The 55,830-nt window shown below is 72.7% G+C and carries 50 protein-coding genes and 4 tRNA genes (2 of these 54 only partly in view); 24 read left to right on the forward strand and 30 right to left on the reverse strand.

Annotation, left to right across the window (positions count from 1 at the left end):
- The 5 genes from IE217_RS35250 to IE217_RS15015 form a co-directional block, all read left to right on the forward strand.
- Nucleotides 1-199 carry the final stretch of a hypothetical protein gene (locus IE217_RS35250; protein ID WP_190178346.1) on the forward strand. Its footprint begins 353 nt before the window's first position, so 199 of the gene's 552 nt are visible here — the last part of the coding sequence; the start codon falls outside the window, past its left edge; the stop codon is at nt 197-199.
- 112 nt (nt 200-311) lie between these two features.
- Nucleotides 312-1,091, forward strand: coding sequence for an HAD-IIA family hydrolase (locus tag IE217_RS15000; protein ID WP_190178347.1), 780 nt, complete (start codon nt 312-314; stop codon nt 1,089-1,091).
- A gap of 186 nt (nt 1,092-1,277) precedes the next feature.
- Entirely contained in the window at nt 1,278-1,664 is a 387-nt protein-coding gene (locus IE217_RS15005) for a hypothetical protein (RefSeq protein WP_190178348.1), read from the forward strand.
- On the forward strand, nt 1,651-2,307 hold the full coding sequence (locus IE217_RS15010; protein WP_190178349.1) for a sortase domain-containing protein: 657 nt from the start codon (nt 1,651-1,653) through the stop codon (nt 2,305-2,307). The genes IE217_RS15005 and IE217_RS15010 overlap by 14 nt, the downstream gene beginning before the upstream one ends.
- Before the next feature lie 275 nt (nt 2,308-2,582).
- On the forward strand, nt 2,583-3,635 hold the full coding sequence (locus IE217_RS15015) for a glycoside hydrolase family 6 protein (RefSeq protein WP_190178350.1): 1,053 nt from the start codon (nt 2,583-2,585) through the stop codon (nt 3,633-3,635).
- Nucleotide 3,636: 1 nt separating this feature from the next.
- Here the strand turns inward: IE217_RS15015 and glxA are convergent, their stop codons facing one another.
- Nucleotides 3,637-5,574: a radical copper oxidase GlxA gene (gene glxA, locus IE217_RS15020; RefSeq protein WP_190178351.1), complete on the reverse strand. Its 1,938-nt coding sequence runs from the start codon at nt 5,572-5,574 to the stop codon at nt 3,637-3,639.
- Nucleotides 5,571-7,523 carry a glycosyltransferase family 2 protein gene (locus IE217_RS15025; RefSeq protein ID WP_229865307.1) on the reverse strand — a complete coding sequence of 651 codons (1,953 nt, stop codon included), beginning with the start codon at nt 7,521-7,523 and terminating at the stop codon, nt 5,571-5,573. The genes glxA and IE217_RS15025 overlap by 4 nt, the downstream gene beginning before the upstream one ends.
- A 328-nt stretch (nt 7,524-7,851) precedes the next feature.
- Here IE217_RS15025 and IE217_RS15030 point away from each other — a divergent pair.
- From IE217_RS15030 to IE217_RS15040, 3 genes are all read left to right on the forward strand, one after another.
- Nucleotides 7,852-7,925 (forward strand) — tRNA-Lys (locus tag IE217_RS15030).
- 197 nt (nt 7,926-8,122) lie between these two features.
- Nucleotides 8,123-8,980: a hypothetical protein gene (locus tag IE217_RS15035; RefSeq protein WP_190178352.1), complete on the forward strand. Its 858-nt coding sequence runs from the start codon at nt 8,123-8,125 to the stop codon at nt 8,978-8,980.
- A gap of 126 nt (nt 8,981-9,106) precedes the next feature.
- On the forward strand, nt 9,107-10,171 hold the full coding sequence (locus IE217_RS15040) for an SPFH domain-containing protein (protein ID WP_190178353.1): 1,065 nt from the start codon (nt 9,107-9,109) through the stop codon (nt 10,169-10,171).
- An 83-nt stretch (nt 10,172-10,254) separates the two neighbouring features.
- Here IE217_RS15040 and IE217_RS15045 read toward each other — a convergent pair.
- The 6 genes from IE217_RS15045 to ehuB all read right to left on the reverse strand — a co-directional run bounded on the left by IE217_RS15045 (nt 10,255) and on the right by ehuB (nt 14,412).
- Nucleotides 10,255-10,328, reverse strand: a tRNA-Lys gene (locus tag IE217_RS15045).
- Between the two features lie 89 nt (nt 10,329-10,417).
- Nucleotides 10,418-11,176 (reverse strand): IclR family transcriptional regulator domain-containing protein, encoded by a 759-nt coding sequence (locus IE217_RS15050; RefSeq protein ID WP_190178354.1) that lies wholly within the window; start codon nt 11,174-11,176, stop codon nt 10,418-10,420.
- Nucleotides 11,177-11,320: 144 nt separating this feature from the next.
- The gene (gene ehuA, locus IE217_RS15055) at nt 11,321-12,130 is read right to left on the reverse strand and encodes an ectoine/hydroxyectoine ABC transporter ATP-binding protein EhuA (RefSeq protein ID WP_190178355.1); all 810 of its coding nucleotides are present in this window, start codon (nt 12,128-12,130) and stop codon (nt 11,321-11,323) included.
- A complete protein-coding gene (gene ehuD, locus IE217_RS15060) occupies nt 12,120-12,770 on the reverse strand; it encodes an ectoine/hydroxyectoine ABC transporter permease subunit EhuD (protein WP_190178356.1) in 651 nt (216 codons plus the stop codon). Before ehuD ends, ehuA begins: the two co-directional genes overlap by 11 nt.
- Nucleotides 12,767-13,495 (reverse strand): ectoine/hydroxyectoine ABC transporter permease subunit EhuC, encoded by a 729-nt coding sequence (ehuC, locus tag IE217_RS15065; protein WP_190178357.1) that lies wholly within the window; start codon nt 13,493-13,495, stop codon nt 12,767-12,769. Before ehuC ends, ehuD begins: the two co-directional genes overlap by 4 nt.
- On the reverse strand, nt 13,492-14,412 hold the full coding sequence (ehuB, locus tag IE217_RS15070) for an ectoine/hydroxyectoine ABC transporter substrate-binding protein EhuB (protein WP_190178358.1): 921 nt from the start codon (nt 14,410-14,412) through the stop codon (nt 13,492-13,494). Before ehuB ends, ehuC begins: the two co-directional genes overlap by 4 nt.
- Nucleotides 14,413-14,565: 153 nt before the next feature.
- On the opposite strand from ehuB, the gene IE217_RS15075 reads away from it, so the two are divergent.
- From IE217_RS15075 to IE217_RS15085, 3 genes are all read left to right on the forward strand, one after another.
- A complete protein-coding gene (locus tag IE217_RS15075) occupies nt 14,566-15,297 on the forward strand; it encodes a maleate cis-trans isomerase family protein (RefSeq protein WP_190178359.1) in 732 nt (243 codons plus the stop codon).
- Between the two features lie 129 nt (nt 15,298-15,426).
- Nucleotides 15,427-16,581, forward strand: a complete 1,155-nt coding sequence (locus IE217_RS15080) for a glutathione-independent formaldehyde dehydrogenase (RefSeq protein WP_190178360.1) — start codon at nt 15,427-15,429, stop codon at nt 16,579-16,581.
- A gap of 122 nt (nt 16,582-16,703) precedes the next feature.
- The gene (locus IE217_RS15085) at nt 16,704-17,789 is read left to right on the forward strand and encodes an LLM class flavin-dependent oxidoreductase (RefSeq protein WP_190178361.1); all 1,086 of its coding nucleotides are present in this window, start codon (nt 16,704-16,706) and stop codon (nt 17,787-17,789) included.
- Nucleotides 17,790-17,806: 17 nt separating this feature from the next.
- On the opposite strand, the gene IE217_RS15090 is transcribed toward IE217_RS15085, so the two are convergent.
- Nucleotides 17,807-19,933, reverse strand: coding sequence for a putative bifunctional diguanylate cyclase/phosphodiesterase (locus IE217_RS15090; RefSeq protein ID WP_229865308.1), 2,127 nt, complete (start codon nt 19,931-19,933; stop codon nt 17,807-17,809).
- A 412-nt stretch (nt 19,934-20,345) separates the two neighbouring features.
- Here IE217_RS15090 and IE217_RS15095 point away from each other — a divergent pair, with 412 nt between their 5' ends.
- A complete protein-coding gene (locus tag IE217_RS15095) occupies nt 20,346-21,854 on the forward strand; it encodes a M6 family metalloprotease domain-containing protein (RefSeq protein WP_190178362.1) in 1,509 nt (502 codons plus the stop codon).
- A gap of 63 nt (nt 21,855-21,917) precedes the next feature.
- Here the strand turns inward: IE217_RS15095 and IE217_RS15100 are convergent.
- The 7 genes from IE217_RS15100 to IE217_RS15130 form a co-directional block, all read right to left on the reverse strand.
- Nucleotides 21,918-21,991: transfer RNA gene (locus tag IE217_RS15100), tRNA-Lys, on the reverse strand.
- Nucleotides 21,982-22,584 carry a bifunctional DNA primase/polymerase gene (locus IE217_RS15105; RefSeq protein WP_190178363.1) on the reverse strand — a complete coding sequence of 201 codons (603 nt, stop codon included), beginning with the start codon at nt 22,582-22,584 and terminating at the stop codon, nt 21,982-21,984. Before IE217_RS15105 ends, IE217_RS15100 begins: the two co-directional genes overlap by 10 nt.
- A 139-nt stretch (nt 22,585-22,723) precedes the next feature.
- Entirely contained in the window at nt 22,724-23,098 is a 375-nt protein-coding gene (locus IE217_RS15110; RefSeq protein WP_190178364.1) for a DUF8844 domain-containing protein, read from the reverse strand.
- A 142-nt stretch (nt 23,099-23,240) separates the two neighbouring features.
- Nucleotides 23,241-24,620 (reverse strand): AAA domain-containing protein, encoded by a 1,380-nt coding sequence (locus tag IE217_RS15115; RefSeq protein WP_190178365.1) that lies wholly within the window; start codon nt 24,618-24,620, stop codon nt 23,241-23,243.
- Nucleotides 24,617-26,212 carry an amino acid adenylation domain-containing protein gene (locus IE217_RS15120; protein ID WP_190178366.1) on the reverse strand — a complete coding sequence of 532 codons (1,596 nt, stop codon included), beginning with the start codon at nt 26,210-26,212 and terminating at the stop codon, nt 24,617-24,619. The genes IE217_RS15115 and IE217_RS15120 overlap by 4 nt, the downstream gene beginning before the upstream one ends.
- Entirely contained in the window at nt 26,203-27,408 is a 1,206-nt protein-coding gene (locus tag IE217_RS15125) for a hypothetical protein (protein ID WP_373298030.1), read from the reverse strand. Before IE217_RS15125 ends, IE217_RS15120 begins: the two co-directional genes overlap by 10 nt.
- Complete coding sequence (locus tag IE217_RS15130; RefSeq protein WP_190178367.1) at nt 27,305-28,264, reverse strand: phosphatase PAP2 family protein; 960 nt, start codon at nt 28,262-28,264, stop codon at nt 27,305-27,307. Before IE217_RS15130 ends, IE217_RS15125 begins: the two co-directional genes overlap by 104 nt.
- A 216-nt stretch (nt 28,265-28,480) precedes the next feature.
- Between IE217_RS15130 and IE217_RS15135 the strand changes: the two genes are divergently transcribed.
- Nucleotides 28,481-29,077, forward strand: coding sequence for a histidine phosphatase family protein (locus tag IE217_RS15135; RefSeq protein ID WP_190178368.1), 597 nt, complete (start codon nt 28,481-28,483; stop codon nt 29,075-29,077).
- A gap of 15 nt (nt 29,078-29,092) precedes the next feature.
- Here the strand turns inward: IE217_RS15135 and IE217_RS15140 are convergent, their stop codons facing one another.
- Nucleotides 29,093-30,580 carry an NsdA family TPR-like regulatory protein gene (locus IE217_RS15140; RefSeq protein WP_190178369.1) on the reverse strand — a complete coding sequence of 496 codons (1,488 nt, stop codon included), beginning with the start codon at nt 30,578-30,580 and terminating at the stop codon, nt 29,093-29,095.
- Between the two features lie 299 nt (nt 30,581-30,879).
- On the opposite strand from IE217_RS15140, the gene IE217_RS15145 reads away from it, so the two are divergent.
- The gene (locus tag IE217_RS15145; protein ID WP_190178370.1) at nt 30,880-31,260 is read left to right on the forward strand and encodes a hypothetical protein; all 381 of its coding nucleotides are present in this window, start codon (nt 30,880-30,882) and stop codon (nt 31,258-31,260) included.
- 126 nt (nt 31,261-31,386) lie between these two features.
- Nucleotides 31,387-32,256, forward strand: a complete 870-nt coding sequence (locus tag IE217_RS15150; RefSeq protein WP_190178371.1) for a spermidine synthase — start codon at nt 31,387-31,389, stop codon at nt 32,254-32,256.
- Nucleotides 32,257-32,442: 186 nt separating this feature from the next.
- Here IE217_RS15150 and IE217_RS15155 read toward each other — a convergent pair whose 3' ends face one another.
- Nucleotides 32,443-32,970 carry a hypothetical protein gene (locus tag IE217_RS15155; protein WP_190178372.1) on the reverse strand — a complete coding sequence of 176 codons (528 nt, stop codon included), beginning with the start codon at nt 32,968-32,970 and terminating at the stop codon, nt 32,443-32,445.
- Between the two features lie 139 nt (nt 32,971-33,109).
- Here IE217_RS15155 and IE217_RS15160 point away from each other — a divergent pair, with 139 nt between their 5' ends.
- From IE217_RS15160 to IE217_RS15170, 3 genes are all read left to right on the forward strand, one after another.
- Complete coding sequence (locus IE217_RS15160) at nt 33,110-33,814, forward strand: response regulator transcription factor (RefSeq protein WP_189705642.1); 705 nt, start codon at nt 33,110-33,112, stop codon at nt 33,812-33,814.
- The gene (locus tag IE217_RS15165) at nt 33,811-35,184 is read left to right on the forward strand and encodes a sensor histidine kinase (protein WP_190178373.1); all 1,374 of its coding nucleotides are present in this window, start codon (nt 33,811-33,813) and stop codon (nt 35,182-35,184) included. The genes IE217_RS15160 and IE217_RS15165 overlap by 4 nt, the downstream gene beginning before the upstream one ends.
- Nucleotides 35,185-35,408: 224 nt before the next feature.
- Nucleotides 35,409-36,869: a glycoside hydrolase family 18 protein gene (locus IE217_RS15170; protein WP_190178374.1), complete on the forward strand. Its 1,461-nt coding sequence runs from the start codon at nt 35,409-35,411 to the stop codon at nt 36,867-36,869.
- A gap of 116 nt (nt 36,870-36,985) precedes the next feature.
- On the opposite strand, the gene IE217_RS15175 is transcribed toward IE217_RS15170, so the two are convergent.
- The 4 genes from IE217_RS15175 to IE217_RS15190 form a co-directional block, all read right to left on the reverse strand.
- The gene (locus IE217_RS15175) at nt 36,986-38,422 is read right to left on the reverse strand and encodes a GH1 family beta-glucosidase (RefSeq protein ID WP_190178375.1); all 1,437 of its coding nucleotides are present in this window, start codon (nt 38,420-38,422) and stop codon (nt 36,986-36,988) included.
- A 149-nt stretch (nt 38,423-38,571) separates the two neighbouring features.
- Complete coding sequence (locus IE217_RS15180) at nt 38,572-39,498, reverse strand: carbohydrate ABC transporter permease (protein WP_190178376.1); 927 nt, start codon at nt 39,496-39,498, stop codon at nt 38,572-38,574.
- Between the two features lie 11 nt (nt 39,499-39,509).
- A complete protein-coding gene (locus IE217_RS15185; RefSeq protein WP_190178572.1) occupies nt 39,510-40,523 on the reverse strand; it encodes a carbohydrate ABC transporter permease in 1,014 nt (337 codons plus the stop codon).
- A 5-nt stretch (nt 40,524-40,528) separates the two neighbouring features.
- Nucleotides 40,529-41,857 carry an ABC transporter substrate-binding protein gene (locus IE217_RS15190; protein ID WP_190178377.1) on the reverse strand — a complete coding sequence of 443 codons (1,329 nt, stop codon included), beginning with the start codon at nt 41,855-41,857 and terminating at the stop codon, nt 40,529-40,531.
- Nucleotides 41,858-42,246: 389 nt separating this feature from the next.
- Between IE217_RS15190 and IE217_RS15195 the strand changes: the two genes are divergently transcribed.
- On the forward strand, nt 42,247-43,302 hold the full coding sequence (locus IE217_RS15195) for a LacI family DNA-binding transcriptional regulator (protein ID WP_190178378.1): 1,056 nt from the start codon (nt 42,247-42,249) through the stop codon (nt 43,300-43,302).
- 158 nt (nt 43,303-43,460) lie between these two features.
- Here the strand turns inward: IE217_RS15195 and IE217_RS15200 are convergent.
- The 3 genes from IE217_RS15200 to IE217_RS15210 form a co-directional block, all read right to left on the reverse strand.
- Nucleotides 43,461-43,533: transfer RNA gene (locus IE217_RS15200), tRNA-His, on the reverse strand.
- A 112-nt stretch (nt 43,534-43,645) separates the two neighbouring features.
- Nucleotides 43,646-44,254, reverse strand: a complete 609-nt coding sequence (gene orn, locus IE217_RS15205; protein ID WP_190178379.1) for an oligoribonuclease — start codon at nt 44,252-44,254, stop codon at nt 43,646-43,648.
- A 140-nt stretch (nt 44,255-44,394) separates the two neighbouring features.
- The gene (locus tag IE217_RS15210; RefSeq protein WP_190178380.1) at nt 44,395-44,967 is read right to left on the reverse strand and encodes a TetR/AcrR family transcriptional regulator; all 573 of its coding nucleotides are present in this window, start codon (nt 44,965-44,967) and stop codon (nt 44,395-44,397) included.
- Nucleotides 44,968-45,033: 66 nt separating this feature from the next.
- Between IE217_RS15210 and IE217_RS15215 the strand changes: the two genes are divergently transcribed.
- Nucleotides 45,034-46,005: an SDR family NAD(P)-dependent oxidoreductase gene (locus IE217_RS15215; RefSeq protein WP_190178381.1), complete on the forward strand. Its 972-nt coding sequence runs from the start codon at nt 45,034-45,036 to the stop codon at nt 46,003-46,005.
- A gap of 66 nt (nt 46,006-46,071) precedes the next feature.
- Here the strand turns inward: IE217_RS15215 and IE217_RS15220 are convergent, their stop codons facing one another.
- Nucleotides 46,072-47,325: a helix-turn-helix domain-containing protein gene (locus IE217_RS15220; protein ID WP_190178382.1), complete on the reverse strand. Its 1,254-nt coding sequence runs from the start codon at nt 47,323-47,325 to the stop codon at nt 46,072-46,074.
- 379 nt (nt 47,326-47,704) lie between these two features.
- Nucleotides 47,705-48,052 (reverse strand): hypothetical protein, encoded by a 348-nt coding sequence (locus IE217_RS15225; protein ID WP_373298031.1) that lies wholly within the window; start codon nt 48,050-48,052, stop codon nt 47,705-47,707.
- 339 nt (nt 48,053-48,391) lie between these two features.
- Here IE217_RS15225 and IE217_RS15230 point away from each other — a divergent pair, with 339 nt between their 5' ends.
- Entirely contained in the window at nt 48,392-48,919 is a 528-nt protein-coding gene (locus IE217_RS15230; RefSeq protein WP_190178383.1) for a universal stress protein, read from the forward strand.
- Between the two features lie 151 nt (nt 48,920-49,070).
- Complete coding sequence (locus IE217_RS15235; protein ID WP_190178384.1) at nt 49,071-49,634, forward strand: GPR1/FUN34/YaaH family transporter; 564 nt, start codon at nt 49,071-49,073, stop codon at nt 49,632-49,634.
- Between the two features lie 115 nt (nt 49,635-49,749).
- On the opposite strand, the gene glmS is transcribed toward IE217_RS15235, so the two are convergent.
- Both glmS and IE217_RS15245 read right to left on the reverse strand, forming a co-directional pair.
- Complete coding sequence (gene glmS, locus IE217_RS15240; protein ID WP_190178385.1) at nt 49,750-51,567, reverse strand: glutamine--fructose-6-phosphate transaminase (isomerizing); 1,818 nt, start codon at nt 51,565-51,567, stop codon at nt 49,750-49,752.
- A gap of 33 nt (nt 51,568-51,600) precedes the next feature.
- On the reverse strand, nt 51,601-51,858 hold the full coding sequence (locus tag IE217_RS15245) for a hypothetical protein (RefSeq protein ID WP_190178386.1): 258 nt from the start codon (nt 51,856-51,858) through the stop codon (nt 51,601-51,603).
- Nucleotides 51,859-52,024: 166 nt separating this feature from the next.
- Between IE217_RS15245 and IE217_RS15250 the strand changes: the two genes are divergently transcribed.
- A complete protein-coding gene (locus tag IE217_RS15250; RefSeq protein ID WP_190178387.1) occupies nt 52,025-53,611 on the forward strand; it encodes a purple acid phosphatase family protein in 1,587 nt (528 codons plus the stop codon).
- Nucleotides 53,612-53,669: 58 nt separating this feature from the next.
- Here IE217_RS15250 and IE217_RS15255 read toward each other — a convergent pair whose 3' ends face one another.
- Nucleotides 53,670-54,575 (reverse strand): DUF4429 domain-containing protein, encoded by a 906-nt coding sequence (locus IE217_RS15255; RefSeq protein ID WP_190178388.1) that lies wholly within the window; start codon nt 54,573-54,575, stop codon nt 53,670-53,672.
- An 87-nt stretch (nt 54,576-54,662) separates the two neighbouring features.
- Here IE217_RS15255 and IE217_RS15260 point away from each other — a divergent pair, with 87 nt between their 5' ends.
- Nucleotides 54,663-55,830: the 5' portion of a beta-N-acetylhexosaminidase gene (locus IE217_RS15260; RefSeq protein ID WP_190178389.1), read on the forward strand. 500 nt of this gene lie beyond the right edge of the window; only the first 1,168 of its 1,668 coding nucleotides appear in the window; its start codon is at nt 54,663-54,665; the stop codon falls past the right edge of the window.

A 55,830-nucleotide genomic window follows, 5' to 3' on the forward strand; every position in this document is an offset into this window, starting at 1 on the left:
GGTCACGCCGGAAACCGGCGCCCCGGCCACCGGCATCCCCGCCACCGGCTCGCCCACCCCCACCGGCACCCCCGACAGTCCGACCCTCGCCGACGAACTCGCCCGCACCGGCCTCACCACTCTCCTCGGCGTGATCACCGCCACCGCGCTGCTGCTGGCCGCCGGCGGAACGCTCGTACTGACCTGGAGGCGCCGCTGAGTCAGGGCACGCCGTACCGGCCGGAGGCCGGACCGCCGGACCGTTTCGGCAAGATCGGGCCACTGGCTAGGCTGGAGCCACGCAGGCCCGCGTACGGCAGGAGACCCCGCACATGGCAGACCGCAAGCCCATCGAGTCGTGGCTCACCGACATGGACGGTGTCCTGATCCACGAGGGCGTCCCGATCCCCGGCGCCGACGCCTTCCTGAAGAAGCTGCGGGAGTCCGGACGCCCGTTCCTGGTGCTGACCAACAACTCCATCTACACCCCGCGCGACCTGCACGCCCGGCTGCGGCGCATGGGCCTGGACGTGCCGGAGGAGAACATCTGGACCTCCGCCCTGGCCACCGCCCAGTTCCTCGACGACCAGCGGCCCGGCGGCAGCGCGTACGTCATCGGCGAGGCGGGCCTGACCACCGCGCTGCACGACATCGGGTACATCCTGACCGACCACGAGCCCGACTTCGTGATCCTCGGCGAGACCCGCACGTACTCCTTCGAGGCCCTGACCAAGGCCGTGCGGTTGATCAACAACGGCGCCCGGTTCATCGCCACCAACCCCGACAACGTGGGCCCGTCCGTCGAGGGCGACCTGCCCGCCACCGGCTCGGTGGCCGCGCTCATCACGGCCGCGACCGGCAGGAAGCCGTACTTCGTCGGCAAGCCCAACCCGCTGATGATGCGCGCCGGGCTGAACGCGATCGGGGCCCACTCCGAGACGTCCGCCATGATCGGTGACCGCATGGACACCGACGTGCTCGCCGGCCTCGAGGCGGGGATGCGCACGTTCCTGGTGCTGAGCGGCGTCACCCAGCCCCAGGACGTCGACCGCTACCCGTTCCGCCCGTCCGAGGCCGTCGACTCGATCGCCGACCTGGTCGAACGCATCTAGCCCGCTCACCGCGCTCACCGCCCCCACCGCGCTCACCGCCCCCACCGCGCTCACCGCCCCCACCGCACCCGCCGTTCTGACGGCACTCGCCGCTCGCGCCGATCTCACCCGAACGGAGCACGGCGCGTCCCGCGCGGATGCGGGGTGGACCCATCGGCAGTCTCCTGGTAACGGAGGTTGTTCACGATGGGTCCACTACGCCTCACCGTCTGTGCGGGACTGCTGGCCGCCGCGGCCCTGGTCCCCGCGGCGCACGCGGCGGACCACGCGGCCGACCGTGCGGCGGCCCCGCGGGACCGCGCCGTGCGCGCCCCCGCCACACCGGTGCTGTCCGTGCCGGCGGCGCCCGCGCGCCCCCCGGCCCCGCGACCGAGCACACCACGGACCACACCACCGAGCGCGCGTACGTCGGCCCGGCGCGCCGTCGCGGCCGCTCCCGGCACGCTGCACGCGGTGACCGGACTGCTGCTCGCGGGGGCCGCCGCGGCCTCCCTCCTGCTGCCCAAACTCCTCGGCAAGGGCCGCCGCGGCCGGGGCGCCGACCGGGGGAGCGATCACGATGTCCGGCGGTGAACGGTCCCGCGCCACCGCCCGCCTGCTGACCGGACTGGCCTGGACGGTGCTGCTGCTCGGCCTGTGGCTGTGGGGCCGCGACCTGACCGACGTACGGCAGGCGCTGTCCAGCCCGGCCACGGGCGACATCGCCGCGGTCGGCCGCCCGGCCGGGGACCGGCTCCCGCCCGCCGCCCATCCGTTGAAGGACGCTCTGCCCCGGCTGGTCGAGGTCCCGGCCCTCGGGGTGCGCGCCCCGGTCGTGGCCCGCGCCGCCGACGCGGAAGGCAGACTGGCCCCGCCCGCCGAACCGGCGGGCGCGGTGGGCTGGTACGGCGCCGGCGTGAAACCCGGCGCGCCCGGCACCGCGCTGCTGATCGGGCAGGCCCGCACGGGGGCCAGGGGCGCGGTGTTCCGAGAGCTCGGCACGCTGGGCACCGGCGCCACGGTCCGTGTCGCCCGCGGCGACGGCACCGCCGCCGACTTCACCGTGGACCGTGTGGACCGCGCCGGGCACACCGGGCCCTCGGGGCCCGCCGAGTCGGCCCGCGCGCGGCTCGCCCCGTCCGAACGGCACCCGGACCGCGCCGAGTTGCTGCTGGTGACGTACGGCGGCGCCACGGACGTAGTGGTGCACGCGTACCTGACGGGCACCGGATCCTGAGCCGTGGCACAGGACGGCCGGCGCACCTGCCCGGTCGGCGGCCCGCTCCCCCCGAAGCCGCCGACCGGGCGGGCCCTCGACCGCGCGCGCCCGGGCTGCGGGAGTAACCCGGCGTCCGGCGCGGGAGGTTCGGAGGTCTGGTGGTCTCAGGGGATGAGCCATGTGGGGGGTAAAGCACTCTAGACCGAGTCGGCCGCCCCGGCCCAGACCCGTGACACCCGCTCGCTGTGCCAGCATGGGAGACGGCCTGGCCGAGTGCACCGAGGGGGAGTCGCATGTACGGCGTGAGGGGGCTCGTTCCGCGTGCCCGCCGCAGGCGGGCACGGGCGTCTGCGGCCGTGCTGGGGCTGGTGCTGGGGGCCGTGCCGCTGGCCGCGGGCTGCTCCTCCGCGGGCGGCGGGGACGACGGCGACGGCGGCAAGGCCGCCGCGATCACCCAGCGGCCCAAGGAGGCCGACCCCTTCTGGGTGAATCCGGACAGCAGGGCGGCCCGTCAGGTCGCCGCCTACGCCAAGGAGGGCCGCGGGGCCGAGGCCGCGCAGATCCGCAAGATCGCCGAACAGCCGACCGGCGAGTGGATCGGCCCGGAGAACCCCGAGCGGGAGGCGCGCGGCTTCACCGAGGCCGCACAGCGCGCCGGCCGCACCGCGCTGCTCGTCCTCTACAACATCCCGCACCGCGACTGCGGCCAGTACTCGCGGGGCGGCGCCGCCGACGGGAACGCCTACCGGGCCTGGATCGACGGCGTGGCCCGGGGCATCGGCGACCGGTCCGCCACCGTCGTCCTGGAACCGGACGCCGTGCTGCACCTGGTGGACGGCTGCACCGAGGGCGCCTTCGAGGAGGAGCGCTACGACCTCCTCAGCGGCGCGGTCGACCGGCTCAAGTCCCTGAAGAACACCAGGGTCTACCTCGACGCGGGCAACGCCGGCTGGGGCCGTCCCGACGAGATCCGCGAGCCGCTGGAGCGGGCCGGGGTCGGCCGCGCGGACGGCTTCGCCGTCAACGTCTCCAACTTCTACTCCACCCGGCAATCCCTGGAGTACGGAAGGCAGTTGTCGGCGAAGGTCGGCGGCAAGCACTTCGTCGTCGACACCAGCCGCAACGGCAACGGCCCCTACACCGCGGGCCGTCCGGACGAGCGCTGGTGCAACCCGCCCGGACGCGCGCTCGGCGAGCCCCCCACGACGAGGACCGCCGACCCGCTCGCCGACGCCTATCTGTGGGTCAAGCGGCCCGGCGAGTCCGACGGCACGTGCAAGGGCGGCCCCAAGGCGGGCGACTGGTGGGCCGACTACGCGCTGAAGCTGGCCCGCGCGAGCCGCTGACCTACGGGACCTTCACCCACTTCGCCTTGCTCGGCGTGCCCTGGTCGTCGTCCACGAAGAGCATGTACCAGCCCGGCGGCACCAGGTTCCGGTTCTTCGGCACCGTCACCGTGACGCGGTCGCCGGACGCCTTGAAGTCCAGGGCGATCGAGCGCTGGTCGACGTCGGTGACGTGGGTGGCGGCGCTCGGCCGGATCAGCCGCGCCTTCCGGATCGCCGGGGCCTGCTGCGAGACGAAGGTGCCCGAGCCGCCGCGCGCGATCGTGCCGGGGCCGCCCGACAGCGAGGGCCGCGCGTCCCGGTACAGGTAGGGCGGGGTGTAGATCTCGATGCGCTGCTCGAACCTGCCTGGCCTGGTGCCGGCCTTGTCCCCGTAGAGCGGGTCGGAGCCGAAGAACATCACCCGGCCGTCGGGCAGCAGGATGGAGCCCGCGTGGTAGTCGCGGCCCACGAGCGGGTCGGCGACCCGCCTGAAGGTGTTGGCCACCGGGTCGTAGAGGCGGGCCTGGAGGATGTCGGAGTCGCCGCGGCCCCGGTAGTCCTCGGAGCCGCCGGAGACCAGCACGGAGTCGTCCGGGAGGATCGAGGACTGCGGGTAGCGGGTGCCCTTCTCCAGCGAAGGCCCGTTCGTGAAGCGCGGGTCGGCGGACTTGAGGTCGATGAGCCGGGTGCGCCTGCTGGACAGCGCGGACTCGCCGACCCCGCCGCCGCCGATCACCAGGAACCGCTCGTTCTGCGCGGGCGGCAGCATGACCGTGCCGGAGGTCTCCATCCGGTCCGGGTCGCTGAGCCCGGGCAGCCTGGTGAACCGGTTGCTGTCGACGTCCCACAGGCCCGGGTCGCGGCCCACGTCGTCCGGGCCGTAGCCCGCGTTGGAGCCCGAGTAGAACAGCCTGCCGCTCGGCAGCAGGAACAGCGCGGGATAGGTGGGGAACTGACGGATTTTCGGGGTGTACGTCCACTTCCTCGTCGCCGGGTCGAAGACCTCGTTCTTGCCCGGGACCAGCTGGCCGATGTCGTCCAGTCCGGAGACGCTGAGGACCTTCCCGTCGCTCAGGGTGGTGAGCGTCGGGTACCAGCGGGCCTCGTTCATCGGGTCGACCTTGATGTACTTCTCGGCGACCGGGTCGAACTCGTAGGCGTCCCTGATCCCCTGGAAGTCCTTCTTGTCCAGGGCGAGTTTCTGCGCGATCCCGTAGGTGTTGCGGGCGTCGGCGCCGGTCAGTCCCCGGATCCGGTAGTTGTCCTGGGTTCCGGTCTCGTACTTCGCGCCGCTCCTTTGCGCCTCGACGTAGATGCGGCCGAGGCCCGGGGTGTTGCCGAGGAACCGGCCGGTCCCGCTGTCGAAGTTCTTCTTCGCGCGCGGGACCAGCACCGGGTCCTTGGAGACGAACGTCTTGCCGCCCGCCCTGCCGGTGAAGCTCGTGCCCGCGGGGAGGGTGACCGGCTTGTCCGGGTTCTCGTTGTGGACGATCATCAGGCCGCCGGCCTTGGTGACGTCGCCCTTGAGCTTCTCGTACCGCTTGGTGCCGCCCGCGATGAGGATCCTGCCGTCGGCGAGCTGGGTGTGGCCCGTGCAGAACAGGTCGTTGGGCGTGGGCACCTTCCTGATCGTGCCCTTGACCGGGTCCCAGACGCGGGTGTCGAACCGCTTGGCGTCGAAGTTGGCCTGGTTGTTGCCCGACCCGGCGACCAGCAGCACCTTGCCCGTGTGCAGGAGCACCGCGTGGATGGTGTCCTGGCGGTACTCCTTGGGGAACTCGACGATCTGCCAGTGGCCGTTGGCCGCCTTGTACTCAGGCCTGTTGATCTTGTACTCGTGGTAGCGCTCCGAGCCGAAGCGGTAGAGCCAGGGCCCGTTCATCCCCGCCAGGGCGGCCACCACCACCGCGCCGATCCCCAGCCTGCGGGCGCGGCGGAAACGACTGCGGTCCCTCATTCCTCACGTCCTCCCGCTCCCCGCAGACCGCCCAGGGCGATGCGCATGGTGTGCTCACCCGTCCCCTCGGCGGTGGCCCGCCCGGCCCCGGCCCAGCTGGGCAGCCGTTGCGGGACGCGCGCCGCGTGGCCCGCGGGCACGGAGTCCTGCGGCGCCGGCAGGGCGGCCGGCGCCGGCAGGACCGCCCGTACCGGGACTGCCGGGACGGGCGGCGGCACGGCGGCCTCGGGCGGCACGCCCCGCCGCTCCAGCCGTAGCGCCCAGCACCAGGCCAGGATCGGCGCGGCCGTGATCAGCAGGGCGAGGGAGGCCCAGACCAGCATCGCGGGGTGGGCGTGGCCGAGGACGAGGCCGGCGGTGATCGAGCCGCCGAAGACCACGACGAAGAACCAGTGCACGCGGAACGTGCCGAACAGCGTGTCCGGGCTCGCCGACTCCCCCTTGGGGGTCACCACGAACCTGCTCTTGCGCCGCAGCACGGCGTCGACGAGCGAGCGCGCGTAGATGGGGGCCGAGAGCGCCGACATCACCATGCCGGCCACCCCGCCGGAGCCCTCCGGCTCGTGCGGGGAGACGTTGTGCCGGCGGTTCCAGAGGTACAGGCCGATCTGGAGCGCGGAGGCGTTGCCGTACAGCATCAGCCAGACGGTGGGGTCGATGTTCACGCCCGAGGCGCCGAGGCCGAGGAAGAGCGCGCAGCTCAGCGCGGCGAGGATCCAGTTGAGGGCCGACATCGGATAGAAGATGATCATCATGGTGTAGTTGAAGAGGCGGCCCGGGGGCAGCGAGCCGAAGCCCTTCCAGTACTGCTTGAGGATCGTCTCGTACGTCCCGCGCGACCAGCGCAGCTGCTGGGTGAAGAAGTCCGTCCAGGCGGCCGGTCCCTCGCCGACGGCGAGCACGTCGGGGGTGTAGACCGACTTCCATCTGCGGCCGGTGGCCGGGTTCTTCGCGCGGTGCATCTCGAAACCGGTGGCCATGTCCTCGGTGATCGAGTCGTACAGCCCGCCGATCTGTTTGATCGCGCGGATGCGCACCGCGTTGGAGGTGCCGACGAACATCGGGGCGCCGTAGCGGTTGCCGGCGCGCTGGATCAGGGCGTGGAAGAGGAACTGCTGCGACTCGGCGGCCTTGGTGACGAAGGTGTCGTAGTTGCCGTAGACCTGCGGGCCGATGACGAAGCCGACGTCCGGGTCGCGGAAGTAACCGAGCATCCGCTCCAGGTAGTTGGGCAGCGGCACGTGGTCGGTGTCGACGGAGGCGAAGAAGTCGTAGGCGTCGCCGTGCGCCTGGAGCCAGGCGTTGTAGTTGCCGTGCTTGGTCCTCGCCCGGTGCGGGCCCTTGGGCCGGTTCCAGCGCTCGACGCCCTTGCGGGTGAAGTGGTGCACGCCCAGGCGCGCGCAGACCGCCTTCACCTCCTCGTCGTCGCCCTCGTCGAGCAGCCAGACGTGCAGCAGGCCCCGGTGGCGCAGCCGGACGGCCGCCTCCAGGGTCCTGGTCACCATCTCCAGCGGCTCCTTGCCGGGCACGTAGCTGGTGAGGAAGGCCACCTTGGTGCCGGTCTCGGGCACGACGGGCACCGGGTCGCGGGCGACCAGGGTGGCGTGCGCGTTGGACAGCACGTTCAGGCAGCGGAAGAGCTCGATCAGGCCGATCGAGACGAGCATCACGGTGTCCAGCGCGGGCAGGAAGCCGTAGGCCGGGTAGTCGCGCTCGGTCCAGTGCTCCGGGCGCATCAGCCAGCCCAGCAGGACCAGCGAGAGCAGCGGCGCGGCGGCCAGCATCAGCGCCACGCGGACGCGGTGCGGCTCCTGCGAGATCAGCGAGCGGTAGCGCACCCGGTACGGCCGGTCCGGATCGGGCCGGGTGAGCGGTCCGGCCAGGCGGCTGTAGTGCTCGTAGTCGTATCCGGTGCCGGCTCGGCGCGCGCCGGCAGGCGTCGACGTCATGAGTCATCCCCCCACACGCGCGGGTCGGCGCGTGTTGATCGGTTCACTGCCGTTGCATGGCTGCCCCCCTCGGCAGCCGCCGACGCGCGAAGGCCCCTTCTCCCCGCACACCGGGCAACCGGCTCAAACTGTCTTTCGAAAACCCCCCAATGCCCCCAACTGCCACCCAAAGGCGGCATCGTGGCATCAAGGGTTCTACAGCGTTCGCCATGATCACAAGATGCGAAAAAAGGAGTTCGGGTGCGAAAACGTACAGAGGTGCGACCATGGGGGCGCCTGGTGGTCGGGAGCACGGTTCCGTGTCCTGTAGAGTTGTCGACGTCAGCAGGCGCCGCTAGCTCAGTTGGTTAGAGCAGCTGACTCTTAATCAGCGGGTCCGGGGTTCGAGTCCCTGGCGGCGCACAGACGGAGAAGGCCCCTCGCAAAAGCGGGGGGTCTTTTTGCAGTACGTCGTTCAGTACGTCGTTCAATGCGTCGAGTACGTCATTCGGACCGTCAACATGCGCGTGCTGGCGACCGTTGTGAAACTGATCAACGTGCGCAGATCCATGAGTGTCCGTACGAAATGTGATGCGTATCGCACGCTCCTCGTGGCGGCCGTGACCGCCGCCGCCCTCGGCGCGGGCCACGCGCCCCCGGCGGGCGCCGCCGGGCACGTCCCCGCCCGGCCCGGCGCCGTCGCGGGCGACGACGTGGAGACCCCGCAGGGGGAGCCGGCCCCGCTGCACGGACCGGTGGGGGAGCCGGTCAAGACGGGCACCCCTGCCGTGGTCCACGCCACCACCCGCACGGCCATCCTCGCCAGGGCCAAGAAGTGGATCAGCGCCAAGGTGCCGTACAGCATGTACGCGTTCTGGCCGGACGGATACCGCCAGGACTGCTCGGGCTTCGTCTCGATGGCCTGGAACCTGCCGCGCAACGAGTGGACGGGCAGCCTCGCCCGGTACGCGGTCAGGACCACCAAGGACCGGCTCCAGCCGGGCGACATCCTCCTCTACCACAATCCCGCCAACCCCCTGAATGGCTCGCACGTGGTGCTGTTCGGCGGCTGGAGCGACCACACGCACACCCGTTACCTCGCCTACGAGCAGGCGCCGCCGCGCACCCGCCGCAAGGTCACCCCGTACGCCTACTGGAGCCACTCCTCGCGGTACGTCCCCTACCGCTACAAGGGCGTCACCCGTGCGCTGGCCCGCGCGAACGGGTCCCCGTCGGCCGCGCCGCCTCCCCGGCCCGCGCCGGCACCCGCCCCGCTGCCCGTGCCCGGCTGTCCGGGGAGCGGGGTGTTCGGGCCCGGCGCGGAGAACGAGTACCTCACCCGACTGCGGGAGCGGCTGGTGGCCAAGGGGTACGGCCACCTCTGCCCGGCCGGGCCAGGGCCGCGCCGGTCCACGGCGGACCGGGGCGCGGCGGACGGCCACCCGGGCCCGGAGACCTGGCGGCGGCCGTTGGCCTGAGGCGGGGCGCGTCCGGGGCGGCGTGAGGAATGAACTGCAGAAGTGAACCCGCGAAGCGAACCCGGGACGCGGCCCGAGAAGTGACCCACTGTCCTGAACCGTCTGGCGCGGAGGCTGGAGGCAGGTATGGCAGGCACGAGCACGACGGCTTCCGCCGTGCCCGATCCCGAGGGGTGCGAGCGCACCTCGCCCCCGGGCGGCCGGGGCGGCCCCTTCGGGGCGCGGCTCATCCAGAACGAGGCGACCACCGAGATCCCCGTCCACCTGCTGTTCCGCGACGACCCCTGCCCGGACGTGCCGCCCGTGGCGTCCACGGTCGTCGGCGGCCGGCGCGGCACCGGAGAGCAGCCGCGCTTCCGGCGCCGCCGGGTGCCCGCGCCCGCGCGCCCGGCGGCGGGCCCCGACCCCGGACCGGTGGAGCGGCCGGCCCGGGTGCTGCCGGGGGCGGTGGGGCTGCTGGCCGGGGCCTGCGGGGCGGCGGGCTGTGTGCTCACCTCCTGGTGGGCGGGAGTGCTGCCGCCGCTCGCGGAACAGGTGCTGCGGCTGCCGGCCGGCGTGGGCGCCGGGCTCGGGCTGCCGCAGTGGGCCGCGTACGCCGGGGCCGGGGCCCTCGGGGCGTCGGGGTTCGGCGGGCTGCTCAGGGGGCGGACCGGGCGGGCGTGGGTGCTCGGTCTCTTCGGCGGCTACCGGGGGACCGTCCGGCGCACCGGGCTGATGTGGGTCAGCCCGCTGGTGCGCAGACGCCGGGTCGACGTACGGCTGCGGCACTGGCGCGGCGGGCCGATGCCGGCCGCCGACGGGGACGGGATCGCGCTGCGGGTCTCGGTGCTCGTGGTGTGGCGGGTGCGGGACACCGCGCGGGCCGTGCTCGGCGTCGACGACCACGAGGGGTTCCTGCACGCGTGCGTGGAGGCCGCCCTCGCCCGGGTCGCGATGGCGGCGCCGGGCGGCACGCACGGGACGGAGACGGCCGGGGAGGCGCTGACCCGGCTGGTGGCGCGGGAGACGGCGTCGGCCGGCCTTGAGGTGCTGGCGGTCCGGCCGGCCCGGGTGGAGTACGCCCCCGAGGTGGCCGAGGCCATGCACCGGCGCAGCGTGGCCGCGCTGGACGCGCGCCGGGACCTGACGGTGGGCCTGTGCGCACGGTGCCGGCAAGCCGACTCCGAGGTGGGTGTGAACATGCTCAACTAACCGGCCTGGGCGTGCGGGCTGACGGCCGGGGCCCGCTGCCCGCACGTCGAAGGGCCCCCGCTTTCGCGAGGGCCCTTCATCTGTGCGCCGCCAGGGACTCGAACCCCGGACCCGCTGATTAAGAGTCAGCTGCTCTAACCAACTGAGCTAGCGGCGCATGACTCCCGCCGTCCGCTCTTCGCGGCCGGCGACGAAGAAAATACTACCTGGTCCACGGGGGTGCTCGTGACCACCCGGGCCCGGGTCCTAGATCGCCAGCGACAGCATCACCGGCGCCGCGTCCCGGTTGAGCCGTTGCGCCGCACGGCGCAGCCGGTGCGCGTGCTCGACGGGCAGCGACAGCGCCAGGCAGCCCACGGCGGAGCCGGCCGTGACGGGGACGGCGGCGCACACCGTGCCGATGGCGTACTCCTGGAGGTCGAGCACCGGGACCGTGGCCGGCTGGGCCTCCAGCCGGGAGAGCAGCAGCTTGTCGCTGGTGATCGTGCGCGAGGTGAGCCGGGTCATGCGGTACCGGGCGAGACGGTCGCGGCGGCCTTCGTGGTCGAGCTGGGTCAGCAGGCTCTTGCCGACCGCAGTCGCGTGGGCCGAGCAGCGGAAGTCGAACCACTCGTTGACCGCCGGGGTGGCCGGGCCGTCGGCGTACTGGGTGACGCGGACCTCGCCGTCGACGTAGCGGCTGATGTAGACGGCCGCGCCGAGCGAGTCGCGCAGCCGGTCGAGGATGCGCTGGAGCTGGTCGCGCAGGGCCTGCTCGTGGCCGCGGGCGGCGCCGAGGCGGGCGAGGGCGGCCCCGGTGACGTGACCGCCGCCGGCGACCTGCTCGACGTAGCCCTCGCGGCGCAGCATGCGCAGCAGCGCGGCCAGCCGCTCGGGGGCGAGGCCGGTGCGGCGGCCGAGCTCGGCGTCCGCGATCCCGGTGGAGTCGCGTGCCACCGTCTCCAGGACGCGCAGCGCGTCCTGGGCCGAGTGGTACGGGGCGGTCGGCTCGTGCTTCAGCGCCACGGTTTCCCCCTGCGCTCGCTGTCTGGGCCGTGATCCGGTCAGGCAATCCCTTCCACGGTAACGGTCAAGCACCTTGCCGTGAGGGGTCGTTGAGGAGATCGGGGGCGGGCGAGGCGGCCCGCCGCGCCCGCCTTCCCGCCGTACTCACAGCACCGCGCCGAGGAACTCCCGGGTGCGCTCCTGCTCCGGGTCGCCGAAGATCTTCTCCGGGGAGCCGGCCTCCACCACGCGCCCCGAGTCGAACATCAGCACCTGGTCGGAGATGTCCCGGGCGAAGCCCATCTCGTGGGTCACGCACAGCATCGTGATGTCGGTGCTGCGGGCGATGTCCCGCAGCAGGTCCAGGACGCCCGCGACCAGCTCGGGGTCGAGGGCCGAGGTCACCTCGTCCAGGAGCAGCACCTGCGGCCGCATGGCCAGCGCGCGGGCGATCGCCACCCGCTGCTGCTGCCCGCCGGACAGCTGGGAGGGCCGGGCGTCGCACTTGTCGGCGAGGCCCACCAGCTCCAGCAGCTCGCGGGCGCGGGCCTCCGCCTCGTCCCTGGACATGCCGAGCACGGTGACCGGTGCCTCGGTGATGTTCCTGAGCACGGTCATGTTCGGGAACAGGTTGAACTGCTGGAAGACCATCCCGATCTTCTTGCGGATCTCCCGGACCTGCTTCGGCGGCGCCGGGAAGAGCCGCTCCCCGTCCACCGTGATCGTGCCCTCGTCGGGCCTGGTCAGGGTCATCAGCATCCGCAGGATCGTGGTCTTGCCGGAGCCGGAGGGGCCGATCAGCGTGACGTGCTTGCCGGTGTCGACGGAGAAGTCCAGCCCGTCGAGGACGGTGTGGTCGCCGAACCGCTTGGTCACGTTCTCCAGGCGGATCAGCTCCCCGGTGCCGGAGCCGGATGCGTCGGAGGAGCCGGGGGTCGTCGGACGGTCGGGGTTCTTGGCGGTGTCAACGGACAAGACGTCGCTCCAGTGCTCGCAGGAGGAGGGAGGCCAGGTAGGAAACGAGGATGAAGGCCACGCCGATCACGGTCAGCGGCTCGGTGAACTGGAAGTGCTGCTGGGAGAAGAGCCGCGCCTGCCCCAGCATCTCCAGCACCGTGATCGCCATCAGCAGCGGAGTGTCCTTGAGCATGGAGATCACGTAGTTGCCGAGGGCCGGGACGACCCGGCGGATCGCCTGCGGCAGGATCACCGCGGTCCACGTCCGCCGCCGCGGCAGGTTCAGCGCCGTCGCCGCCTCCCACTGGCCGGCCGGCACCGCCTCGATGCCGGCCCGGTAGACCTGCATCGTGTACGTCGAGTAGTGCAGCCCGATCGCGAAGACGCCCGTGGTCAGGGCCGAGAACGTCAGCCCCCACTCGGGCAGCACGTAGAAGAGGAAGAACAGCTGCACCAGCAGCGGTGTGTCCCGTACGAACTCCGTCACCGCGCCCACCGGCCAGCGCACCCACCGGCTCGGCGTGCGCATCAGCAGCGCCCACACCAGGCCCAGCGCGAAGGAGATCAGCGAGCCGAGGGCGAGGGCCTGGAGGGTGACCAGCAGGCCGTCCCAGAAGTGCGGCATGAAATCGCGTACGGCGCCCCAGTCCCACTTCACGCGACACCACCTCCCGCGGCCCCGACGCCGGTCGTCTCGGCGCGCTTGAGTTCCCGCGCGCCGGCCTCGTGCAGCGGGTCCTTGCCGACCCCCCGCTTCAGCCGCTTCTCCAGCCCTCGCATCAGCCGGGTCAGCGCGAAGGCGATCACGAAGTAGATCAGCAGCACGTACGTGTAGATCTCCGCGCTCTCCTGGAGCGCCAGGCGCACCAGGTTGCCGCTGAAGGCCAGGTCGCCCATGCCCATGACCGACACCAGCGCGGTGCCCTTGAGCAGCTCGATCAGCAGGTTGCAGAAGGAGGGGATCATCTCCGGCACCGCCTGCGGCAGCAGGATCAGCCGCATCCGCTGCCAGGGCGTGAAGCTCAGCGCGATGCCGCCCTCCCGCTGCGCCGGGTCCACCGCGTTCAGCGCCCCGCGCACGATCTCCGAGCCGTACGCCCCGTACGTCAGCCCGAGCGCGAGCGTGCCCGCCCACATCGGCACCAGCTGCCAGCCGAAGGCGGGCGGCAGCACGAAGAACACCCAGAAGATCATCACCAGCGCGGAGGTCCCGCGGAACACCTCGGTGTAGAAGCCCGCGAGGAAGCGGACGATCCACAGCCGGTGGGTGCGGGCGACGCCGACGACGAAGGACACGGCCGTGGCCAGCAGGGCGCTGAGGACCAGCAGCTGGACGGTGGTCCACACGCCCTGGAGTACGAGTTCCCACAGTCCCTTGGTCATCCGCCGCACAGCTCCTTCGCGGTCAGATCCGTCATCTCTTCCTTCGTGAACCCGAAGGGCCTGAGGATCCGCAGCAGCTCGCCGCTCTTCTTCATCCGGTGCAGCTCGGCGTTGAAGGCGTCCCGCAGCCGTGTCTCGGTCGGGCGGAAGGCGAACGCGCCGCCGTCGACGTGCGGCTCGCCCTTCACCAGCGGCGCGAACGGCTTGGTGGCCTCCGCCTTGGACGACTTCTTCACCACCTCGCGAACGGTGAGCGCCGTACCGGCGAAGACGTCCACGCGTCCGGCCTCGACGGCGTTCAGCCCGGCCACCTGGTCGGGCACGATCAGGATGTCGCCCTGCTTGTAGCCGGCCTCCACCGCGTACTGGATCTCCGCGTATCCGGTGCCGGTGGCGAACTTCGCCTTCCTGCGCACCACGTCCTGGTAGCTGTGCAGCCCGAGCGGGTTGCCCTTGCGGACGATGAAGGCGTCGAGCATCTGGTAGTCGGGGTCGGCGAAGATCACCTGCTCGCAGCGGTCGGGGTTGACGTACATCCCGGCGGCCACGACGTCGAACTGCTGGGAGTTCAGGCCAGGGATCAGCGAGCCGAACTCGGTGGGCACCGGCTGCACCCGGTCCACCCCGAGGCGCTTGAAGATCACCCTGGCCAGCTCCGGCGCCTCACCGGTCAGCCGCCCGTCCTTGTCGATGTACCCGAACGGGATCTCGCCCGCGATGCCGAGCCGCACGACGCCCTGGGCCCGCAGCCGGCCCAGCAGGTCGCCGCCCTCCCGGGTGGAGGCCGTCGCCACGCGGCTGCAGCCGGCGGCGCCCAGCGCGCCGAGCGCCGCGACCCCCGCGAGCAGCGACCGGCGGCCGGGGCCCGCCGGCCCCGCTGTCCGTCTGCGCTTACCGAGTGAAAGTGGTGGAGCCATGGGCGCGCAGCTACCCAAGTGCATCGGGGCCATGCCGCGCGGTTTGTGCGGGAGCGATGGGGAAACGGTGACCGTGCCGCGACGGGAGGCTGCGTCGCGTGCACGGGGTACCCGAGCCCTGTTTCCGCCACCACGACGGCAGAAAGGCTGGTCATGACGGCACTCGGAATCCTCTACCCGGGCCACTTCGCCGAGGACGACTATCCGCGCATCGAACAGCTCCTGGGCAGTGACATCCGGGTGGACGTGGTCCACACCGCCATGGGCGACGGCGTGTACGGGCTGGACGCGCTGCGTGAGACGGGCTCGGCCCGGCGGCTGGCCGAGGGGGTCGAGGCGCTGCGGCTGTCCGGCGTGGAGGCGGTGGTGTGGGCGAGCACCGCGGGCAGCTTCACGCACGGCCGGGAGGGCGCCCAGGAGCAGGTGCGCACCCTGGCGCGCACGGCCGGCATGCCCGCCTCCTCCACCTCCTTCGGCTTCGAGCACGCGCTGCGCGAGCTGGGCGTACGGCGGGTGGCCGTCGCGGCGGCCTACCCGCAGGAGGTGACCGAACTCTTCACGGACTTCCTGCGGGGCGCGGGCCTGGAGGTCGCCGCCGCCCACAGCGCGGGGGTCACCACGGCCGCGCAGGTCGCGTCCTGGGGCGAGCCGGAGGTCCTGGAGCTGGCCCGGGCGGCCGACACCGCGCAGGCCGAGGCGGTCGTACTGCCGGACACCGCCCTGCACACCGCGTCCCACGTCGGCGCCCTCGAGGACGCGCTCGGCAAGCCGGTCCTCACGGCGAACCAGGTCACCGTGTGGGAGGCGCTGCGGCTGACCGACCGGAGGGTCAACGCCCCTGGTCTGGGAGCTCTGTTCACCCGGGAGCCGATCGTGCAGGTGTGAGCGCGGGCGCGGGTTGCGGGCGCCGCCGGGGAGGCGTTACCTGGAATGGTCCGGCGGCGCGACGACGACCACGTCAAGCGGCCCGCCGTCGCCGCCGTCGTCCAGTGTCCGACGCGGAGGTGACCGAAGGTGAAAGCCGTCGTCTACGAGAAGCCCTTCAGCGTGACGGTGAGGGACGTCGACGATCCACGGATCCAGCACCCGAACGACGTGATCGTACGGGTCACGTCGAGCGCGATCTGCGGATCGGACCTGCACATGTACGAGGGCCGTACGGCCGCCGAGGCGGGCATCGTCTTCGGCCACGAGAACCTCGGAATCATCGAGGAGGTCGGTGACGGGGTGACCTCGCTGTCCCAGGGGGACCGTGTGGTGATGCCGTTCAACGTGGCCTGCGGCTTCTGCAAGAACTGCCTGGCCGGCAAGACCGGCTTCTGCCTGACGGTGAATCCCGGGTTCGCGGGCGGCGCCTACGGATACGTGGCGATGGGCCCGTACACCGGCGGGCAGGCGGAGCGGCTGCGGGTGCCCTTCGCCGACTTCAACTGCCTGAAGCTGCCGCCGGGCGAGGAGTTCGAGACCGACTTCGTGCTGCTCGCCGACATCTTCCCCACCGGCTACCACGGCTGCGAGCTCGCCCAGGTCAAGCCCGGCGAGAGCGTCGCCGTGTACGGCGCGGGCCCGGTGGGCCTGATGGCCGCCTACTCGGCGCTGCTGCGCGGCGCCGCCAAGGTGTTCTCCGTCGACCGGGTGCCGGAGCGGCTCGCCAAGGCGGAGGAGATCGGGGCCATCCCCATCGACTTCAGCAAGGGCGACCCGGCCGCGCAGATCAAGGAACAGACAGGAGGAGAGGGCACCGACAAGGGCGTGGACGCGGTCGGCTACCAGGCCACGTCCCACAAGGACACCAGCCACGAGGAGCCCGCCGTCGTCCTCAACACCCTGGTCGAGACGGTACGGCCCACCGGTCTGCTGGGCATCCCCGGCCTGTACGTGCCCTCCGACCCGGGCGCGCCCGACGAGCACGCCAAGCACGGCCAGCTCCTGGTCTCCATCGGCAAGATGTTCGAGAAGGGCCAGCAGATGGGCACCGGCCAGTGCAACGTCAAGCAGTACAACCGCCAGCTGCGCGACATGATCATCGCGGGCCGCGCCAAGCCCAGCTTCGTGGTCTCCCACGAGCTCCCACTGGACCAGGCCCCACAGGCCTACGAGAAGTTCGACAAGCGCGTCGAGGGCTACACCAAGGTCGTCCTCCACCCGGGGCACGCCCTGGCCGCCTGACCCGACCCACGGCCCTCGCCTCACGCCCGCGGAGGCCGGGGGAACGAACGAGGAACAAACACGGAGTGCCTCCTGTTGACGCCCGTCAGGGCAATACAGGCACGACAGCAGGAGGCACACCCGTGGCAGACGAGATACGTGGCGAGGCCCGCGGCAGCGCGCCCGTACCGCTGTCGGTACTGGACCTGGTGACCGTGGGCGCCGGGCGCACCGCGACCGACGCGCTGCGCACCGGCGTCACCCTCTCCCGCCTCGCGGAGAACCGCGGCTACCACCGCTACTGGGTCGCCGAGCACCACTCCATGCCGGGCGTCGCCTCCTCCTCACCGGCCGTGATCCTCGCCCACCTCGCCGCCCACACCGAACGCATCCGCCTCGGCTCGGGCGGCGTCATGCTGCCCAACCACGCCCCGCTGGTCATCGCCGAGCAGTTCGGCACCCTGGAGGCCATGGCCCCCGGCCGCATCGACCTCGGTCTCGGCCGCGCCCCGGGCACCGACGGCGCCACCGCCGCCGCCCTGCGCCGCACCGACCACCTCAACGAGGGCGCCGACGACTTCCCCCAGCAGCTCGCGGAGCTGGTCCGCTTCCTCGACGACGACTTCCCCGACGGCCACCCCTACCGCCGTATCCACGCCGTGCCCGGTCCGGTCCAGGCCACCTCGCCCGGCGGGGTGCAGTCACCGCACCGGCCGCCGGTCTGGCTGCTGGGCTCCTCCGGCTTCAGCGCACGCCTGGCCGGCATGATGGGCCTGCCCTTCGCCTTCGCCCACCACTTCTCCGCGCAGAACACGATCCCGGCCCTCGACCTCTACCGGGAGTCCTTCCGCCCGAGCGCGGTGCTCGACGAGCCGTACGCCCTGATCGGCGTCGCCGCCCTCGCCGCCGACGAGGAGCGCGAGGCCCGCCGCCAGGTGCTCGCCGCCGCGCTGAACATGGTCCGCCTGCGCACCGGCCGCCCCGGCCTCGTGCCCACCCCGGAGGAGGCGGAGGCGTACGACTTCAGCCCGATGGAGCGGGAGTTCGTCACCTCCTGGAACGCCAACGTCGTCCACGGCACCCCCGACGAGGTGCGGGCCGGACTCGACGACCTCCAAAAGCGCACCGGCGCCGACGAGTTGATGATCACCAGCAACGCCCACAGCGGCGAGGTCCGGGTGCGCTCCTACGAACTCATCGCGGACGCCTACGGACTGCCCGTCAGCTGATCCCGGCCCGCGGCCGCTCAGCGCCGCCCGCAGGCGTGGTCGTCCAGCAGTTCGGAGATGCGGTCCGGTGACACCGGGCGGGAGTACAGCCACCCCTGCCCGGTGTCGCAGCCGATCCGCCGCAGCCGGCTCGCCTGGTCGGAGGTCTCCACGCACTCGGCGGTCACGCTCAGGCCCAGCCGGTGGGCGAGCTGGATCATCGCCTCCACGATGACCTCGTCGGCCGCCCCGGTGCGCGCCTCGTGCTGGAAGCCCCGTACGAAGGAGCCGTCCAGCTTCAGCACGGACACCGGCAGACGGCTGAGGTACGCCAGGTTCGAGTAGCCGGTGCCGAAGTCGTCGATGGCGATGCGCACGCCCATGTCGCTCAGCGCCCGCAGGGCCTGGAGCGGCCGCCCGGCCGAGCCCATCACCGCCGACTCGGTCAGCTCCAGCTGGAGCAGGTGCGGGGCGAGCCCGGTCTCCGCGAGCACCTCGGCCACGTCCGCCACCAGGTCCGAGTCCCACACCTGCCGTACCGCCACGTTGACGCTGACGAAGATCGGCGGCTCGCCGGGGTGGTCCAGCTGCCAGCGGCGGGCCTGGCGGCAGGCGGTGGCCAGGATCCAGCGGCCGAGCGGCACGATCGAGCCGTCCTCCTCCGCCAGTGTGATGAACCGATTCGGCGTCAGCACACCGAACTGCGGGTGCCGCCAGCGCACCAGCGCCTCCACCCCGCGCAGCCGCCCGTCCTCCATGCCGACCAGCGGCTGGTACTCCAGGGTGAACTCGCCGCGCTCGATGGCCGCGCGCAGGGTGGACACCAGGGCCTGACGGGTCATCCGGTGGGCGTTGCGCTCGGGGTCGAACAGCGTCCAGCGGGCCCTGCCGTCGGCCTTCGCCCAGTACAGCGTCGTGTCGGCGGCCTGCATCAGCGCGGTCGCCGAGGTGCCGTCCGTGCGCCGCTCGACCACGCCGATCGACGCCGACACCGACAGCCGGCGCCCGGAGATCTCGAACGGCGCCTGGAGGGCGGTCAGCACCGACTCGGCGAGGGCGGCGAGTTGCTCGGTGCCGGTCGAGTCCTCCACCAGCAGCGCGAACTCGTCGCCGCCGAGCCTGGCCACCAGCGGGGCGCTGGCGCGGCCGTAGCCCGCCTCGTCGGCGCACCGGGTCAGCCGCTCGGCGACGGCGGCGAGCAGCCGGTCGCCGATGCGGTGGCCGAGGGTGTCGTTGACCGCCTTGAAACCGTCCAGGTCCAGGTAGCACAGGCCGACCCGGCCGGTGCGGCCGCGTTCGTACGGCTCCGGCTCCGAGCCCGGTTCCGCCGGCTCCGGCCCGGCCTGCGACCCCGCCTCCAGCGCGGCCGACAGGCGTTCGAAGAACAGCGTGCGGTTGGGCAGCCGGGTCACCGGGTCGTGGCTGCGCAAGTGCCGCAGCCGGTCCTGGAGTTCGCGCCGGGCGCTGATGTCCGTGAGGGACAGCAGCACTCCGCCGGACCCGCCGGACCCGCCCGACCCGCCGGACCCGCCGGACCCGCCGGACCCGGCGGGCAGCGGCGCGAGGGCGACCTGCACCCACAGGGAGCGGCCGTCGGGGTGCTTGAGCAGCCGGGTGCAGCGCATCCGGGCCCGCCGGCCGCGCAGGACCTCGCGGTACGCGTGCCAGGCGCGGGCGTCGGAGGCGAGGTCCACCAGGTCGGCGGCGACCTGCCCGGCCAGCTCGTCCGGCGGGGCGCCGAGCAGTGCGCCGCACGTCTCGTTCGCGCTGACCACCAGCCCCTCGCGGTCGACCACGGCCATGGCGAGCGGGGCGGCGGTGAAGGCGGAGCGGAAGGAGGGGGGTTCGTCCTGTGCGGGTGCGGGTGCGGGCGCCGGTGTGGGTGCGGCGGGGGGTCCGGTGGGCTCCGGTGTTCGGAGGGGTTCGGCCGGGAGGGTGAACTCCGTGCGGGCGGGGGCGGGATCCGCCATGGGAGTGAAGCCGACCGTGCGGGCGGTGGCGGCGACGCCGGCCGCCGCGGTCACGCCGGTCTCCTCGCCGACCGGTGAGGAGGCCACCGGCGCCGCGACGGCGTCCGCACCCGGAGCCTTCGTAACATCACCCTGTGTGACATTCAGACGGCTGAGGTCTGCCGCGGGCGTCGGCCCTTCGGACGTTCCGCTCACCGCTCGCTCCCGCAGTGCACTCGGTCTTCGTATCGGTCTCGTCGGGTGGCCGGCCGGGTGACTGACGGCCGCCGGGCCCGTGTCCGCGCAGGGAAGTGCCAGGAAAGTGTGCCGATCATAGATGCTGGCGCCTGACCCCTTCCAGCCACTTGCCGGTGTTCGACAGCGAGCGGCCTTCGTGACAGATCGTTTCTGCCCGCACCTGGACGGGTTCTTCGGTCGGCCGACCACTTGTGACGTTCCGTGAGTGTTCCGGGGTGTCGCCCTTCGTTTCGCTCTCCCCGGCGGGTCACGGAGCCGTCCCTCGTGAAGCCGCAGTTCTCACCCTTCCGGTGCAGACAAACAGGGCGTACCCCTACAAAGTCGCACAGGCTGGGTGCGGTGTCCCCGCGAACCGCACCCGGAGGTCCCCGTGCCGCGTCAGCTCCCCCTGAAGGCGCTCGGCCGTGACGCCCTCGAGGCGCTGAACAGTCCCCAGGCGCGGCCCCGACTGCGCAGCACCGCCGCGGTGTTCACCACCCTGTCGGCGGTCGCGGCCACCTCCATCCTGACCGGCCCCTCGGTCGCCGAGCCCTTCTCCACCACCCCCTGCGCCCTGCACCGCACGGACGCCCACCACTCGGAGGGCGTGGACACCTGGAACGCCTCCTACGAGCGCCCCACCCGCTCGCTGGACGCCGTGATGATCTTCCTGTCCTTCCCGGACTCCGTCCCGCTCACCACGCCCGCCGAACTCGCCGCCGACCACTTCCCGGCCACCAGTCGCTTCTTCGAGCAGGCCTCCTACGGGAAGTTCACCCTGCGCCCGCACCCGCTGCGGCACTGGATCCGGATGCCGCGCCCCTCCACGGCGTACGCCATGCACCGCGACTGGAACGCCCGGGACCGCGCCGCCTATCTGCGCGACGCGCTCGCCGTGGCCGATCCGCAGGTCGACTTCTCGCGCTACGACGTCGTGTACCTGGTCGCCGACCCCGACGCGCCGGGCGTCGACTCCGACGCGACGAAGGTCGTCAACCTGGACACCCCGTTGCGGGCCGACGGCAAGGACATCCGGCGGGTGGTGACGGTGTTCGAGCGGCACCCGCCGGACCGGCTCGTCCTCGCCCACGAGACGGGCCACGTCCTAGACCTGCCCGACCTCTACCACCGGCCGGCGGACGGCAAGGGGGACTGGGACACCTATGTGGGCGACTGGGATCTGATGGGCAGTCAGTTTGCTCTGGCGCCCGACCTGTTCGCCTGGCACAAGTGGAAGCTGGGCTGGCTGGACCCGCGCCAGGTGACGTGCGTACGGGGCACGGGGCCGACCCGGCTGACCCTGGAGCCGGTGGAGGTGGGGCCGCGCGGCCCGGGCGAGCCGGCCGCGGCCGGGCCCGGCACTGGCGGCCCCGCCGGGCCGAGCGCGCCTGCGGGACCGAGTACGCCTGCCGAACCGGGCGGGCCCGCCGGGCCGAGCGCGCCTGCGGGACCGAGTACGCCTGCCGAACCGGGCAGGCCGGCCGGGCCGAGCGGGGCGGCCGTGGGCGTGGCGGCGTCGGGAGCCGACGCGTCGGGTGCGGCCGCCGCGCCGCCGTTCGGGCTGGGCAGCGGGACGAAGCTGGCGGTGGTGCGGACCGGGAGCGACAGCGCGCTGGCCGTCGAGGCGCGGGACCGGACCGGCAACGACGCGGGCGGGTGCCGGTCGGGGGTGCTGGTCTACCGGGTGCGCAGCGGGGCCGAGTCCGGCGGCGGTCCCGTCGAGGTGATCGACGCCCACCCGCACACCCGGGCCTGCTGGGAGAACTCCGTCTACCCGCCGCTCGCCGACGCCCCGATCTCCGTGGGGGAGACCTTCACCGTGCCCGGGGACGGCGTACGCGTGGAGGTGGAGAACCGTACGGCCTCGGGCTCGTACACGGTCACGATCACGCCGGGATGAAACGTAGATGGCGTGAAACAGAGACGGCGGGTGAATCGCCTGATTCACCCGCCGTCGTCATCGTGCGCCGCCAGGGACTCGAACCCCGGACCCGCTGATTAAGAGTCAGCTGCTCTAACCAACTGAGCTAGCGGCGCCTGCTGACGTCGTAGACCTTAGCACCCTGGTCGGCGGGAGGAAAAATCGAAATCCGTACGGCCGCGCGAGCCGCCCGCACGGCCGCCCAGAGCAGGATCTCCGGGCCCGGCAGCCAGGGGTGACGGGTGTCCGGGGCCACCAGCCAGCGGGAGGCGGACGGCTGCCCGGCCGGGGCGGGGACGGTCACCGCGTCGCCCGTGCCGTGGCACAGCAGCGGCGGGACGGACGCGGCGCGGCCGCCGCCGGCCTCCCTGCCCCGGGCGCCCCACTCCTCCCACTCCAGCAGCGAGGGCAGCCGGTGTGCGGTGCCGGGGGCGGTGAACAGCAGCATCCGCCCGCGGTGCACGGCCACCGGACCGGAGCCGGGGCCCTCGGCCCACAGCCGGTCCAGCATCCGGCGGCCGAACATCGCCGGCGCGTTGACCACGTCGAAGGCGGTGCCGCAGGGCAGGACGACCGGGGCGTCGGGGCGTTCCCGCCAGAGCGCCAGTGTGCTGCGGGGATACGTTCCTGCCGAGGCCAGCCAGGCAGCGCCGTCCGCGGTGACGGAGGCGGGGTGGTCGGCGAAGGGCTCGTTCCCGGTGCGGTTCATGCCGGTTACATCTACCGGCTGTGAGCGGCCGCTTCCATTCGGTTGCGGGAAACCGGGACAGGGGGAGGGGGGACGGAGTATCTTGCCCGCCCGGCATATGCCCGCGGGGGGTGGAGTCTCCGGGTGGCGGCCGGGCGGGTCACATGGGGTCGGCGGGGTTGGCGTGCACGCCGCCCTCGACCCCACGCAGCAGGTCACGCCCGAAGTCGACCATCTTCTTGGCGTAGTCCTCGGTCCACATGGCGCGCTCGGCGATGTCGGCGGGGCTCAGCCGGTCGAAGCGGCGCGGGTCGGCGAGCTGCGCCGCCGCGATCGCCTGGTACTCCACCGCCCGGTCGGCCGCGGCACGGAACGCGAGCGTCAGCTCGGTCGCCCGCGACAGCAGCGCCCGGGGGTCGTCGATCGACTCCAGGTCGAAGAAGTGCTCCGGGTCCGCCGCGGCCGCGGCGGGCTCGAAGAGCAGGGGCGCGGGGCGTAGCCGCGGTTCGTTGCGACGCGGCGTGGGCTCCGCCATGTCGTGTCCTCCTCGTACGGTTCGGATGGCGCCCACCCTGAGGAAGGGCCACCGTCCATTGTCGCGCGTGGACGCAAGAGGGCGGTCTGGCCTGAACTCGCCGGCGCGGCCCGTGCCGCCGGGCACCCCCTCGCGGCGCCGGTCACGGCCGCCAGCTCACGCGGTGTTCCGCGAGGTGGGCCAGGACCGCGTGGTTGGCCTCCCAGCCGTCCGGGAACTTGACGGTGACCCCCAGCTGGACCGGTTCCGTGGACGGGTGGTCGTCCAGGAGGTCGCTCACGCCGGCGCGGCAGACCACGATGCACGCGTGGCGGTGGCGGGAGGCCAGGACGCACAGGCGGCCGGTCTCCAGGTGGAAGGCGGTGGCGTCCGGGCGGCCGGAGAGCGGGTGCAGGACCACCGTGACGTCGAACTCGCGGCCCTGGAGCCGGTTCGCCGTGTCCACGGTGACGTCGGTGACGCCCAGCTCGGCGAGCGCCGCCCGGACGGCGGCCGCCTGGTCCCGGTGCGCGGTGCCGACCGCGATCCGGCCGGCGGTCAGCGGCACGGGGTCGTCCGGCGCCCGCTCCGAGACGGCCGTACCGCCCCGGGCCAGCAGCCGGGCCACGACCGACGCCACCGCGCGCACCGCCTCCGGGTCCGTGCGCGGGGTGTGCCGGGCGGGCAGCTCCAGCAGGCCCCAGCCCGACTCGGCCGCCTCGTCGATCACCCGGTCGGGACCGGAGCCGTCCGAGGGCACGGCGAAGGCGAGCCGCCGGTCGCCCGGCCCGGTGCCGCTGCGGAAGGGCGTGTACGGGTAGAACGCGTCCGACACCAGCGGCGCCGCCGACGCCGGGAGCCGCCAGGACACCGGCAGCCGGTGCTGGGGCAGCCGCGGATTGTGCGCGAGCAGGGTCGTCACGGCCGACGCCGAGGGGTCGTAGGAAAGCCCCGCCCACTGCTCGCTGCCGACGATCGCGAACGGGTCGAGCTGGCCCGGGTCCCCCACGAACAGCGCCCGCTCGAACAGCCCGGCCACCGCGAGCAGCGCGTCCGAGCGCATCTGGTACGCCTCGTCGACGATCGCGTGCCGCCAGGGCTCGTCCACCTTCACGTGCGCCCACTTCGCGGCGGTCGACAGCACCACGTCCAGGCCGGCCAGGTCACCGGCCTTCGCCGACTTCCGTACGTTCGGCAGGTCGTCCAGCGCCTTGTCGTACGGGTCGGTGTCACTGCTGTGCAGGCGGCCCACGGGCAGCTCGGGGTTCTTCTCCGCGAGCCGCGTCACGAGGTCGTCGACCTGGGCGTTGGTCTGCGCGACCACCATCAGGGGCCGTCCCGCGGCGGCCAGTTCCAGTGCCGCGCGGACGACCAGCGTGGACTTTCCGGCGCCGGGCGGGGAGTCGACGACGACACCGCGGTGCGGGGCGTGGAGGGTGTCGCGCAGGATCGCGTCGGTCGCGCGCCCGGCCGCGGCGCCCGGGTCGAGGGCGGCCTCGGCGGCGTCCGGGCCGGGGGCGGTCTCCTCGGCGGGGGCGGTCACAGCACGTCCTCCTCGGTCACCTGGTCGGGGGCCTCGGGCGGGGTCTCCTCGCCCGGCGGGCCGCCGTGGGTCCACGGGGTGTCCTCCGGGGCGGGCAGCTTGGCCCCGCCGCGCTGCTCGTGCTCGAAGAGCGTGAAGCAGACCCGGTCGCCCTTCTCCGGTACGGAACCGGCCTCGGGCTCCTTGCCGCGGCCCATTTTGTCGAGCACCCGCAGCACGAGCAGCGTTCCGTCCTCCTCGGCCGTGACGAACTCGGCCGACTGCGGCTTCCCGCCCAGCGAGCGGTACACCCTGGCGCGCTCGCCCAGGTGCGGCCGGTCGTCGGTACGCACGGTGACCAGCGGGCGGGGGCTCGGCCGCTTGCCCTCGCTGTAGGCCATGACGACGTCGGTGACCTCCCCGGCGAACGCCTCCCCGGCCAGCCGCCGCCCCGCCATGACCAGCGGGTCGTCCAGCGCCTCCTGGGCGTCCAGCCGGGCCTGCTCGCGCTCGCGCGTGGCCAGCTTGTTCGCCGCGGTGACCGCGTCGTCGCGGCGGGGCTGCGGCGGCTCGCCCGCCAGGACCCGGTCGCGGTGCCCGGTGAAGGACCAGCGGTCGCGCGTCCAGCGCTCCTCGACGTGCGCCCCCTCGGGCAGCGCCCGCAGCAGGTCCAGGCCGTCCCACACCTTCTCCCAGGTGGGCAGCGTGCGGCTTCTGACGAGGGCGAGGATCTGGTCCTCGGCCGCGGTCAGCGCGCCGAGCCGCTCGTCGGCCCGGGCGCCGTCCTCGGCGGCGGCGAGGGCGGCGCGCGCACGGTCGTAGCGCTCGATGGCCGGGGCGAGCAGCCTGTTGTCGAAGGCCGGGTCGGTGGCCGGGCCGGCGGGCGGGCACTCCAGCTGTCCTTCCGCGTCCCGCGCGAGCTCGGCGCGCAGCGCGGCCTCGGCGCCGGACGCGCCTTCCGGCGGCGCGATCCACGCGAGCAGCGCCCCGAGGTGCTGGTCCTCCAGGCTGGACTGCCCGGTGGTCCAGTGCCGGGCCAGCAGGTCGCTCATCGCCAGCAGCAGCGAGGAGCCGGGCACCCGGGCCCGCTCACCGAAGTGGGTCAGCCACCGCCCGAGCAGCGGCACCCTCGGCGGCGCCGGATACGGGGTCTCGGGGTCCTGCTCGGCGGTGCGCCGGAACCGCATCGAGCGTCCGAGCAGCCGTACGAAGTCGATGCCCGCGCGGCTCGGGACGATCAACTGGGGCGCGTCCGCGCACAGTTCGACCTCCACCTTGACCCGCTTGCCGGTCTCCGGGTCGGTCTCCGTGCGCTCGGCGGCCTCGACCGCCCCGGCGTGGGCGTCGATGTACGGCAGGACCACGTCGGCCAGTTCGGCCAGGAACGCGAACCTGAGGTCGCGGTCGCGGGGCTGCGGGACGGCCAGCAGCCGGGGCGCGTCGCGGTCCGTGCCGACCAGCGCGCCGAGCGGGGCGCCGGCCTCGCCGGCCGTGGTGAGCGGCACGAACACCAGCGGCCGGTCCGACAGATGCCGGTGCCGTACGGTCGCGGCGGGCTGGGCGCGCCCGGCCCGCACGGCCTCCAGGCGGGCGAGGGTGGCGATCAGGGACATGCGGCCTCCCGGGCGGCCGTGGCCGCGGGGCCTGCCGTGGCCAGGGCCTCGGCGCGCAGCGCGGCGGCCCGGCGCAGGGCGGCCACCGCCGGGTCGTCCGGGTCGCCCGCCTCGCCGTGGGCCGCCGCCAGCACGTCGTCGACGCTGTCCAGGCCGCCGAGCTCGGCGCGGACCGCGCGGCCGAGCGCCGTCACCGCGCCCTGGGCGCGGGACCGGGAGCGGCAGTGGAAGGCCAGCTCGCAGGCGGCCAGGCACTCGGGCGCGTAGGTCGCCGGGACCGCCTCGACGGCGGCCGTCAGCTCCCCGGCGGGCAGTTCGGGCGAGAAGCAGACGCCCTCGGGAAGCGTGTCCGCGATGTCCTGGACACGGGTCAGCCGGGCCAGCTGCCGGGCGGTCACCGCGCGCTGCTTGCGCACGTCCACGGCGGACGCGGTGGGCAGGTTGGAGAAGTCCTTCGGGCACACCAGGAGCACGCGGTGCCGCACGCGCGGGGCGGGGTCCAGGCGGGCGGCGACCTCCTCGAGCGCCAGCACGTACACCGCCGACTGCCGGGCGGCCGCGCCGACCTTCGCGGGGTCCGCGGAGCCGTCCAGCATCGGGAAGGACTTGATCTCCACGACCGTCCAGCCGCCGTCGGGGTGGACCACCACCGCGTCCGGTTCCAGGAAGGCGGGGGAGCCGGCCACCTCCAGGGCGAGCAGCGGGTGGTCGAGCAGCGTCCAGCCGCCGGCCTCCGTGGCCTCGCGCAGCGCCAGCGCCGTACGCGCGACGCGGCCCTCCGGGCCCGGGGCGCTCAGGTCGGGGACCGTGCCGCCGCGGGGCGGCTCGGCGCCCGGGTCCAGCCGCTCGTGCACCAGCCGCAGCAGCTCGGCGCCGCCGTCGGCCTTGACCTTCGCCTCGAAGGCGTTGCCGCGGGTGAGGGCGAACTGCGACTGCCCGAAGACCGAGGGCGCCCCGAGCGCGCCCGCCAGGGCCGCCTTGTCCACGCCCGCGCCGTCCAGGATCGCCCGCCGCCTGCAGCCGGGGTTGGCGGCCAGCGCCGCGAGGGCACGGGCGTCCAGCGGCTTGGCCGTTGTGCCGGCCCCGCGCAGCTCAGCGAGCCGCTGCCGGAGCGCCGTCCCCCGCGTCCTTGGGTGCGGCGCCCGGCTCGGCTCCGGGACCGGGCCGTCCTTCGCGCTGCCGTGGAAATCGCTCACCCGCCGAAGTCTGGCATCCGCCACTGACAATCGGGGAGCCAGTGCCGCCCGGGCGTCCCGTGACGGCGGTGATCCGGGCCGCCAGCAGCGCCCCGGCCCGGTTCGCGCCACGCGTCACGTACGGCGCGAGCAGCAGGCCCACGCCCATCACGGCGACGCCCGCGACCGCGTCCAGGAAGTAGTGGTTGGCGGTGCCCATCACCACGAGCGCGGTCAGCAGCGGATAGGCGACGCCGGCCGCCTTCGCCCAGCGGGTGCCGCCGTGGCGCCACAGCATCACCCCGCACCACAGGGCCCAGCCCACGTGCAGGCTCGGCATCGCCGCGTACTGGTTCGTCATGCCGCCGAGCCCGCGCGGGGCGCTTGCCTGGCCGCCCCACCAGCCGTACGAGCTGTAGTGCGCCATCGTGTCCACGAAGCCGTTGCCGGGCGAGAGCAGCCGGGGCGGGCAGGTCGGCAGCAGGGTGAAGCCGATCAGGCCGATGAACGTGGACGTCATCAGCCAGGTGCGGGCCGCCCGGTAGTGCGCGGTGCGCGCCCGGAACAGCCAGATCAGGATGGCGGGCGTCACCAGGTAGTGCAGCGACGCGTACCAGAAGTCGGCCGGCACACCGAGCCACGGCTCGCGTGTGAAGAGGCGGTTGAGGGGGTGCTCGGCGTTGAGGCGGAGCACCTTCTCCGCCCGCAGGATCGCCAGGCCGTGGTCCACGGCACTGGAGACGTCGCCGCGCACCAGCAGCCGTCCCACGGAGTAGCAGCCGTACACCAGGAGGATCAGCGGCAGCTCGGTCCACCAGCGCAGCCGGGTCAGCGGCGCGGGCCCGGTGCGTGCCGGCGGTGCCTCGGTCTGCGGCATCCGGTGCCCCTCCCCCTGTCCGGTCGTCTTGCGGCGGTGCCCGGCGGTGCCCGGACGGTCGTGCCACCTTACGGTGTACGCGCCCGTCCCCGCGGGCCGCCCCCGGCACTCAAAGACGCAGGGACGGCCCCCCGGGTTGCCCGCGCGCGCGGTGCGTGATGATGGAGGGGTCCGCCGGAACCTCTCACTTTCTCCCGTTCGCCCGGAAGGGATCCCATGGCACCGCGCATCCTGCTGGCCCGGCACGGACAGACCGAGTGGTCGTTGTCCGGCAAGCACACCGGCAGGACCGACGTACCGCTCCTGGAGGAGGGCCGGCGCGGCGCCAAGCTGCTCGGCGAGCGGCTGCAGCGGGCCCCCTTCGACGGACTGCCCGGCACCGAGGTCCGCACCAGCCCGCTGGCACGCGCGCGTGAGACGTGCGAGCTGGCCGGCTTCGGCGACCGCGCGATGTGCTGGGACGCGCTGGTGGAGTGGGACTACGGCGCCTACGAGGGGCTGCGGCCGGAGGAGATCCTGGCCGAGCGGCCCGGCTGGCTCATCTGGCGCGACGGCGTCCCGCGCGGGGAGACGCTCGCCGAGGTGACCGCCCGCGCGGACGAGGTGGTGGCCTGGGCGCGCGCCGAGGACCGTGACGTGCTCGTCTTCGCGCACGGGCACATACTGCGGTCGATCGGCGCGCGCTGGCTCGGCCTGCCGATCGACTTCGCGGCCCGTATCCGCCTCAACCCCACGTCCCTGTCGGTACTGGGCTGGGCCTACGGCGAACCGGCCCTGGAGAGCTGGAACGACGTGGGCCATCTGACGGCGTAGCGGACCCGGCGCCGCTCAGGTGCGCGGTGCCGAGGCGTGCCTGTCGAGGAACTCCGACACCCCGGACGCCCGCCGGTGCGGCAGCAGCACCCTGGCCGTGCCCGCCAGCATCGCCTGGATGCGGGAGGACTGGACCTGGTCCAGGAGGTCCAGTACGCGCATCCCGGCGTCCGCCGCCTCGTCGGGGCGTCCGCCGCGGGCGAGGTCGTCCGCCAGTTCGGCCGTGTAGAGCGCGGTGTTCCGGGTGAAGTGCGGGTCCTGGAGCCGTGCGGCCCGGCGCGCGTGCCGAGCAGCGCGCGGCCAGTCGCCGAGCGTGGACCAGCACTGCGCCTCCAGGCCCTCGAGCTCGGCCTCGCCGTAGAAGCTCATCCACTCGGGGTCGGCGTCCGAGCAGCCGCGTTCGAAGAGGGCCTGGGCGCGGGTGAGCGCCTGCTCGCAGCCGGTGCGGTCGGCCAGCCCCGCCCAGCCGCCCGCCTCGCGCAGCGCGAGCAGCGACATCAGCCGGTCGGAGCCCAGGCCGGCTCCGGCGCGCCGGGCGGCCTGCGCGGCCCGCACCGCCTCGCGTGGCCGGCCGGCGTCGCGGGCGAGGAACGCCATGTTGCAGAAGGCGTGCGCCTCCAGTGCCGGGTCGCCGGTCGTGCGGGCGGTGGCCAGGGCCTCGGAGTAGTGCGAGCGGGCGTCGTCGAAACGTCCCGAGTCGTGCGCCAGCCAGCCCACGGAGATGGCCAGTTCACCGGCGCCGGAGTGGAGCCGGTCGGCGGTGGTCTGCCGGGTGGCGCCGGCGTCGAGCAGCGCGTAGGCGGCGCGCAGTGGGGCGGCCGCGCGGCGGTAGAGGCCGTCGGCTCCGTGCCGGTCGTCGAGCAACCGGATTCTGCGGACGGCCTCTTCGAGGGCGCCGGCCTCGCTCGCGCCGGCCCTGCGGGCGGGGCGGTCCGCCGCCGAGGCGTCGAAGGCGAACCCCAGGGGGCCCAGCGAGGCGGCGGCCATCGTGGCGCCCCCTCGGGTCATGAACGCGCGACGCAGCACGTCGCTCTCCTCGTGGTCTTCGTGCGGGTGGTACGGGTCCTGCGGGTCGTGAGGGTCCTGCGGCTCCTGCGGTCGGTACGGGTCCGGCGTTCGATACGGGTGGCGCACCCCTCGCGTTTCATGCCGGGCGCGCACCGGGCTCGTGGTGCGCGGCGGGGGCGCGTCGACCGCGGCGGTGCGCGCCGCCCGCCCGCGGACGGACGAGCGGGGGGCGAACCCGAGGTCGGTGAGCGTGCGGCCGGGGAACATGTGCAGGAACACGCGTTCGTAGGCGTAGTTGGGACACCGGATCTCACCGGCCTCCACCCGTCCGATGTAGCGCGCGTCACAGCTGACCCGCTCGCCGATCTCGCGGGCGGCCCGCCGTACCGCCGCGGCGAACTCGGCCGGCGAGCGCTGTCCGCGCAGGCGCCGGAAGGCGAGGTTCGGCCGCGGCGGCCGGGGGGACTGGGACGAGGTCACCGTCGACGACGTCATGGCCGGGCCCTCTCGTGCGAACCGTCGAACCATGCCGGATGTGAGGCGACTTGAGTGAGTTGCCCAAGTGGCGCCCTGTTTCCGGCGAGCAAGAACGTACCCGTTGTGTTCGGCCCGCCACGCAGTGTTTGGCTACAAACCGGATATCTCATCCACGATCTGCCATGAAGTGCCATCCTTTGCGGCGGACTTCGACCGTGCCTGTTGACGGGCGCGAAGCGTTGGACCCCGTGGACCGGGAGGCGCCCGACTCCCGACCCGCTCGCTCACGAGGAGGGGTTTTCGTGGTGGAGGCCGGGATGGAGACCGAACCAAGCGCCGATCCGTGTCCGGCGCCCGCGTGCGACCTGGTGACCGTCCCGGCCCGGCAGGGCCTGGAGGCGGTCGACATCCTGCGCCGCGGCCCGGGGGACGCGGTGGGGCCCGTACTGCACGACGACGGTGGCGACACCCTGGGCTTCGTGGTCCCGGCGGGCACGGCCGCCGGATGGGACGTGCCCGGCAGCACCTGCACGCAGACCGACGGGAGGGGCCTGTGCCTGGCCCCGGAGCCGTCCGCGGAGGGCTCGGACTGGCTCCTCCCGCCCGGCGAGGCCGACCTCGCCACCGACCCCGCCCTCCTGCGCCGTGCCCTCGGCGAGGCGGCCCGCATGATCGAGGTCGCGGACAACTGCTGCTGACGCCGGGCACCCGCGGCGACGCGGGCCGCCGGGGCCGCACCCCGCCGTCCGGGGCGGCCGTCGTCCCGCGGGCGGCCGTCGTCCCGCGGGCGGGTGCCGGGGAGCGGGGCTTGCGACAATGGGGGGATGGGAAAGGCCAGGGGCGCGAGGCGCGGGCGGGAGGCGGCCGACGCCGTCAGTGAGCAGGTCGACGGTGGGCTCGCCCAGCTCATACCCGACCGGGAGCGGGCACGGGCCTGGACGCTGCTGATCGACGGGGCCCCGCAGTCGCACGTCGATCTGGACGACCCGGCGTACCTCTCCTTCGAGTACCAGCGGCGCCTCGGCCACGTCGTCGACCTCGCCGCACCCCCCGGCAAGCCCCTGCACGCCGTCCACCTCGGCGGCGGGGCGTTCACCCTCGCCCGGTACGTCGCCGCCACCCGCCCCCGCTCCACCCAGCAGGTCGTCGAACGCGACGCCGCCCTCGTCCAACTGGTCCGCCGGGAGCTGCCGTTGGAGACCGGCGCACGCATCCGGGTGCGTTCGGCGGACGCCCGCGAAGGGCTGGCGAAGGTGCCCGAGGGCTGGGCCGACCTCGTCGTCGCGGACGTCTTCAGCGGCGCCCGCACCCCGGCCCACCTCACCTCCACGGAGTTCCTCGACGAGGTGCGCCGGGTCCTGCGCCCGGGCGGGATCCTCGCCGCCAACCTCGCCGACGGCCCCCCGCTCGCCCACCTGCGCGGCCAGATCGCCACCGCCGCCGCCCGCTTCGGCGAACTCGCGCTGATCGCCGACCCGGCCGTACTGCGGGGAAAACGCTTCGGCAACGCCGTACTCGTCGCCTCCGACCTGCCACTGCCGATCGCCGAACTGACCCGCCGGGCCGCCTCCGACCCGCACCCCGGCCGGGTCGAACACGGCCGCGCCCTCACCGACTTCGCCGGCGGCGCCCCGCCGGTCACGGACGCCGGCGCGGTCGCCTCACCGGCCCCGCCGCCCTCGGTCTTCCGCTGAGGTCCGGCAAAGGGCCCGCCGGCGCTGGGGCCTCTCGTCTGGATCAGGCCGGGCTCGCGGGCCCTGGCACCGCGCCTCGCGGCGTTGTCGTCGGTTGCCATGGCTCCGCCATGACGCCCTCCTCCGCCTTGCGATGCACGGCACCAGACCCCGCTCCCTGATCCGGCCTGATCCAGACGAAAGACCCTAGTAGTTGCCCACGTCGACGTGCGGCGGCCCGTCGTGCCACGCGCAGATGACGGACACGCGGTTCGCGCCCGAGGTGAACTCCACGCGGATCCAGGTCTCCGTCTTCCACACCTGCATCGACCAGCCCGTGCCCGGCGTCGCCGACACCAGGGTCGCCGAGGCCGGACCGAGGTCGAAGACCACCCGGCCGCCGTCGGTGTCGTAGCTCTTGACCTGCCCGGACGCCGAGGGCGAGGGGTTCGGGTCCGGCGCGGGCGCCGACGCGGAGGGGCTCGGCGCGAAAGACGTCCGGCGCGGGGAGGCGCTCGGCTTCGCCGACGGGCTCTTCGCCGGGGGCGGCCGGTGCGTGGAGGACGCCAGCGGCCTCGACTCCTGCGTGGTCGCGCCGGCCGCCGTGATGGGCAGGGCGCGCGGCGGGTCGTAGGCCGTGCCCGCCATCACCGTATGGACGCCCCACCACGACAACGTGACCGCCGCGCCGGTGGCGAGCGACCACGCCAGTACGTGTACGAGTCCTCTGAGCATCGCGGCCATACTGCCTCACCCGCCCCACCCGTGTCGCCCGAACGCCGCGCGGGTGAGGTTGTCCACAGGCGCCGGGAGCGCGCGCGGAGTTGTCCACAGGCCCGCACCGGGGGCCCTCGCATGGCGTACGGTGCGGCGCATGGCAAGTGTGCTCGTGGTCGAGGACGACCAGTTCGTACGCTCGGCGCTCATCCGGCATCTGACCGACGCCTCGCACACCGTGCGCAGCGTCGGCACCGCGCTGGAGGCGCTGCGCGAGGTCGCCCACATCCGCTTCGACGTGGTCGTCCTCGACCTGGGACTGCCCGATCTGGACGGCTCCGAGGCCCTGAAGATGCTGCGCGGCATCACCGACGTGCCCGTCATCATCGCCACCGCGCGCGACGACGAGGCGGAGATCGTCCGGCTGCTCAACGCCGGGGCGGACGACTACCTGACCAAGCCGTTCTCCGTCGAGCACCTGTCCGCGCGCATGGCCGCCGTACTGCGCAGGGCGCGCTCCGGGGCCGCCGAGGCCCCGTCCTCGACGGTGATCCGCGTCGGCGGACTCACCGTCGACCCGCTGCGCCGCCAGGCCGAACTAGACGGCGCCCGACTGGACCTGACCCGGCGTGAGTTCGACCTGCTCGCCTTCCTGGCCGGACGCCCGGGAGTCGTCGTTCCCCGCCGCGAGCTGCTGGCCGAGGTGTGGCAGCAGTCCTACGGCGACGACCAGACCATAGACGTCCACCTGTCCTGGCTGCGGCGCAAGCTCGGCGAGACGGCCGCCCGGCCCCGCTATCTGCACACCCTGCGGGGCGTCGGCGTGAAGCTGGAGCCGCCCGGAGCGGAGTCGCCGCGATGAGATGGGCACTGGTCAAGGTCTGCCTCGCGGTCACCACCATGGTCGTGGTCGCCTTCGCGGTCCCGCTCGGGCTCGTCATCAAGGAGATGGCCCGCGACCGCGCCTTCTCCAACGCCGAGCGGCAGGCCGCGGCGGTCGCGCCCGCGCTGTCCATCACCACCGAGCGGGAGCAGCTGGAGCGGGTCGTCGCCTCGGCCGGCTCCGACGCCCAGATGGCCGTGCACATACCGGCGGTGGACGGCGGGCAGGCCGTCGACATCGGCCGCGGCCGGGCCGCGGGCGCGGACATCGCGACCGTGCGGAAGATGGGCCGCGCCTCCACCACCGAGGTGCCCGGCGGCTCCACGCTCCTCCAGCCGGTCGCGCTGAGCTCCGGCGCCATCGCCGTGGTCGAGGTCTTCGTCCCCGAGTCCGAGGTCACCAACGGGGTCGGCACGGCCTGGGCGGTGCTCGCCGTGGTCGGCGCGGCGCTCGTCGTCGGCTCGGTCGCCGTCGCCGACCGGCTCGGCGTGCGGATGGTGCAGCCCGCGCAGCGCCTGGCCGAGGGCGCGCACGAACTGGGGGAGGGCAAGCTGGGCTCCCGTGTGCCCGAGGAGGGGCCGACCGAACTGCGCCTCGCGGCGGTCGCGTTCAACTCCATGGCCGACCAGGTCGTGCAACTCCTCGCCAACGAGAGGGAGCTGGCGGCCGACCTGTCCCACCGGCTGCGCACACCCCTGACCGTGCTGCGGCTCAACGCGGCCTCGCTCGGCCAGGGTCCGGCCGCCGACCAGACCAGGGCGGCCGTCGCCCAGCTCGAGCGCGAGGTCGACACCATCATCCGTACCGCCCGCGAGGCCAAACCGCAGACCGCCGCCGCGGGTCCCGGCACCGGATGCGACGCGGCCGAGGTGGTCCGGGAGCGGATGAAGTTCTGGTCCGCGCTCGCCGAGGACGAGGGCCGCAAGTGGCGGCTGGCGGGAGTGGAGCGCCCGGTGCGCATACCCGTGGCCCGCGCCGACCTCGCGGCCGCCCTCGACGCCCTGCTCGGCAACGTGTTCCGGCACACCGCCGAGGGCACGGCGTTCGCGGTGGACGTGCACAACGGCGACGACGCGGTGATCGTGCTCGTCTCCGACGCGGGTCCCGGCATAGCCGACCCCGAGGCCGCCATGGCCCGCGGCCGGGGCTCGGGCGCCGACGGGTCCACCGGGCTCGGCCTGGACATCGTGCGGCGCCTCGCCGAGTCGACCGGCGGGGACGTACGCCTCGGGTCCTCCGTGCTCGGCGGCACCGAGGTGCGTGTCTGGATACAGCTCGACGGCCGCCGGCCGGTGCGCCGCGGCCACCGCGGAGCCGTACGGCGGCGCAGGCGCCTGGCCCTGCGGTGATCCGGGAGGAGCCCGCGCCCCGTAGGGCCCAGCAGGGCTTCAGGAGTCCGCCCCCGAAGCCCCCGCCCGCCCCTCGGTTGGTCTCGACCTTTAACCGCCCCCGATCCCTTCCTTAAGCGCACCCTAAGATCCTCAACCACCGTCCGGATCAGGCCGATTGCCCGATTCCCGCCCGCTAGCGTGCTGCCGCACCCCACCCCCCGTGAACAGCGAAGGCAGGCACCATGAGCACGCACCGGCGCAGGATCAGTGGCAGGAACAAGGCGATAGGCGGCCTGGTGGCGGCGGCCGTGGTCGGCGGCGGCGCGCTCCTGTTCACCGGCATCGCCCAGGCGGCCGGCGTCGGTGCCGCGTACACCAGGACCAGCGACTGGTCGACGGGGTACACCGCGCAGTACGTCGTCACCAACAACACCCAGCAGACCGAGAAGGACTGGACGCTGGAGTTCGACCTGCCGGCGGGCGCCAAGCTCAGCTCGCTGTGGAACGCCGAGTCCAGCGTGAGCGGCAGCCACGTCACCGTGAAGCCGGCCAAGTGGGACACCGCGGGACTCGCCCCCGGCAAGTCGGTCACCGTCGGCTTCGTCGTCAACGGCAGCGGCGACCCGACCGGCTGCCGTATCGACAACGCCTCCTGTTCCGCCGACGGGGGCCCCACCCCCGAGCCCAGCGGCCGCCCGACGCAGACCGCGACGCCCACGCCGACGCCCACCCCCACCAAGACCTCGACGCCGAGCGGCACCCCCACGCCGACCCCCACCCCCTCGCAGAGCACCGGCACCGGCACCAAGACCAGCGCCGGTTTCGCGCCCTACGTCGACACCTCCCTCTACCCGGCCTTCGACCTCCTGGCCAGCGCCGACGCCACCGGGGTGAAGAACTACAACCTCGCCTTCATCACCGACGGCGGCGGCTGCACCCCCAAGTGGGGCGGCGTCACCGACCTCGCGAGCGACGGCGTGGCCTCCCAGATCGGCGCGCTGCGCGCCAAGGGCGGCGACGTGCGGGTCTCCTTCGGCGGCGCGGCCGGCTCGGAGCTCGCGACCACCTGCACCTCGGCGGACGCGCTGGCGGCGGCCTACGGCAAGGCCGTCGACCAGTACAAGCTCACCAAGGTCGACTTCGACATCGAGGGCGGCGCGCTGCCCAACACCGCCGCGAACACCCGCCGCGCCCAGGCCATCGCCAAGCTCCAGCAGCAGCACCCGGGCCTGGACGTCTCCTTCACCCTCCCCGTCCTGCCCCAGGGACTGACCCAGGACGGCGTGAACCTGCTGTCCGACGCCAAGTCGGGCGGCGTGAAGATCTCCGCCGTCAACATCATGGCGATGGACTACGGCCCGTCCTTCAGCGGCGACATGGGCACCCTCGCCGAGCAGGCCGCCACCGCCACCCAGGCCCAGATCAAGAGCGTGCTGGGGCTGTCCGACAGCGAGGCCTGGAAGACGGTCGCCGTCACCCCGATGATCGGCGTCAACGACGTCTCCTCCGAGGTCTTCAAGGTCGACGACGCCACCCAGCTGGTGAACTTCGCCAAGTCCAAGGGCATCGGCTGGCTGTCCATGTGGTCCGCCGCCCGCGACAAGCAGTGCGCCGGCGGCCCCAAGCCCACCGCCGACGCCACGTGCAGCTCCATCGCCCAGGACGCCTTCGCCTTCTCCAAGGCCTTCGGCGCCTTCAACTAGGCGGCACACACCCGCGGCACGAAGCCGTCGCGGGAACGACAGCCATCGGGAAAAACGGGGAACGCGCCCCGGCCGGGTCTCAACCCCCCATCTGGCCGGGGCGCGTGGTCGTCGGGTCAGGCGGCCTCCACCGGGGGCAGCTGACCGGTGCGGGCCGCCTTCGCGTACCAGTGGGCGCTGGACTTCGGGGTCCGGGCGAGGGTGGCGTAGTCGACGTAGACCGCGCCGAACCGCTTGCCGTAGCCGTAGGCCCACTCGAAGTTGTCCATCAGGGACCACAGGTAGTAGCCGCGCACGTCCGCGCCGTCCGTGATGGCACGGCGCACCGCCGCCAGGTGGCCGTGCAGATAGGCGATGCGCTCCGGGTCGTGCACGCGGCCGTCGGAGTCGACCTTGTCGTCGTAGGCGGCGCCGTTCTCGGTGATGTAGAGCGGCAGGCCGGGGGCCTCGCGGGTGTAGCGCATGATCAGCTCGTGCAGGCCGGTCGGGTCGATCGTCCAGCCCATCTCCGTGCGCTCGCCCGGGGTCTGGTGGAAGGCCACGTCGTCCGCGCCCGGCCACGGCGAGTACGAGCTCGCCCCGTGACCGTCCGCGCGCGGCCCCTGCCGGCTCTCGTCCGCCGCCGACACCAGCGCCGGCGTGTAGTAGTTCAGGCCCAGCGCGTCCAGCGGCTGGTTGGCGGTGCGCAGGTCGCCGTCCTGGACGTACGACCAGTCGGTGATCGACGAGGTCGCCTCCAGCAGCGTCGCCGGGTACGCCCCGTGCAGCATCGGGCCGTGGAAGACGCCGTTGGCCAGGTCGTCGATCTTCCGCACGGCCGCCAGGTCGGCGGCGGACTGCGAGAAGGGGCGCACGACCGAGGAGTTGAGGCTGACGGCGACCTGGTTGCGGGCCGGCATCACCGACCGCAGCGCCTGCGCGCCCAGCCCGTGGGCCAGGTTCAGGTAGTGGGCGGCGCGCAGCGAGGCCAGGGGCTCGGTGCGGCCGGGGGCGTGCACGCCGGAGCCGTAGCCGAGGAAGGCGCTGCACCACGGCTCGTTGAGCGTGATCCAGTTCTCCACCCGGTCGCCGAGCGCCTCACCCACGATCCGCGCGTACTCCGCGAAGCGCAGCGCGGTGTCCCGCTCCGGCCAGCCGCCCGCGTCCTCCAGCTCCTGCGGCAGGTCCCAGTGGTAGAGGGTGATCGCCGGCTTGATGCCGTGCGCCAGCAGCTCGTCGACCAGCCGGCGGTAGAAGTCCAGGCCCACCTGGACGGCGGGGCCGCGCCCGGTCGGCTGCACCCGGGACCAGGAGATGGAGAAGCGGTAGGCGTTCAGGCCCAGCTCCGCCATCAGCTTCACGTCGTCGCGGTAGCGGTGGTAGTGGTCGACAGCGATGTCACCGGTGTCGCCGCCGGCCGTGCGGCCCGGGGTATGGCTGAAGGTGTCCCAGATGGAGGGCGTACGGCCGTCCTCCCGTACCGCGCCCTCGATCTGGTACGCCGAGGTCGCGGCGCCCCAGAGGAAGGCGGGAGGAAAGGTCACCGGGGTCACCGGCTGTGCGGACTCAGACATGGAAGCGCTCCCATAAGAGCTCGAGAAGACGACTGTCAGGGGAAAGGGGGCAGTGGGAAAGGGGGAGAAGGGGGAAGGCGTGGTCGCGGAGAAAAGGGACGGGAGGAGGGGCCGAGGCGTCGGTGACCCGGCCCCTGGGCACCACGCGGTCAGCCCTTGACCGCGCCCTGCATGATCCCGCCCACGATCTGCTTGCCGAAGACCGCGAAGACCAGCAGCAGCGGCAGCGTGCCGAGCAGCGCGCCCGCCATGATCAGGGACTGGTCGGGGGTGTAGCCGCGGCCCAGGCCCGCGACGGCCACCTGCACCGTGGGGTTGCCGGTCTGCGTCAGCACCAGGAACGGCCACAGGAAGTCGTTCCAGGTCTGCACGAACATCAGCATGCCGAGCACGGCCATCGCCGGCCGGGCCGCCGGGAACACCACGTGCCACACCACGCGCCAGCTGCTCGCGCCGTCCACCCGGGCGGCCTCGATGATCTCGTCCGGCAGCGCCTGGATCAGGTACTGCCGCATGAAGAACACACCGAACGCGCTGACCAGCGACGGCAGGATCACCGCCTGGAGCTGGTCGGTCCAGTCCAGCTTCGCCACCATCATGTACAGCGGGATGATGCTCAGCTGCGGCGGCACCATCATCGTGCCGATCACGATCAGCATCAGCGCGCCCCGGCCGCGGAAGCGCAGCTTGGCGAAGGCGAACCCGGCGATCGTCGACAGGAAGACGATCGTCCCCGCCGAGATGCCGGCCACGATCGTGGTGTTGAGGAACGCCTTGCCGAGGTTGGCGTCCGACCAGGCCACCTGGAGGTTGTGCATCAGGTTCGAGCCGAACCAGAACGGCGGCGGGGTCTGCGCCAGGCGGTTGTTGTCCCGGGAGGCGGCGATCGCGCTCCACACCAGCGGGAACAGCGAGCCGATGGTGAACAGCGCCAGGATCACGTACGCGACCGGGCCGGCGTGCAGCTGCCCGCCCGCGCGGGAGGCCTTGGACCTGAGGCCCCGGCGGGACCGCGCGGGCGGGGCCGCGGGCTCGGGTCCGTGCTCGGGACCGGGTTTCGTCAGGGTCGTCGTCACGGCCGTACTCCTTAACTACTGGCGCGCAGCCGGCGCGAGATGACGTAGTTGACGATGCCGATCACGATCAGGATCAGGAACATCGTCCAGGCGATCGCGGAGGCCCGGCCCAGGTGCTGGTTGACCCAGCCCTGCTCGTACAGGTACAGGCCGAGGGTCTGGAACTGGTGCTCCGCGCCGCCCGAGGCGCCCTTGTTGGCGTCGAACAGCAGCGGCTCGCCGAAGACCTGGCTCGCGCCGATCGTCGAGACCACGGTGGTGAACAGGATCGTCGGGCGCAGCTGCGGCAGCGTGACGTGGAAGAACTGCTGCCAGCGGCTGGCGCCGTCCAGCGCCGCCGACTCGTACAGGTCCTGCGGGATGGCCTGCATCGCGGCGAGGTAGATCAGCGCGTTGTAGCCGGTCCAGCGCCAGATGATGATCGAGGACACGGCGATCTGCGAGGGCCACTTGTCGTTCTGCCAGTCGATGGCGTCCACGCCGACGGAGTGCAGCGCCCAGTTGATCACGCCGTAGTCGCGGCCGAAGAGCAGCACGAAGACCAGCGAGGCGGCGGCGATCGAGGTGGCGTACGGCGCGAGCATCACGACCCGGTAGAAGGTCGACGCGCGCAGCTTGTAGTTCAGGATGTGCGCCAGGCCCATGGCCATCAGCAGCTGCGGGACCGTGGAGATGATGCCGATGGTCAGGGTGTTCTTCGCCGCGTTCCAGAAGAAGTCGTCGTCGAAGATCCGCGTGTAGTTGCGCAGGCCCGCCCACTGCATGTCGGTCGGCGCGGTCAGCTCCACCGTGTGCAGCGAGGCCCACGCCGTGTAGATCAGCGGGAACAGGCCGAACGCGACGAACAGCAGGAAGAACGGCGAGACGAACGCGTACGGACTCCACCGCACGTCCCGCTGCCAGCGACGGGACAGCCGGGACCGGCGCCGCAGCTCCGCCTCGTCGTGCACCGTGCCCGTGGCCGGGCGGCCCGGGGCCGCGCCCCCCTCGACGGGGGGCGCGGCGGTGTCGTGCCGGGTGGCCATACCGGTCACTTCTCCAGGTTGTTGTCGATGGTCTTGGTGGCCGTGTTCCAGGCGTCGGCCGGCGACTTGCCCTTCGTCACCAGGATGACGCCGTTGTCCGTCAGACCCTGCTGGATGATCTGGTCCTTCGGGCCGATCACCTGCGGCGGGATGGCCTTGGCGGCCTCCGCGAAGATCTTGCCGATCGGTGCGTCACCGGTCATCTCGTTCTTCGCGTCGGTCACGGCGGGAAGGCTGTAGGCGCCGGTCGCGCTCGGGAAGCTGCCCTGAACGCTGAACAGCTTCGCCTGCTGGGCGGGGGCGGTCAGCCAGGCGACGAAGGCCTCCGCCTCCTTCACGTGCTTGCCGCTCTTGGGCACGGCGAGGAAGGTGCCGCCCCAGTTGCCGGCCTTCGGCGCGGCGGCCACGTCCCACTTGCCGGCCGCGTCGGGCTTGGACTTGCCCTTGAGGTAGCCGAGCATCCAGGGCGGGCAGGCGACCGTGGCGAACTTGCTGTTGGCGATCGTCTGGTCCCAGGCCGGCTGGAACTGGGTCTGCGACTGGACCAGCCCGTCCTTGGCGGCGTTGGCGGTCAGGTCGAAGGCGCTCTTGACGGCCGGGTTGGTCTTGTAGATGACCTGGCCGGAGGCGTCGTAGAACTTCTTGTCCTCACTGCTGAGGACCGCGTTGAGCAGGCCGCCGGGGGAGTCCATGAAGTAGGTGCCCGAGGGCGCCTTCTTCTTGTACTGCTCTCCGACCGACACCAGCTTGTTCCAGTCCCCCGCCCACAGCTTGCCGACCGCCTCGCGGTCGGTGGGCAGGCCGGCCTTCTGGAAGAGGTCCTTGCGGTAGCAGATCGCCAGCGGGCCGATGTCGGTGCCCAGGCCGACGGTCTGGCCGTCCTTGGTGGTGGCCTGCTGCCACTTCCAGTCCACCCAGGAGCTCTTGTTCACGCCCGAAACCTTGGAGAGGTCCACGAGCTTGGACGCCTGGGTCTGCACGACCTCGGCGATGTTGCCCACCTCGACGGCCTGGACGTCCATCAGGCCGCTGTTGGTGGTCAGGTGGTTGACGAGCGCCGGGTAGTAGTTCTCGTTCCGCTCGGTGACGTTCTCCTGGATCTTGATGTCGGGGTGGTCCTTCTCGTACTCCGCGTAGAGACCGGCCTCCTTGAAGCCCTGGGTGCCGAAAAGTCCCAGCGTGAGGGTGGTCTTGCCACTCCCACTGCCACCACCGTCCGACGAGCCGGACTTGTCTCCGCTGTCGCTGGCGCAGCCGGCCAGCAGCCCGGCGCCCAGCGACGCGGCTGCCGCCAGGACCACCGCCTTGCGGGCGGTACGGAAACGTGCTCGCATTGCGTCCTCCTGTTGCCCTGACGTGCCGACCCCCCGGCCAACTGCATGTTGGGCCCGTTCATGTTCTCGCTGCGGCTCGGGCGGGGAACGTGCGGGTTGTGTATGTGTCAGGTACCGTGGGAGCGCTCCCATCGGTGATGTGTTGAAGAGTCGCGGGTTCGAACCGGGGTGTCAAGAGTGTGAGCGAGGCAAGACGCGTTCGGTTATCGGGCTGTTAACTAACGGCTGCGGAGGGGATGTTCCGGGGTCGTGGGGGAGGCGCCTCGCGGGCCGCCGGCCTGTCACCGGGCGCGGGGGCGGGGCCGCGCGGCGACCGGGTACGGCCGTCCGGAGCGCGGGGCTGTTAGATTCCAGGCCAGCGAGGTGTCGACGGCGGGGAGGCGGAGCCCATGGCAGGCCACGGAGCGCGGGGCCGGAGCGGCGGTCGGCCGACGCTCGAGGAGGTCGCCGCACGGGCCGGCGTCGGCCGCGGCACCGTCTCACGGGTGATCAACGGCTCGCCCCGGGTCAGCGACGCGACCCGCGCCGCCGTCGAGGCGGCGGTCGCGGAACTCGGCTACGTCCCCAACACCGCCGCCCGCGCCCTGGCCGCCAACCGCACCGACGCGATCGCCCTGGTCGTCCCCGAGCCGGAGACGCGCTTCTTCGCGGAGCCGTACTTCTCGGACATGCTGAAGGGCGTGGGCGCGGAGCTGTCCGAGACGGAGATGCAGCTGCTGCTGATATTCGCGGGCAGCGACCGCGAGCGGCAGCGGCTGGCCCAGTACCTGGCGGCGCACCGGGTGGACGGCGTCCTGCTGGTCTCGGTCCACGCCGACGACCCGCTCCCGGACATGCTGTCCCAGCTGGAGATCCCGGCCGTGATCAGCGGCCCCCGCTCGGCGGGCGAGACCCTGACCTCGGTCGACTCCGACAACTACGGCGGCGCCCGCTCGGCGGTGGAGCACCTGCTGGCCCGCGGTCGCCGCCGCATCGCGCACATCACCGGCCGCATGGACGTCTACGGCGCCCGCCGCCGCGTCGACGGCTACCGCGACGCGCTGCTCGACGAGGGCCTGGGCGTGGACGAACTCCTCATCGAGCAGGGCGACTTCACCGAGGAGGGCGGCCGCCGCGCGATGTCCCGGCTGCTGGAGCACGCCCCCGACGTGGACGCGGTCTTCGCGGCCTCCGACGTCACCGCGGCCGGCGCCCGCCAGGTGCTGCGCGAGGCGGGCCGCCGCATCCCGGACGACGTGGCCCTGGTCGGCTACGACGACTCCGCCATCGCCCGCCACATGGACCCGCCCCTGACCAGCGTCCGCCAGCCCATAGAGGAAATGGGCCGCGCGATGATCGACCTCCTCCTCGCCGACATCGCCGACCGCCGCCCGTCGGCCTCCCGGGACCTGGAACGACGGCATGCGGTGCTGCCCACGGAACTGGTGGTACGGACGTCGTCCTGAGGCGACGGCGGAAGCGGGGGACAGCGCGCCGTTTCGCACGCGGGGCGCTGTCGGTCAGGTGTCGGCTCGTTGCGGGCCCGTCGTGGACCCGTCGTGGGCACAAACGAAACAGCCGGTCACCGCGATGCGAACATCGCGGTGACCGGCTGATCACCAAGGGTGAGTGACGGGACTCGAACCCGCGGCATCCTGGACCACAACCAGGTGCTCTACCAGCTGAGCTACACCCACCATGACCGGCGGCGGTTCACTTTGTCGTTTCCCCGACCGGCCGAGAAAAAGTGTACAGGGTCCGAAGGGGTGCTCGCGCACGACTTTCGCGGCGCCCCTTCGTGGACCGCTGTCAGGCCTGCTGACCAGGCAGGACGTACTTGGCCGCGATCGCCTTGGCGGTCTCGGAGTCGGGGCCGGGCTGGGGGACGAAGACGGCCTCGCGGTAGTAGCGCAGCTCGGCGATGGACTCGCGGATGTCGGCGAGGGCGCGGTGGTTGCCGTTCTTCTCCGGGCTGTTGAAGTACGCCCTCGGGTACCAGCGGCGGGCCAGCTCCTTGATGGAGGACACGTCGACGATCCGGTAGTGGAGGTAGGCCTCCAGGTCCGGCATGTCGCGCAGCAGGAAGCCCCGGTCGGTGCCGACGGAGTTCCCGCACAGCGGGGCCTTGCCGGGCTCCTTCACGTACTCCCGGACGTAGGCCAGGACCTGCTCCTCGGCGTCCTTCAGCGTCGTGCCGCCGGCCAGCACCTCGAGCAGTCCGGACGCGGTGTGCATCTGACGCACCACCTCCGGCATCGTCTCCAGCGCCGAGTCCGGCGGCCGGATGACGATGTCGACTCCCTCGCCCAGCACGTTCAGCTCGGAGTCGGTGACGAGGGCGGCAACCTCGATGAGCGCGTCGTCGGACAGCGAGAGGCCGGTCATCTCGCAGTCGATCCACACCATGCGATCGTTCATGTGTCTAACCTTACGGCTCCCCGCCCCGCCCCGGCCCCGCCCGTGCGGGCACGAAGGTCTTCGGGAGGTGCGGGAGGAGTGGGCCCCGGCCCTGAGGCGGCCGGATCCCCGCGTGGCTCCGACGCCTGGCGCGCGTGGCGTCAGTGCACCAGGAGACCGATGGCGGCCTTCAGGCGTTCCAGGTAGAACTCGCGTGACGCGGCCTGGTGCTTGAGGCCGATCGACGCGCTGATCAGCGTCTGTGCGACGGCGGTGGCCGTCTCCTGTCCCGACTCGGCGGCGATCGCCTCTGTGATCAGTTCCTCGAAACGTCGCGGAGCGGTCTTCGCGATCTCTCCGAGGAGGTCGGGGTTGTCCTCGACGACCACCGCGATGTCGCGCGTCAGCGGGCCGACGTAGCGGCCCGCCCACCGGTCGAAGGCTTCGACGAGGCGCTCCTGAAGGGGGCGGTCGGCATCGGCGAGGGCATGTTCGACCGCCGCGATGTCGCGCTCCAGGACCTGGGTGACGGCGGCACGGAACAGGGCCTCCTTGGAGGAGAAGAGGAAGTAGAGCCCGGGGCGGGAGATCTGCGCCGCCCGCGCCACTTCCTCCATCGAGGTCTTGCGGTAGCCGAATCGCGCGAACGTGGCCAGAGCGGAGTCGAGGACCGCGGTCCGGCGGTCCGTGCCGGTGGTTGGCGGTGACAGGGGGCCGGCCTCGGGGCTGCTCATGAGGCGAGCATAGGAGCAGGAATCCAGCTATACAAATTCAGTTAAGTATGTATAGCCTCGCTGCTCATGACCGCTCGGGAATACCTCACCACCTCCTTCACCGCCTCCAGCACCGCGGATGAGGTGGTGCGGGGAGTCGACCTCACCGGCCTCCGCGCGGTCGTGACGGGAGCTTCCTCCGGCATCGGGGCCGAGACGGCCCGTGCGTTGACCGCGGCTGGGGCACAGGTGACGCTCGCCGTGCGGAACACGGCCGCGGGTGACGCCGTCGCCGGATCGATCGAGAGCTCGACCGGAGCGATCCGCCCCCGAGTCGTCCGGCTGGACCTCGCCGACAGGGCCACTGTCAGGTCTTTCGCCGCCGCGTGGAGCGGCCCGCTTCACCTGTTGGTCAACAACGCGGGCGTGGTCACCGGTGGCCTCGAACGGACGCGCGACGGCTGGGAGTTGCAGTTCGCGACGAACCATCTGGGCCACTTCGCACTCGCCGTCGGACTGCACGACGCCCTGGCCCTCGGAGCGTCCGACCGCGACGGGGCACGGATCGTCTCGGTCAGTTCGACGGCGCACATGCGGTCCGGCGTCGACTTCGACGATCTCCACTTCGAGCGGCGCGACTACGACCCGCAGATCGCCTACGCCCAGTCGAAGACGGCGAACTCCCTGTTCGCCGTCGAGGCGACCCGCCTGTGGGCGTCCGACGGCATCGTCACCAACGCGGTGAACCCCGGCGGTGTCGCGACGGGTCTGCAGCGGAACTTCACCGCGCGGCAGAGGCAGTCACTCGATGCGGCCGAGGCCGCCGGAGTCTTCAGGTACAAGACAGTCGAGCAGGGAGCCGCCACCACCATGGTCGCGGCCGTCGCTCCGCAGTTCGCCCACTCCGGAGGCCACTACCTCGACGACGCGCGGGAGGCCTACACCGTGCCGAACGACGCCGACCTCGCGCGACATCCGCACGGTGTCAAGGAATGGGCGCTCGATCCCGCTGCCGCCGAGCGCCTCTGGGCGGTCTCGGCCGACCTGCTCCGTGCCTGATCTCCCGACGCCACGCCCCCCCACGTCACGGGGGGTCCCCGGGGCAAGCCCCGGGGACCCCCCGTCTCAGCTGCCGCTCCGTGGCCCCGGCACGCTTCCCGACAGCGCCGCCGGCGCCCGCCGGGCCTGGTGGGGCACGGACCCCTCCGGGTGCAGCCCGGGCACCGGCGCCCCCGGCCCGCCGGGCAGCCCGAGCGGCCCGCCACCGGCCCCGGCCTGCCCGCCGCCGGGCACCGCGGCACCTGGGCCGCCCGGCCCCGCGGGACCGCTCACCGCATCGCCCTCCGCCGGCCGCTCACCCTGAGGCCGGCGCGCCCGGTACGCGGCCCGGTACGCCGCGGGCGACGACCCGAGCTGCCGCCGGAAGTGCCCGCGCAGCGCCACCGGCGAGCGGAAGCCGCAGCGCCCCGCGACCTCGTCGACCGAGTAGTCCGACGTCTCCAGCAGCCGCTGCGCCTGAAGCACCCGCTGGGTGATCAGCCACTGCAGCGGCGCGCTCCCGGTGAGCGAACGGAACCGCCGGTCGAACGTGCGGCGGCTCATGTACGCCCGCGCCGCCAGCGTCTCCACGTCGAACTGCTCGTGGAGGTGCTCCAGCGCCCAGGCGACGACCTCGGCCAGCGGGTCGGCGCCGATCTCCTCGGGTAAAGACCTGTCCAGGTAGCGCTCCTGGCCTCCGCTCCGGCGCGGCGGCACCACCAGGCGGCGGGCCAGCGCACCGGCCGCCTCGTTGCCGTGGTCGGTGCGCACGATGTGCAGGCACAGGTCGATCCCGGCGGCCGTACCCGCCGACGTCAGCACGTCGCCGTCGTCGACGAACAGCTCCCGCGGATCGACGTGCACCGACGGATAGCGCTTGGCCAGCGTCGGTGCGTACATCCAGTGTGTGGTCGCGGGCCGGGCGTCCAGCAGCCCGGCCGCCGCCAGCACGAAGGCCCCGGTGCACAGGCCTACGATGCGGGCACCCTCTTCGTGCGCCCGGCGCAGCGCGTCGAGCGCCTCCTCCGGTGGCGGGGAGGTGATCGAACGCCAGGCCGGCACGACGACCGTGCCCGCCCGCGAGATCGCCTCCAGGCCATGCGGCGCGGTGAGTTCCAGGCCCCCTGTGGTCCGCAGTGGGCCTTCCTCGCCGGCCGCCACCAGCAGGCGGTAGCGCGGCACGCCGGCGTCCTGGCGGTCAACCCCGAACACCGACAGAGGTATGGAACTCTCGAAGATGGGGCCGCCGCTGAACAGCAGCACCGCGACGATCTCCTTGCGGCGTCGCCCGGACAGCTTCCGGGCCGCGTTTTCCGGCGCGGCAGTGGAGTCGTGGCTCATACTGCTAAGCCCCCCTCGGTGGTCGCGGCTCCTCGGTTGTGTCGCTCCTGCACGTTTCCCCTCGGTCCTGCACGAGTCCCCCGCCGTAAAGACAGTCAAGATCGAATCTACTGTGTCCCGCCGTGCCGCGGTGACCAGTTCGCCACCCAGCACATTGTCGACATGGCAACTTGGCGTGAAGCATTCGATCACGAAGCGTTGCACTCGGGGAGCGTGCAGGGAAGTGCGCCTCGTGGCGGTGGCCAAACCCCGTAGGCTCCGCGGGGCCGCCAGGACCCTTTCAGTGCAGGTCGAACGGGGGTTGGGGGGCACTTCCCCCGAGGGATGCACGAGTTCCAGAAGTTGGCTGAAAAGATACGGGCGCGTGCGCGGAAACCGGTCAGTTGACCGGTGTCGTCCCGCCGGGATGGCGGCCGCCCCGATGGGCTCCCGTACCCGTCCTGTGATGCCTGCCACGGTGCGGGACGCGCTCCTCGGCGCGCATCCTCGCCGCCCCGCGCTCCGACTGGCGCAGCAGCACCCTGCACACCCCCGTGACGGCCGCGAGGCCGAGGGCCGTGCCGATGGCGCCGGCCAGCGAGGTGCCGTACCAGAGGAGGACCACCGGCACGAGGACGCAGCTGAAGGCGGCCCAGCGCACCACGTCGCTCGCCGTGTCGCCGCCCGCCGTGTCGGGCGCGGCGGGCGGCGACGGGCGTCGCCCGGGTGCGCTACGGGGTGCGGACACGGCGAGCTCCCTACGGCGGCCGGCGGCGGTACACCGGGTTCAACGCCTGTTCGACGGGCCGGTCACTGTGCGATACCGGTACGGCCCCCTCGCCCGTACCCGGACCCCGGCGCCGGGGCGGGTGATTCCCGTGCGAACCGCCTGTACGGGGCAGCAACCATTGCGTTACGGGCGTCGCTCGTGCATGCTCCGGGGAACCGCCACGGAGAGTGCGCGGGATGTGGGCGAAGGAGGCGTGCCGCCGTACCCTTGGGGGTATGGGGACGGGAAGACGATTCCCGGACACAGCTCCGCCGCACACCGTCGTCCCCGACAAAGGATCACAACGCCGAGACAGCCATGGCCGGTCACGAATTCTTCGAACCCGCGGACCGCAAGCGCCCCGTCGCCGACCCCACGGCGGCCGACCCTCTGGCGGCCGAAGAGGCGCGCCAGTCCTGCGACCCGGCGTTCAAGCACGGTGTGGTCGTCGGTTTCGACGGGTCCACCTCCAGCGAGCGGGCCCTCGCCTACGCGATCGGGATGGCCCACCGCTCCGGGTCGGGGCTGATCATCGTGCACGTCGCCAACCGGCTGCCCACGACCGTCTGGGCGGGCTGCGAGCCGCCGGTCTTCGTGGACGTGCCCGACCACCGCACCGAGGTCCTCGGGCTCGAACTGGCCTGTGCGGACTACCTCGCCGAGGTGCCCTGGATCCTGGTCGAGCGCGGCGGCGACATCTGCCACGAGCTCGAAGAGGTCGGCAAGGAGTACGAGGCGGACGCGATCGTCGTGGGCTCCACGCACGGCATCGTGGGCCGTATCTTCGGCTCGGTCGCGGGACGCCTCGCCAAGCGGGCGCAGCGGCCGGTCGTCGTCATCCCCTGAGCGGGCCGGCCGGTTCCGGCCAACTGCCCTCCCGCTGACGCCTGTTTTCCGTGCCACCGCGTGAACCTACTGACGCGTAGAGGTGTTTGTGCCTTTGTGAAGGGCATATACCGGTCACCGCAGCATCGCACGCGCACGAAGGGAGCCCGCCGTGGACCACGACGTCACCGCGGGAAGCACCACCGCCGTCGCCGGACGGCTCGCCCTGGGCGTCACCCTGCTGGCCTTCGGCCTCGGGTACACCCGCGTCATCCATGGAGTCACGGCCGACGACGCCGTGACGGTCGCTCACTACGTGGGCGGCGTCGCCCTGTTCGTCGTGGGACTGCTCGCCCTGCGCGAGCGCGACACGGTCGACGGCACCGCCTTCGCCGCGCTCGGCGCCCTCTGGTTCACCTGGGCCATGTCGGCCGGCAACCAGATCTCGGGCAACGGCACCGGACTGTTCCTGGTCCTGTTCGCGCTGGTCGCCCTGACCTCGGCCCTCGCCGGCGGCGAGCAGCTCGCCCAGGCCACCTACGGGCTGTTCTTCGTCTCCCTGGTCCTCCTGGCCGTGGCCCGGTTCGCGGGCAACGACGCCATCAGCAAGGCCGGCGGCTGGTTCGCCGCGGTGGCCGGCGCGGTGGCCTGGTACGCGGCGACCGCGGCCCTCGCGCACTGGCCCACGGCCCTTCCGCGACGCGCTGCCGGCCGGGGGGTGACGGCCACCGGCTGAGCAGCCGCAGGCCGGGGTACTGGGCGGCCCCGGCCCGGAGAGGAGCGACCCCCTGTGCTGGTGGCACACAGGGGGTCGTTCGCGCGCGCCGGGGCCGGCGGTCGGTGAGGCGGACCTACTCCACCGTCACCGACTTGGCCAGGTTGCGCGGCTTGTCGATGTCCCGGCCCAGGGCCAGCGCCGTGTGGTAGGCGAGGAGTTGCAGCGGGATGCCCATGAGGATCGGGTCCAGCTCGTCCTCGTTCTTGGGCACCACGATCGTCCGGTCGGCCTTCTCCTGTTCCTGGTGGGCGACGGCGAGGATCGGGCCGCTGCGGGCCTTGATCTCCTCCATGGCCGCGCGGTTCTTCTCCAGCAGGTCGTCGTCCGGCACGATCGCCACCGTCGGCAGGGCGGGCTCGATCAGGGCCAGCGGGCCGTGCTTGAGCTCGGAGGCGGGGTAGGCCTCGGCGTGGATGTAGGAGACCTCCTTGAGCTTCAGGGAGGCCTCGCGGGCCACCGGGTAGCCGCGCACCCGGCCGATGAAGAGCATCGAGCGGGCGTCGGCGTAGCTCTTGGCCAGCTCCTCGATCTCCTCCTCCTGCTTCATGATCTCGGAGATCTGCTCCGGCAGCTTCCGCAGGCCCTCGATGATCCGCTTGCCGTCGCGCACCGACAGGTCGCGGATGCGGCCGAGGTGCAGCGCGAGCAGCGCGAAGGCCACGGTGGTGTTGGTGAAGCACTTGGTGGACACCACGCACACCTCGGGCCCGGCGTGCACGTAGATGCCGCCGTCCGCCTCGCGGGCGATCGCGGAGCCGACCACGTTGACCACGCCCAGCACCCGAGCGCCCTTGCGCTTCAGCTCCTGCACGGCCGCCAGCACGTCGTACGTCTCACCGGACTGCGACACCGCGACGTACAGCGTGTCGGGGTCCACCACCGCGTTGCGGTAGCGGAACTCGGAGGCCGGCTCGGCGTCGGCGGGGATGCGGGCCAGCTCCTCGATCATCTGGGCGCCGATCATGCCCGCGTGGTACGAGGTGCCGCAGCCGAGGATCTTCACCCGGCGCACCGCGCGCGCCTCGCGGGCGTCGAGGTTGATGCCGCCGAGGTGCACGGTGGCGAACCGGTCGTCGATGCGGCCGCGCAGCACCCGGTCCACGGCCTCGGCCTGCTCGTGGATCTCCTTGTGCATGTACGTGTCGTGGCCGCCCATGTCGTAGGAGGCGGCCTCCCACTCCACGGTGGTGGGCTCGGCGGTGGTCCGCGTGCCCTCGGTGGTGTAGGTGCGGAAGTCGTCGGCCTTGAGGGTGGCCATCTCGCCGTCGTCGAGCGTGACTATCTGGCGGGTGTGGGCGACCAGCGCGGCGATGTCCGAGGCGACGAACATCTCCTTCTCGCCGATGCCCAGCACGACCGGCGAGCCGTTGCGGGCGACCACGATCCGGTCGGAGAAGTCGGCGTGCATGACCGCGATGCCGTACGTGCCCTCGACCAGGCGGAGGGCGACGCGGACCTTCTCCTCCAGCGTCCCGGCCTCGGAGCGGGCGATGAGGTGGGTGAGCACCTCGGTGTCGGTCTCGGAGAGGAACTCCACGCCGTCCGCCTCGAGCTTGCGGCGCAGGTCACCGGCGTTGTCGATGATGCCGTTGTGCACGACGGCGACCTTCTCGTCCGCCGACATGTGCGGGTGGGCGTTCACGTCGGAGGGGGCGCCGTGGGTGGCCCAGCGGGTGTGGGCGATGCCGGTGGTGCCCTTGAAGCGCGCCGGGACCTTCGCCTCCAGGTCGCGCACCCGGCCCTTGGCCTTGACCATCTTCAGGCCCGCCGTCTTCGGCGAGGTGACGACGATGCCCGCCGAGTCGTAGCCGCGGTACTCCAGGCGCTGGAGGCCTTCCAGGAGCAGGGGCGCGACGTCACGCTTGCCGATGTATCCGACGATTCCGCACATACAGGTACCTTTTTCCCCGAGTCTCTGTCGGCCTCAGCCGTAGACGATCCGCCGCAGCTGCCGGAGCGAGAGCTCGGGCGGCGCCACCGCGCGGTACTTCAGATCCGCCCCGATCCGTTCGAAGATCTCCGCGTTCACCAGGCCCTGCGCCTGGAGTTCGCGGTGGCGGCGACGGACGAACTCCTCGGTCGTCTCGTCGAAGTAGGCGAGCACGTCCTGGACCACCCGCAGTGCCTCGCCCCGGCTCAGGGGCGTGGAGCGCGTCAGGTGATCAACAAGTTCGTCGTGCACCCGGTGGATTCTGGGGGACCGGCGGCGCTTTCGCAAGAATTCTGCCCGATTTCGGGCAGGCGTGCTGTTGGTCGTCTCGTGAGCCTCTGTTCGCGCACTGTCCACCCGGTGTCCCAGGTGCCGTAGCGGAGGTGGACCACTTTCAGACGCCATGGACATTCCACGCATGGGAGTACCCGAGAAGCTCGCCGCGCGCATGAGCATGGCCGAGCAGCACGAGTACCTGCGGTCGCGGTTCTCGCGGCGCACGATGATCAGAGGCGGCGCGGTCACGCTGGGCGCCGTCGCGGGTGGCGCGTTCGTGACGGGCGCGACCGCCCAGGCGGCGGTGCCCGGCCCGCGGACCGCGGCCCCTTCCACCGTCTCCTCCTCCACCGGTGACGTCGACGGCGCCCTCGTCGCCCCCTTCGGCCGCCACCTCGCCTACGGCGACGACCCGCGCACCGAGATGACCGTCTCCTGGCAGGTCCCGGTCGCCGTCCGCGAGCCGTTCATCCGTGTCGGCGCCCACCCCTGGGACCTCTCGCGGAGGATCCCCGCGGAGGTCCGCGCCCTGCACACCCCGGCCGGCGTCGGCGCGAGCGGCGACCGCACCCAGTACTACCTCCACGCCAGGCTCACCAACCTGCGCCCGGGCCGGACGTACTACTACGGCGTCGGCCACCAGGGCTTCGACCCGGCCGAGCACCACCTCCTCGGCACGCTCGGCACCTTCACCACCGCGCCCGCGCACAAGGAGCCGTTCACCTTCACCGCCTTCGGCGACCAGGGCGTCAGCTACCACGGCCTGGCCAACGACGCCCTGATCCTCGGCCAGAACCCGGCCTTCCACCTGCACGCCGGCGACATCGCCTACGGCGACCCGGCCGGCCAGGGCAAGACCTCCGACACCGGCTTCGACTCCCGGGTCTGGGACCAGTTCCTGTACCAGACCGAGTCGGTCGCCAAGCAGGTGCCGTGGATGGTCAGTTACGGCAACCACGACATGGAGGCCTGGTACTCGCCCAACGGCTACGGCGGCGAGGAGGCCCGCTGGACCCTCCCCGGCAACGGGCCCGACCCCAGGAACCTGCCGGGCGTCTACTCCTTCGTGCACGGCAACACCGCCGTGATCTCCCTCGACGCCAACGACGTCTCCTTCGAGATCCCGGCGAACCTGGGCCTGTCCGGCGGAACCCAGACCAAGTGGCTCGAAGCGCAGCTGAAGAAGTACCGGGCGTCCAGGGACGTCGACTTCGTCGTCGTCTTCTTCCACCACTGCGCCTACTGCACCTCCACCGCGCACGCCTCGGAGGGGGGCGTGCGCCAGGAGTGGGTGCCGCTGTTCGAGAAGTACACCGTGGACCTGGTCATCAACGGCCACAACCACGTCTACGAGCGCACCGACGTGCTCAAGGACAACCAGGTCGCCAAGAAGCTCCCGATCGGCGGCACCGCCTACCCCGAGACCGACGGCGTGGTCTACGTCACCGCGGGCGCGGCCGGCCGCAGCCTCTACGCGTTCAGCGCCGACCAGTCCTACGAGGGCCACGAGAAGGACCTGGAGTCCGTGTCCTCCTTCGTCTGCCTCAAGGACGGCGCCCGGCAGAACGAGACCGTCGGCTGGTCGCGCGTGCGCTACCTCGACTACTCGTTCCTGCGCGTGGACGTCACCCCGGCCGCCCGCGGCCGCCACGCCACGCTGACCGTTCGGGGCATCGCCGAGACCGGCGAGCAGGTCGACCACTTCACGGTGGCCCGCCGGGCCAAGTAGGGCCCGGGGCGGCGGGCGGAGCAGTGCCCGGCCCGGCGGGCGGCCCTCAAAGCGGCTCTCACATCCGCTTGAGGACCGCCTGCTTGGCCATGCTGAACTCCGCCTCCGTCAGCACCCCGGACCGGTGCAGCTCGCCGAGCTCGCGCAGCCGCCGCAGCAGGGCGTCGTGGTCGTGCTCGGCGGGCGGCGCGGGACTGACGGCGGCGTCCTCCGGCTCCGGGACCTCCGGCAGGGGCCCGGAGGGCGGCGCCGCGTCGGCGGGCGCCGACGGGTGCGGCAGCCGCGCCTGCACGGCCGCCGCGACCAGCGCCATCAGCGGGTCCTTCTTGAAGCCCCACAGCTCCACGGCGTTCGGGTCGTACTTGGGCGGGGCCTGGGTGGGCGCGTCGCGCACGGTCAGGCGCAGATGGCCGTTGTCCAGGCCGACCGCCGGAAGCCACTCCACCGCCGTGATGTCCCGCAGCGCGAGGGTGCGGGCGCCCGCGGCGGCCTTGGCGTCCTCCGTCTTCCAGTTCCACTCCAGCCGGACGCGCTCCCCGTCGAAGCTCGCCGTGCCGTCCCCGGCGGCCACGGACAGGGGCACGGGCGGCCCGGGCAGCAGATACTCCGTCACCGGGCCGGCCGGCACCCGCTCCAGCAGCAGGGCGCTGCGGACCTCCTCCACGAAGTACTCGGCGACGCCGTAGCGGTCGGACTCCACCAGCAGCTGGTACGGATCGTTGGGCTCGGTCAGCCGTCCGCCGGTCGCGTGCAGCAGCGGGTCCGCGCCGTCGCGCAGCCGCAGCCTCAGCCGCCCCGCCTTCTTGCCCTGCTCCAGCGACACACCCGCCAACGCGGCCAGCGGTACGAGGAGTTCACCCAGGGTGCGGCGCAGCAGACTGACGTTCTTGTCACGTCCCGGAGTGAGCCGCAGGGCGTCGCCGTCGAAAGTCCACGTGCCGTCCTTCTGGATGATTTCCGCCATGGAGGGATTGTTTCACCGCCGGTGCGAGAGAGTGGTCTATACCGTCGGGGCTCAACGGGTCCCGAGCCGAGCGTGAAGGGAGCGCATGTGAGACGGCACCACAGAACGACTCCCCGCAACCCCCGTACGACCCGGGTGTCCCGCACCCGGGTCTCCCGCGCCCTGGTGTCGCTGCTGCTCGTCGCGGCGGCCGGGGCCTTCGCGGCGGGCGCCGCACCCGCCGGGCAGGCGTCGGCGACCGGACAGGCGTCAGCGACCGGCCAGGCGGCGGCGACCCCGCTGGGGCGGGTGATCCCCGCGCCCGCCTCCGTCCGGGCGGCCGGATCGCCGTACCGGATCACCGCCGGCACCCGCATCCGCGTCGACGGCGGCCGCGAGGCCCGCCGGGTCGGCGAGTACCTCGCCGGACTGCTGCGCCCCTCGACCGGCTACCGGCTGCCGCTGACCACGCACGGCCCGGCCGGCATCCGGCTGCGCCTGGCCCAGGGCCCGTTCGGGGCCGAGGGCTACCGGCTCGACAGCGGGCGCGGCGGGGTGACCGTCACCGCCCGCGAACCGGCCGGCCTCTTCCACGGGGTGCAGACGCTGCGTCAGCTGCTGCCCGCCGCCGTGGAGAAGCGGTCCGTCCAGCCCGGCCCCTGGCTGGTCGCCGGGGGCACCGTCCAGGACAGCCCGCGCTACGCCTACCGGGGCGCCATGCTCGACGTGTCCCGGCACTTCTTCACCGTCGCCCAGGTCAAGCGCTACATCGACGAACTCGCCCTCTACAAGATCAACGAGCTGCATCTGCACCTCAGCGACGACCAGGGCTGGCGCATCGCCATCGACTCCTGGCCGCGCCTGGCCACCTACGGCGGCTCCACCGAGGTCGGCGGCGGAAAGGGCGGCCACTACACCAAGGCCGACTACAAGGAGATCGTCCGCTACGCAGCCTCCCGCTATCTGGAGGTCGTCCCGGAGATCGACATGCCGGGCCACACCAACGCGGCCCTCGCCTCCTACGCCGAGCTCAACTGCGACGGCGTGGCGCCCCCGCTCTACACCGGCACCGACGTCGGCTTCAGCTCGCTGTGCGTGCCCAAGGAGGTGACGTACCGCTTCGTGGACGACGTCATCCGCGAGCTCGCCGCCCTCACCCCCGGCCGCTACCTCCACATCGGCGGCGACGAGGCGCACTCCACCAGCCACGACGACTACGTGAAGTTCATGGACCGCGTGCAGCCGATCGTCGCCAAGTACGGCAAGACGGTCATCG

The organism is Streptomyces naganishii JCM 4654 (assembly GCF_014650575.1).
GTDB lineage: Bacteria > Actinomycetota > Actinomycetes > Streptomycetales > Streptomycetaceae > Streptomyces > Streptomyces naganishii.

Coding starts and splice junctions, on each gene's coding strand:
- IE217_RS15000 (WP_190178347.1), top strand. CDS start 312: ATGGCAGACCGCAAGCCCATCGAGTCGTGGCTCACCGACATGGACGGT.
- IE217_RS15005 (WP_190178348.1), top strand. CDS start 1,278: ATGGGTCCACTACGCCTCACCGTCTGTGCGGGACTGCTGGCCGCCGCG.
- IE217_RS15010 (WP_190178349.1), top strand. CDS start 1,651: ATGTCCGGCGGTGAACGGTCCCGCGCCACCGCCCGCCTGCTGACCGGA.
- IE217_RS15015 (WP_190178350.1), top strand. CDS start 2,583: ATGTACGGCGTGAGGGGGCTCGTTCCGCGTGCCCGCCGCAGGCGGGCA.
- glxA (WP_190178351.1), bottom strand. CDS start 5,574: ATGAGGGACCGCAGTCGTTTCCGCCGCGCCCGCAGGCTGGGGATCGGC.
- IE217_RS15025 (WP_229865307.1), bottom strand. CDS start 7,523: ATGACGTCGACGCCTGCCGGCGCGCGCCGAGCCGGCACCGGATACGAC.
- IE217_RS15040 (WP_190178353.1), top strand. CDS start 9,107: ATGGCAGGCACGAGCACGACGGCTTCCGCCGTGCCCGATCCCGAGGGG.
- ehuC (WP_190178357.1), bottom strand. CDS start 13,495: ATGACCAAGGGACTGTGGGAACTCGTACTCCAGGGCGTGTGGACCACC.
- ehuB (WP_190178358.1), bottom strand. CDS start 14,412: ATGGCTCCACCACTTTCACTCGGTAAGCGCAGACGGACAGCGGGGCCG.
- IE217_RS15075 (WP_190178359.1), top strand. CDS start 14,566: ATGACGGCACTCGGAATCCTCTACCCGGGCCACTTCGCCGAGGACGAC.
- IE217_RS15105 (WP_190178363.1), bottom strand. CDS start 22,584: ATGAACCGCACCGGGAACGAGCCCTTCGCCGACCACCCCGCCTCCGTC.
- IE217_RS15110 (WP_190178364.1), bottom strand. CDS start 23,098: ATGGCGGAGCCCACGCCGCGTCGCAACGAACCGCGGCTACGCCCCGCG.
- IE217_RS15120 (WP_190178366.1), bottom strand. CDS start 26,212: ATGTCCCTGATCGCCACCCTCGCCCGCCTGGAGGCCGTGCGGGCCGGG.
- IE217_RS15130 (WP_190178367.1), bottom strand. CDS start 28,264: ATGCCGCAGACCGAGGCACCGCCGGCACGCACCGGGCCCGCGCCGCTG.
- IE217_RS15135 (WP_190178368.1), top strand. CDS start 28,481: ATGGCACCGCGCATCCTGCTGGCCCGGCACGGACAGACCGAGTGGTCG.
- IE217_RS15140 (WP_190178369.1), bottom strand. CDS start 30,580: ATGACGTCGTCGACGGTGACCTCGTCCCAGTCCCCCCGGCCGCCGCGG.
- IE217_RS15145 (WP_190178370.1), top strand. CDS start 30,880: ATGGAGACCGAACCAAGCGCCGATCCGTGTCCGGCGCCCGCGTGCGAC.
- IE217_RS15150 (WP_190178371.1), top strand. CDS start 31,387: ATGGGAAAGGCCAGGGGCGCGAGGCGCGGGCGGGAGGCGGCCGACGCC.
- IE217_RS15155 (WP_190178372.1), bottom strand. CDS start 32,970: ATGCTCAGAGGACTCGTACACGTACTGGCGTGGTCGCTCGCCACCGGC.
- IE217_RS15160 (WP_189705642.1), top strand. CDS start 33,110: ATGGCAAGTGTGCTCGTGGTCGAGGACGACCAGTTCGTACGCTCGGCG.
- IE217_RS15165 (WP_190178373.1), top strand. CDS start 33,811: ATGAGATGGGCACTGGTCAAGGTCTGCCTCGCGGTCACCACCATGGTC.
- IE217_RS15170 (WP_190178374.1), top strand. CDS start 35,409: ATGAGCACGCACCGGCGCAGGATCAGTGGCAGGAACAAGGCGATAGGC.
- IE217_RS15175 (WP_190178375.1), bottom strand. CDS start 38,422: ATGTCTGAGTCCGCACAGCCGGTGACCCCGGTGACCTTTCCTCCCGCC.
- IE217_RS15185 (WP_190178572.1), bottom strand. CDS start 40,523: ATGGCCACCCGGCACGACACCGCCGCGCCCCCCGTCGAGGGGGGCGCG.
- IE217_RS15190 (WP_190178377.1), bottom strand. CDS start 41,857: ATGCGAGCACGTTTCCGTACCGCCCGCAAGGCGGTGGTCCTGGCGGCA.
- IE217_RS15195 (WP_190178378.1), top strand. CDS start 42,247: ATGGCAGGCCACGGAGCGCGGGGCCGGAGCGGCGGTCGGCCGACGCTC.
- orn (WP_190178379.1), bottom strand. CDS start 44,254: ATGAACGATCGCATGGTGTGGATCGACTGCGAGATGACCGGCCTCTCG.
- IE217_RS15210 (WP_190178380.1), bottom strand. CDS start 44,967: ATGAGCAGCCCCGAGGCCGGCCCCCTGTCACCGCCAACCACCGGCACG.
- IE217_RS15215 (WP_190178381.1), top strand. CDS start 45,034: ATGACCGCTCGGGAATACCTCACCACCTCCTTCACCGCCTCCAGCACC.
- IE217_RS15220 (WP_190178382.1), bottom strand. CDS start 47,325: ATGAGCCACGACTCCACTGCCGCGCCGGAAAACGCGGCCCGGAAGCTG.
- IE217_RS15230 (WP_190178383.1), top strand. CDS start 48,392: ATGGCCGGTCACGAATTCTTCGAACCCGCGGACCGCAAGCGCCCCGTC.
- glmS (WP_190178385.1), bottom strand. CDS start 51,567: ATGTGCGGAATCGTCGGATACATCGGCAAGCGTGACGTCGCGCCCCTG.
- IE217_RS15250 (WP_190178387.1), top strand. CDS start 52,025: ATGGGAGTACCCGAGAAGCTCGCCGCGCGCATGAGCATGGCCGAGCAG.
- IE217_RS15255 (WP_190178388.1), bottom strand. CDS start 54,575: ATGGCGGAAATCATCCAGAAGGACGGCACGTGGACTTTCGACGGCGAC.